This window comes from Mucilaginibacter sp. (genome assembly GCF_041663085.1).
Taxonomy (GTDB): Bacteria; Bacteroidota; Bacteroidia; order Sphingobacteriales; family Sphingobacteriaceae; genus Mucilaginibacter.
In genome coordinates this window covers 1-48,677 of the sequence record NZ_JBAZRC010000013.1, presented here as the reverse complement: position 1 = coordinate 48,677, position 48,677 = coordinate 1, and the positions used below count along the sequence as shown (strand labels likewise).

The 48,677-nt window shown below is 44.3% G+C and carries 39 protein-coding genes; 17 read left to right on the top strand and 22 right to left on the bottom strand.

Going from position 1 to position 48,677, the window contains the following annotated elements; genetic code table 11:
* Positions 1-573, bottom strand: a 573-nt coding sequence (locus tag WC615_RS05210) for a hypothetical protein (protein WP_372977075.1), incomplete at its 3' end; no start/stop codon positions are given.
* A gap of 71 nt (positions 574-644) precedes the next feature.
* Here WC615_RS05210 and WC615_RS05205 point away from each other — a divergent pair.
* Positions 645-3,221, top strand: a complete 2,577-nt coding sequence (locus tag WC615_RS05205; RefSeq protein ID WP_372977074.1) for a ligase-associated DNA damage response DEXH box helicase — start codon at positions 645-647, stop codon at positions 3,219-3,221.
* 244 nt (positions 3,222-3,465) lie between these two features.
* Here WC615_RS05205 and infB read toward each other — a convergent pair whose 3' ends face one another.
* From infB to WC615_RS05185, 4 genes are all read right to left on the bottom strand, one after another.
* On the bottom strand, positions 3,466-6,450 hold the full coding sequence (gene infB / locus WC615_RS05200) for a translation initiation factor IF-2 (RefSeq protein ID WP_372977073.1): 2,985 nt from the start codon (positions 6,448-6,450) through the stop codon (positions 3,466-3,468).
* A 60-nt stretch (positions 6,451-6,510) separates the two neighbouring features.
* On the bottom strand, positions 6,511-7,746 hold the full coding sequence (nusA, locus tag WC615_RS05195) for a transcription termination factor NusA (RefSeq protein WP_191175566.1): 1,236 nt from the start codon (positions 7,744-7,746) through the stop codon (positions 6,511-6,513).
* A 3-nt stretch (positions 7,747-7,749) separates the two neighbouring features.
* A complete protein-coding gene (gene rimP, locus WC615_RS05190; RefSeq protein ID WP_372977072.1) occupies positions 7,750-8,214 on the bottom strand; it encodes a ribosome assembly cofactor RimP in 465 nt (154 codons plus the stop codon).
* Positions 8,215-8,352: 138 nt separating this feature from the next.
* Positions 8,353-8,772, bottom strand: coding sequence for a hypothetical protein (locus WC615_RS05185; protein WP_372977071.1), 420 nt, complete (start codon positions 8,770-8,772; stop codon positions 8,353-8,355).
* A gap of 60 nt (positions 8,773-8,832) precedes the next feature.
* Here WC615_RS05185 and WC615_RS05180 point away from each other — a divergent pair, with 60 nt between their 5' ends.
* Positions 8,833-10,020, top strand: a complete 1,188-nt coding sequence (locus WC615_RS05180; RefSeq protein WP_372977070.1) for a hypothetical protein — start codon at positions 8,833-8,835, stop codon at positions 10,018-10,020.
* A 55-nt stretch (positions 10,021-10,075) separates the two neighbouring features.
* Here WC615_RS05180 and WC615_RS05175 read toward each other — a convergent pair whose 3' ends face one another.
* The gene (locus WC615_RS05175; RefSeq protein ID WP_372977069.1) at positions 10,076-12,445 is read right to left on the bottom strand and encodes a prolyl oligopeptidase family serine peptidase; all 2,370 of its coding nucleotides are present in this window, start codon (positions 12,443-12,445) and stop codon (positions 10,076-10,078) included.
* Between the two features lie 76 nt (positions 12,446-12,521).
* On the opposite strand from WC615_RS05175, the gene WC615_RS05170 reads away from it, so the two are divergent.
* Positions 12,522-13,046, top strand: coding sequence for a GNAT family N-acetyltransferase (locus WC615_RS05170; RefSeq protein WP_372977068.1), 525 nt, complete (start codon positions 12,522-12,524; stop codon positions 13,044-13,046).
* 130 nt (positions 13,047-13,176) lie between these two features.
* On the opposite strand, the gene WC615_RS05165 is transcribed toward WC615_RS05170, so the two are convergent.
* From WC615_RS05165 to WC615_RS05145, 5 genes are all read right to left on the bottom strand, one after another.
* Positions 13,177-13,800 (bottom strand): thiamine phosphate synthase, encoded by a 624-nt coding sequence (locus WC615_RS05165; protein ID WP_372977067.1) that lies wholly within the window; start codon positions 13,798-13,800, stop codon positions 13,177-13,179.
* 144 nt (positions 13,801-13,944) lie between these two features.
* Positions 13,945-15,600 (bottom strand): alkaline phosphatase PafA, encoded by a 1,656-nt coding sequence (gene pafA / locus WC615_RS05160; RefSeq protein ID WP_372977066.1) that lies wholly within the window; start codon positions 15,598-15,600, stop codon positions 13,945-13,947.
* 88 nt (positions 15,601-15,688) lie between these two features.
* On the bottom strand, positions 15,689-16,783 hold the full coding sequence (locus WC615_RS05155) for an acyl-CoA dehydrogenase (RefSeq protein WP_372977065.1): 1,095 nt from the start codon (positions 16,781-16,783) through the stop codon (positions 15,689-15,691).
* Position 16,784: 1 nt separating this feature from the next.
* Positions 16,785-17,399 carry a nicotinamide riboside transporter PnuC gene (gene pnuC, locus WC615_RS05150; protein ID WP_372977064.1) on the bottom strand — a complete coding sequence of 205 codons (615 nt, stop codon included), beginning with the start codon at positions 17,397-17,399 and terminating at the stop codon, positions 16,785-16,787.
* A gap of 3 nt (positions 17,400-17,402) precedes the next feature.
* A complete protein-coding gene (locus WC615_RS05145) occupies positions 17,403-19,868 on the bottom strand; it encodes a TonB-dependent receptor (protein ID WP_372977063.1) in 2,466 nt (821 codons plus the stop codon).
* 402 nt (positions 19,869-20,270) lie between these two features.
* Between WC615_RS05145 and aspS the strand changes: the two genes are divergently transcribed.
* The 7 genes from aspS (at position 20,271) to WC615_RS05110 (ending at position 26,266) form a co-directional block, all read left to right on the top strand.
* Positions 20,271-22,025, top strand: a complete 1,755-nt coding sequence (aspS, locus tag WC615_RS05140) for an aspartate--tRNA ligase (protein ID WP_372977062.1) — start codon at positions 20,271-20,273, stop codon at positions 22,023-22,025.
* A gap of 19 nt (positions 22,026-22,044) precedes the next feature.
* On the top strand, positions 22,045-22,512 hold the full coding sequence (locus tag WC615_RS05135; RefSeq protein WP_372977061.1) for an FKBP-type peptidyl-prolyl cis-trans isomerase: 468 nt from the start codon (positions 22,045-22,047) through the stop codon (positions 22,510-22,512).
* A 30-nt stretch (positions 22,513-22,542) separates the two neighbouring features.
* Positions 22,543-23,049: an FKBP-type peptidyl-prolyl cis-trans isomerase gene (locus tag WC615_RS05130; RefSeq protein WP_372977060.1), complete on the top strand. Its 507-nt coding sequence runs from the start codon at positions 22,543-22,545 to the stop codon at positions 23,047-23,049.
* Positions 23,050-23,120: 71 nt separating this feature from the next.
* The gene (locus tag WC615_RS05125) at positions 23,121-24,209 is read left to right on the top strand and encodes an amidohydrolase (RefSeq protein ID WP_372977059.1); all 1,089 of its coding nucleotides are present in this window, start codon (positions 23,121-23,123) and stop codon (positions 24,207-24,209) included.
* An 81-nt stretch (positions 24,210-24,290) separates the two neighbouring features.
* Positions 24,291-24,431 (top strand): hypothetical protein, encoded by a 141-nt coding sequence (locus WC615_RS05120; RefSeq protein WP_372977058.1) that lies wholly within the window; start codon positions 24,291-24,293, stop codon positions 24,429-24,431.
* Between the two features lie 28 nt (positions 24,432-24,459).
* Complete coding sequence (locus tag WC615_RS05115; protein WP_372977057.1) at positions 24,460-25,323, top strand: hypothetical protein; 864 nt, start codon at positions 24,460-24,462, stop codon at positions 25,321-25,323.
* A 496-nt stretch (positions 25,324-25,819) separates the two neighbouring features.
* Positions 25,820-26,266 carry a DUF1572 family protein gene (locus WC615_RS05110; protein WP_372977056.1) on the top strand — a complete coding sequence of 149 codons (447 nt, stop codon included), beginning with the start codon at positions 25,820-25,822 and terminating at the stop codon, positions 26,264-26,266.
* Between the two features lie 183 nt (positions 26,267-26,449).
* Here the strand turns inward: WC615_RS05110 and WC615_RS05105 are convergent, their stop codons facing one another.
* From WC615_RS05105 to WC615_RS05095, 3 genes are all read right to left on the bottom strand, one after another.
* Positions 26,450-27,415, bottom strand: coding sequence for an IS3 family transposase (locus WC615_RS05105; RefSeq protein WP_372977055.1), 966 nt, complete (start codon positions 27,413-27,415; stop codon positions 26,450-26,452).
* Positions 27,412-27,735 (bottom strand): hypothetical protein, encoded by a 324-nt coding sequence (locus tag WC615_RS05100; protein ID WP_372977054.1) that lies wholly within the window; start codon positions 27,733-27,735, stop codon positions 27,412-27,414. Before WC615_RS05100 ends, WC615_RS05105 begins: the two co-directional genes overlap by 4 nt.
* Positions 27,736-28,118: 383 nt before the next feature.
* A complete protein-coding gene (locus WC615_RS05095) occupies positions 28,119-29,651 on the bottom strand; it encodes a serine hydrolase (protein ID WP_372977053.1) in 1,533 nt (510 codons plus the stop codon).
* A gap of 97 nt (positions 29,652-29,748) precedes the next feature.
* Between WC615_RS05095 and WC615_RS05090 the strand changes: the two genes are divergently transcribed.
* Positions 29,749-31,974, top strand: coding sequence for a S9 family peptidase (locus WC615_RS05090; RefSeq protein ID WP_372977052.1), 2,226 nt, complete (start codon positions 29,749-29,751; stop codon positions 31,972-31,974).
* 146 nt (positions 31,975-32,120) lie between these two features.
* Here WC615_RS05090 and WC615_RS05085 read toward each other — a convergent pair whose 3' ends face one another.
* Positions 32,121-32,543, bottom strand: coding sequence for a single-stranded DNA-binding protein (locus tag WC615_RS05085; protein ID WP_372977051.1), 423 nt, complete (start codon positions 32,541-32,543; stop codon positions 32,121-32,123).
* A 23-nt stretch (positions 32,544-32,566) separates the two neighbouring features.
* The gene (gene mutY, locus WC615_RS05080) at positions 32,567-33,610 is read right to left on the bottom strand and encodes an A/G-specific adenine glycosylase (RefSeq protein ID WP_372977050.1); all 1,044 of its coding nucleotides are present in this window, start codon (positions 33,608-33,610) and stop codon (positions 32,567-32,569) included.
* A gap of 163 nt (positions 33,611-33,773) precedes the next feature.
* Here mutY and WC615_RS05075 point away from each other — a divergent pair, with 163 nt between their 5' ends.
* The 3 genes from WC615_RS05075 (at position 33,774) to WC615_RS05065 (ending at position 36,707) form a co-directional block, all read left to right on the top strand.
* On the top strand, positions 33,774-34,076 hold the full coding sequence (locus WC615_RS05075; protein WP_191175603.1) for an HU family DNA-binding protein: 303 nt from the start codon (positions 33,774-33,776) through the stop codon (positions 34,074-34,076).
* A gap of 5 nt (positions 34,077-34,081) precedes the next feature.
* Positions 34,082-34,930, top strand: coding sequence for a tetratricopeptide repeat protein (locus WC615_RS05070; RefSeq protein ID WP_372977049.1), 849 nt, complete (start codon positions 34,082-34,084; stop codon positions 34,928-34,930).
* Between the two features lie 226 nt (positions 34,931-35,156).
* A complete protein-coding gene (locus WC615_RS05065; RefSeq protein WP_372977048.1) occupies positions 35,157-36,707 on the top strand; it encodes a ribonuclease E/G in 1,551 nt (516 codons plus the stop codon).
* A 101-nt stretch (positions 36,708-36,808) separates the two neighbouring features.
* On the opposite strand, the gene WC615_RS05060 is transcribed toward WC615_RS05065, so the two are convergent.
* Positions 36,809-37,312 carry a hypothetical protein gene (locus WC615_RS05060; RefSeq protein WP_372977047.1) on the bottom strand — a complete coding sequence of 168 codons (504 nt, stop codon included), beginning with the start codon at positions 37,310-37,312 and terminating at the stop codon, positions 36,809-36,811.
* Between the two features lie 187 nt (positions 37,313-37,499).
* Between WC615_RS05060 and radA the strand changes: the two genes are divergently transcribed.
* Positions 37,500-38,945: a DNA repair protein RadA gene (gene radA, locus WC615_RS05055; protein WP_372977046.1), complete on the top strand. Its 1,446-nt coding sequence runs from the start codon at positions 37,500-37,502 to the stop codon at positions 38,943-38,945.
* A 124-nt stretch (positions 38,946-39,069) separates the two neighbouring features.
* Here the strand turns inward: radA and WC615_RS05050 are convergent, their stop codons facing one another.
* The 3 genes from WC615_RS05050 to WC615_RS05040 all read right to left on the bottom strand — a co-directional run bounded on the left by WC615_RS05050 (position 39,070) and on the right by WC615_RS05040 (position 42,487).
* Entirely contained in the window at positions 39,070-40,305 is a 1,236-nt protein-coding gene (locus WC615_RS05050) for a PP2C family protein-serine/threonine phosphatase (protein ID WP_372977045.1), read from the bottom strand.
* 93 nt (positions 40,306-40,398) lie between these two features.
* On the bottom strand, positions 40,399-41,529 hold the full coding sequence (locus tag WC615_RS05045) for a glycosyltransferase (RefSeq protein ID WP_372977044.1): 1,131 nt from the start codon (positions 41,527-41,529) through the stop codon (positions 40,399-40,401).
* Positions 41,513-42,487, bottom strand: coding sequence for a lysylphosphatidylglycerol synthase domain-containing protein (locus WC615_RS05040; RefSeq protein WP_372977043.1), 975 nt, complete (start codon positions 42,485-42,487; stop codon positions 41,513-41,515). Before WC615_RS05040 ends, WC615_RS05045 begins: the two co-directional genes overlap by 17 nt.
* Positions 42,488-42,776: 289 nt before the next feature.
* Between WC615_RS05040 and WC615_RS05035 the strand changes: the two genes are divergently transcribed.
* The gene (locus tag WC615_RS05035) at positions 42,777-43,991 is read left to right on the top strand and encodes a PQQ-dependent sugar dehydrogenase (protein WP_372977042.1); all 1,215 of its coding nucleotides are present in this window, start codon (positions 42,777-42,779) and stop codon (positions 43,989-43,991) included.
* Between the two features lie 206 nt (positions 43,992-44,197).
* Here the strand turns inward: WC615_RS05035 and WC615_RS05030 are convergent, their stop codons facing one another.
* Entirely contained in the window at positions 44,198-47,098 is a 2,901-nt protein-coding gene (locus WC615_RS05030) for a DEAD/DEAH box helicase (RefSeq protein ID WP_372977041.1), read from the bottom strand.
* Positions 47,099-47,272: 174 nt separating this feature from the next.
* Entirely contained in the window at positions 47,273-48,058 is a 786-nt protein-coding gene (gene dapF / locus WC615_RS05025) for a diaminopimelate epimerase (RefSeq protein WP_372977040.1), read from the bottom strand.
* Between the two features lie 184 nt (positions 48,059-48,242).
* On the opposite strand from dapF, the gene WC615_RS05020 reads away from it, so the two are divergent.
* Positions 48,243-48,677 (top strand): trypsin-like peptidase domain-containing protein (locus WC615_RS05020; RefSeq protein ID WP_372977039.1); only part of this gene is annotated, 435 nt, incomplete at its 3' end.

Here is a 48,677-nt window from a genome sequence, read left to right as displayed (position 1 = left end):
ATCTACATCAAAAGCGATACCTCCCTTAATATCATCATAAAGGCTGCGTTTGCCACCATTGTATGTAAATGTTGCCACCTTTTTTAAATTATATAACGACCAAACACTTTTTAACGGAATGCCCACATGTAGCTTGCTGTTTATTTTAAATGCCGGCGAGGTTACCCGTATCTGTTTAACCCGCTTTACTTCATCATCACCCTGCCCGCGCGAAAAATACATTTGGGTTACGTAACCCGTTGTATCATGGTTGGCGTACCAGATAGATATACTCTTCCCCATAGCTGCGTCTCCGCCATCGGGCGTGCCTAATCTTTTGTGCACATTCTCTCCGCTTTCGTTGATGGTTGTTTGGCCAAGGCTTATGCCCGGTACTATCAGCTGAGATAAAGGTACGGGTTTGTCTCCCGGCAGGTCAACAACACTGGTATCTGCCGCTTTAATCAGGCTGTCCGGCTGGGGGGTATCCGTTTTGTTAGCTATGGTATCGGCCGATGCTGGCGTAGTTTTTTGCTTGCATGAAAATAGTGCTATTGCCAGTGCCGGGACTATAAAATATTTTGAAAAATTCATGGTTGTAACAATTTGTTTAATTTACGGTTGATAGATATAACCAATAATAAGGTATTTTGTTACCATAAACAATGACATCAAAAGGCCAAAAGGTAATACAGCAATGGTACAAACAAAAACAGTGGAAGCAGTTTCCGTTTCAAAAAGAAATGGAGGAGGCCTACCTGTCGGGCTTTTCGGGGTTGCTGAATGCGCCTACCGGCAGCGGTAAAACCTTTGCATTATTCCTGCCATTTCTGGCCGATTTTATCAATAAATACCCGGATACCTATACCACACAAAAAAACAACGGCTTGCTGATGTTATGGATAACGCCGCTGCGGGCGCTAACCAACGATATCCGTAAGGCGATGCAGGAAGTATGCGATGATATTGGGCTGCCCTGGCGCATCATGACCCGCACCGGCGATACCTCTGCCGCCGAAAAGGCCGCATTAAAACGAAAGTTACCTGAAGTGCTTTTAACTACCCCCGAAAGCCTGCACCTGATGCTGGCCCAAAAGGAGTATGACAAGGTATTTAAAGGCCTGCAAGTAATGGTTTGTGACGAATGGCATGAATTGCTTGGTACCAAACGCGGTGTACAGGTGGAGCTAGGATTGAGCAGATTGAAAGCCTTGAGCAGGAGGTCTGCAGGCGAAAGTAACAATGACTTAAAACTTCAGACTTCCGATTCCGGACTTAGAATATGGGGTATCAGTGCAACCATCGGCAACCTTGAACAGGCGGCCGAGGTTTTGCTGGGGAATGATTTTTCGCCGGAGCGGATTAGGATGGTGCGCGCCCATGTGGATAAGAAGCTCGTGATAGAATCTGTTATTCCCCCGAATATTGAGAATTATAGTTGGGCCGGGCATATTGGTGTAAAACTTTTGCCGCAGGTAATGGAAATAGTGGCCAAAAGCAAAACCACGCTGATATTTACCAATACGCGGTCGCAAAGCGAGATCTGGTATCACGCCATTATTGATAATTATCCCGAATATGCCGGCATCATGGCCATGCACCATGGCTCGCTGGATAATGAATTGCGTAACTGGGTAGAACAGGCCCTACATGCCGAGGCGCTGAAAGTAGTGGTATGTACCTCCAGTTTAGACCTGGGGGTGGATTTTCGCCCGGTGGATACGGTGGTGCAGGTGGGCAGCCCTAAAGGTGTTGCCCGGTTTATGCAGCGCGCAGGCAGGAGCGGCCATCATCCGGGTGCCATATCAAAGGCATACTTTGTGCCCACCCACTCATTAGAACTATTGGAAGGGGCAGCGTTAAAGCAAGCAATTAAAAATGGCGTTTTTGAGAGCCGCGACCCTATGCTGTTGACCATGGATGTGCTGATACAGTTTATGGTGACGCTGGCGGTATCAGATGGTTTCCGCGCCGATGAATTGTTTAAGGAGGTGAAAACCACCTTCGCCTTTGCCGATCTTCGCCGGGATGAGTTTAACCAGTTGCTCGATTTTATAACCAATGGCGGTAAAACCCTTGCCCAGTACGATGAGTTTTTAAAGGTAGAGGTAGAGAACGGCCTGTTTAAAGTGAATAGCAGGCGCGTAGCCATGCGCCACAGGCTTAGCATAGGCACAATCACCAGTGAGTTAAGCATCCGCGTAAAATGGCTTAGCGGCGGTAGTTTGGGCACTGTCGAAGAAAGCTTTATATCCAAATTAAAGCCGGGTAATACCTTTTGGTTTGCGGGCCGCAGCCTGGAATTTATTAAGGTGAAAGAAATGACGGCTTATGTTAAAAAATCAAAATCCACCAAAGGACTGATCCCAAGCTGGAATGGCGGGCGGATGCCGCTGTCGTCGCAATTATCTGCCGTTTTTAGAGATAAGCTGGATGAGGTGGCCAATGGCATTGAAACGGATATAGAAGTGAAAGTGCTTAAGCCCTTGTTCGGGCTGCAGGCAAAATTATCGCACTTGCCGCAAAGCCACGAGTTTTTGATAGAATCCTTTAAATCGCGCGAGGGGCACCACCTTTTATTTTATCCTTTTGAGGGGCGCCTGGTGCATGAGGGTATGGCATCATTGCTTGCTTACCGCATTTCTAAAATTAAACCGGCCAGCTTCTCCATCGCCATGAATGATTATGGGTTTGAATTGCTGACGGATGAAGATATACCTATTGAAGAAGCTTTGGAGGATGCCGATTTCTTCAGTATTAATAACCTGATAGATGATATACAGCACAGCCTGAACGCTAATGAAATGGCCCGGCGAAGGTTCAGGGATATTGCGCACATTGGGGGGCTGGTGTTTACGGGTTACCCCGGCCAGCCGGTAAAAAACAAACATCTCCAGGCATCCACCTCTTTATTGTTCGAGGTGTTTAACGAGTATGAGCCCGATAATTTGCTGGTACGCCAGGCTTATAATGAAGCGTTGGCTTTTCAATTAGAAGAGTTCCGCCTGCGTGCGGCCCTGCAACGCATTCAAACGCAAAACATCATCCTCAAAACCATTGAACGCCCTACACCGTTTGCCTTCCCTATACTGGTGGATAGCCTTGGCCGCGAGCGCCTCACCACCGAAACTATGGAGGAACGCATTGCCAAAATGGCCCGGCGTTATGGTGCCGATGAAGTGGCCGATAAACCTTCACCAAGAAGCCGGAAAACGGGCGTTGTTAGAAAGAAGGGGTTTTAAACCTCCGCGCTTCCCTCCACCCTGTCATTTCGAACGTAGAGAGAAATCTTGTTAATTATGCAATGTTCGCCACCTGTCTGTCGAACAAGATTTCTCCTCGCTATCGCTCGTTCGAAATGACATAGTTTATTATATGTTGGCGAATAGATGCTTCGCTATCGCTCAGCATGACAAATTGAAAAAAACACAAACAAAAAAAAGGACGGTAGACAACCGTCCTTTTCAATATTAAGGTAATTAACGCTTACGCTAATTTACGTTTTACTTCTACGTTTTCGTATGCTTCTACTATATCACCAACTTCGATGTTGTTGTAGTTAGCAATGTTCAAACCACACTCGTAATTGGTTCCAACTTCTTTAACGTCGTCTTTGAAACGTTTTAATGAAGCCAGCTCACCAGTATGGATCACTACACCATCACGAACGATACGTATTTTACTGTTACGGCTAATTTTACCATCTAATACCATACAACCTGCAATGGTACCAACCTTGCTGATCTTGAAGGTTTCGCGGATCTCTACGTTCGCAACAATCTTCTCTTCAAACGTTGGTGCTAGCATGCCTTCCATCGCCGCTTTTATCTCGTTGATAGCATCGTAGATGATAGAGTATAACCTGATATCGATCTGCTCAGCCTCGGCCAGTTTACGCGCACCTCCCGAAGGACGTACCTGGAAACCAATAATGATCGCATCTGATGCAGAAGCCAGTAATACGTCTGATTCGGAGATCTGACCAACTGCTTTTGATATGATGTTAACCTGTATCTGCTCAGTAGATAGTTTCAGTAATGAATCTGATAACGCTTCGATAGAACCATCCACGTCACCCTTAACAATAATGTTAAGTTCTTTAAAGTTACCAACTGCCAAACGGCGGCCAATTTCATCAAGTGTGATGTGTTTCTGTGTACGTAAGCCCTGCTCGCGTTGTAATTGTAAACGTTTGTTCGCAATTTCACGTGCTTCCGGCTCAGTATCTAACACGTTAAACTTATCGCCTGCTGTAGGTGCGCCCTGCATACCCAATACCTGTACCGGTGTTGATGGCCCTGCAGATTCGACCCTTTGGCCACGCTCGTTTGTTAACGCTTTAACACGCCCGCTGTAGCAACCGGCAAGTATCGGGTCGCCCACTTTTAAGCGGCCGGCCTGTACCAATATGGTAGTAACAATACCACGGCCTTTATCTAAGGCTGCTTCTATTACTGTACCAACGGCACGTTTGTTAGGGTTAGCTTTCAGCTCAAGCAATTCTGCTTCAAGCAATACTTTCTCTAACAGCAGATCAACATTTAAGCCTGTTTTTGCTGATATTTCTTGTGTTTGGTATTTACCGCCCCACTCTTCAACCAAAATGTTCATGGCTGATAGTTGCTCACGTACCTTATCGGCGTTAGCACCCGGCCTGTCAATTTTGTTGAAAGCAAAGATGATAGGTGCGCCGGCAGCCTGTGCGTGGTTTATGGCCTCGCGGGTTTGCGGCATCACGCTGTCATCAGCAGCAATAACAATGATAACAATATCCGTTACCTGTGCACCCCTGGCACGCATGGCGGTAAACGCCTCGTGGCCCGGTGTATCCAGGAAGGTGATCTTTCCTTTATCGCCCGGCAAAGTAACTTCGTAAGCGCCAATGTGTTGGGTTATGCCCCCGGCCTCGCCGCCAATTACGTTTGTTTTGCGGATAAAATCCAGTAATGATGTTTTACCGTGGTCAACGTGGCCCATGATGGTCACAATTGGTGCGCGCGGTATCAGATCTTCCGGATCATCAGGCTGATCAAGTATAAACTCTTCGTCCTGTGGTTTTACAAACTCAACCTGGTAGCCAAACTCGTCAGCAACAATGCTTAGGGTTTCGGCATCCAAACGTTGGTTAATGGATACGAACATACCCAAACTCATACAAGTTGAGATGATCTGCGTTACTGACACATCCATCATGAGGGCTAATTCATTTGCCGTAACAAACTCGGTAACCTTTAACACTTTAGATTGTGCATCCTGCTCCATTGCCAGTTCATCGGCATTGGCAGCAACATCATCACGTTTTTGACGACGGAATTTTGCACGCTGCGCAAATTTGCCCGACTTACCTGCGCCGCTTAAGCGTGCAAGTGTAGCCTTGATCTGGTCTTGTATATCTTTTTCTGATGGTTCTTCTTTAGGACCAGAACTTGCAGGCGGCCTTCCTCCTCTAAAATCAGGACGGTTGCCACCACCCGGAGGCGCTGTTGGTCTGTTCCTGAAATCGGGACGGTTTGGATTAATAGTACCACTTGGCGGGGCCTGTTGGCCACCGTTACCACCCGGGCCACCTTGCTGATCTTTACGCTTACGTTTGCGTTTCTGATCGGCAGCATTACTTGCGGCACTTGATGATGCTACCGGGCCACCGCGTTTGGGCTGGTTAACCGGCAACTGTATCTTACCTATAATTTTTGGCCCTGTTAAACGCTCTGCATTCGCACGGATAACTTCATCCGGTTCTGCTGCGTCTTCTGTGGGGGCTGGTGTTGCTGCTGCTTGTGGCTCAACAACCGGTGCCGCAGGGGCTGCCGGTGCTTCGGCTTTAGGCACTTCTGCAACAGGGGCCGGCGCAGGTTTTTCTGCAACAGGTTCTGGTGCTTTTGGCGTTTCCACTTCTGCAACTGGTGCCGGTTTTTCTACAACAGGCTCTGGTGCTTTTGGCGTTTCTACAACCGGTGCAGGTGCCGGCGTTTCAGCAACGGGCTCGGGCGCTTTTGGGGCCTCGGCAGGTTTTTCGGCTGCGGGCGCCTTAGCGTTAAGGTTATTAAGGTCTATTTTACCAATTACCTTTACACCCGGCAATGCTTCGTTACGCTCTTCGGTTTTCACCTTTTCAGGTTCAATCGGTTTAGGCTTTTCAGCCGGTGCTGAAGCGAAATGGCCGGTGTTTTTGATCAGTATCTCCTCGTTCTCGAAATCTCTTGAACGACGGGCTTCAACAGGTTTTTCAGGGGCCTGTCCGGGCTCCTCTTTCCTGATTTTGCCTATGCTGATCTGCTTGGCCTCCTCCTTAATAATTTTATCAACAGCAAACTCCTTTAACAAAGTAGTGTACATATCGTTATCCAGCTTGGCCATTGGTTGCTTTTCAACTTTGTAACCTTTGGAAGCAAGAAAATCGACAATGGTACCCATACCAATGTTCAGTTCTTTTACTGCTTTAATTAATTTTATGGATTTGTCTTCTGACATTTATTAAATTTTCTCTGCTAATTATCGCAAAAATACGATTTTTTATTCGTGTTATTTCGTTTATTCAAATTCTGCCTGTAGAACTGATAAAACTTCTTTTATTGTTTCCTCTTCAAGGTCGGTACGTTTTACCAATTCGCCAACAGATAGTGCCAATACAGACTTAGCTGTATCAAGCCCTATGCGTTTAAACTCGTCCAGTATCCAGCTATCAATCTCGTCTGAGAATTCTTCAATATCCACATCCTCATCATGCTCATCAGCCTCGCGGTAAACATCAATTTCGTAACCGGTTAACTTACCGGCAAGCTTAATGTTGTGGCCGCCACGGCCAATTGCTAACGATACCTGATCGGGCTTTAAGTAAACTGCCGCCGTTTTTTTCTCATCATCTAATTTAATAGAAGTGATTTTGGCAGGCGATAAAGCACGCTGTATGTATAACTGAATATTATTGGTAAAGTTTATCACATCTATGTTCTCGTTCTTCAACTCGCGAACGATACCATGGATACGTGAACCTTTCATACCTACGCAGGCACCAACAGGATCGATACGGTCATCGTAAGATTCTACTGCTACTTTAGCCCTTTCACCCGGTTCGCGAACAATTTTCTTGATAGTGATTAAGCCGTCGAAGATCTCCGGAACCTCCATCTCGAACAAACGCTGTAAAAACTCGGGCGCCGTACGTGATATGATGATCTTAGGGTTGCTGTTAAGCATATCAACCTTACTGATGATAGCTCTTACACTGTCGCCTTTTTTAAAGTAATCGGCAGGGATCTGCTCGGTTTTTGGTAATAAAAGCTCATTGCCTTCGTCATCCAATACCAGGGTTTCTTTTTTCCAAACCTGGTAAACCTCGCCGGTAACAATCTCGCCTACTCGGTCTTTATATTTTTTGAAGATCTCATCTTTCTCCAGTTCAAGAATTTTTGATACCAGTGTTTGGCGGGCAGCTAAAATAGCACGGCGGCCAAAGCTTTCTAAAGTTATCTGCTCAATATAGTCGTCGCCAACTTCCAGGTCAGGGTCAATTTTATGTGCTTCTGCCAGTTCTATCTCCAGGTCATCATCCTCGCTAAAGCCATCTTCCATTACGGTACGTGTGCGCCATATCTCTAAGTCACCATTGTCTGTGTTTACAATTACGTCGCAATTCTCATCTGTACCGTATTTTTTCCTGATCATGCTTCTGAAAACGTCTTCCAGAACGCTCATCATGGTTGGGCGGTCAATGTTCTTGAAATCTTTAAATTCCTGAAAAGAATCAATTAAATTAATATTGCTCATCTTCTACTTGAATGATATTAAAACTTTTGTTTCTGTTATTTTATCTGTCGGGATAGTGCTTTCAACAGTTACAGCCTTTTTCCCTTTTTCTTTTATTGTTTCTTCTATTGTTATCTCGCTTTCACCGGCACTTAATAGTTTGCCTTCGCGTTTGGCGCCGTCATCCATTTTTATTGATAACGTACGGCCAATATTTTTCGCATATTGCCTTTGCAGGGTTAGCGGTGTATCAATGCCCGGCGATGAAACCTCCAGGTTGTAGGGCGTATCTATCACGTTCTCTTCTTCCAGATGAAAGCCTACATGCCTGCTTATGGCAACACAATCAGCAATCCCTATCCCGTTATCCCCATCAACCAGTACTATCAGTTTACCGTTCGGATGCATTTTAACATCCACCAAAAACAAGTTTGGCATATCGGCAATTTTTTCCTCTACCAGTTCAGCTGTTCTTTTTTCAATATTCATTATCGTATGTTTTTACCGGTATTCCCGATAGGTAACGGGGCGGTTGATAATTTGATTGATAAAATAAAAGAGGGGACAAATGCCCCCTCTTTTTTAATTCAGATGCAAATGTAACAACTTTTTTTGATTTTTCAAAGCTTATTGCTTAAAAATCAAATCAATAAAACGCACTTTTCCGGGCTGCGACCGGCTTTTTATATAATCTATCAATGCCGCGCCTTCGCCAAGGCGGTAATTGCGCACAAAGTAGGTTTGGCCTTTTACAAAAGGGGTATCGGGCGTAAAAACAACTACACTGTCTTTTAACAGGTAGCGGCCCGGCTGTACAGGCTGGTAGCTTTTCATATCGGTATCGGCCGGCATACGGTAAACCGGCACCAGGCTTTGCCAAACATCTTTATTGGTATCGCGCCCTATATCCTGCATTACCACGTAATCTAACCCTTTAAATTGAACAGACTGCCCGTTGTTGATAAGAGAGATACTTACAGCAGCCGGGTGTTTGGCCGGGGTGCAGCCTCCTATTATGAAAATTATTGCTATCAGATATTTATTCATTATTACAAAAGTGATTGTTTTATTTGTAACCTTTTACAAAGTGATGTACTCTTAACATTTATGAAAAAAACCTTAGCCTTAACCATAGTACTTGTTAGTTTTTATACACAATTAACGTGCGCACAAGATAGCCTGGTAACCAGCCTGGCAAAAAGTAACACAGCCCTGTTTACCAAAGATGGCAATAAATTTACAGGTGCAGGTTGGGACAAAATTTTAACCCAAGCCAAAGGCAGCAAAAATGTGCTGATTGGTGAAGACCATTTTACAAACGAAACGCCATTTTTTGTATCCGCATTAGCATCACAAATAAAATTCGATAACTTTTTTTGTGAGATAGACCCCTTTACAGCGCGCATCCTGCAGGATAAGATCAGAAACCTATCGGCACCCGACATGGAAAGATACGTGGCCGAATATGGCAATACATTCTCCTTTTATGCTTTCGCCCCCGAGTTTGATCTGCTTAAACAATTTACAAAAGCTAATACAACCATTAACGGTACCGACCAGATATTGCTGGTAGGAGACGCCCTGATATGCAATGAACTACAAAAGACCACCAAAAGCAAACGAGCCAAAGAAATTTATGAGCTCATTAAAAATAACTCGAAAATCTATTTCGCCAATTTTTTAAAAGACCAAAGCAAGCCATTTTATTTACTTACGCCTGAGTTTGAAAAAAAACTGGATGAGCTATCGGCCCTGAAGCTTAGCGAGCGAGAAGTTAAAATAATACAGGCGCTTAGGCTGAGCGCCAAAATATACAAATCGCAAAGCCACCATTTGCGGGTACAACTCATGAAAAACCAACTCATGCAAGTTTACACTCAATGGCAGGATAAAAAGAACCTGTATAAATACGGCGCAAACCATGTTGCTAAAGATGAAGGCTTAATGGGGACTTACGATATTGGAAACTTAGTAAGTAATATTGAGGATAGTAAGTTCAGCAGCTCATACCACATTATTATCCTCGGTACTTCGGGTACGCAAGCATCGCCGTTTAAAGGTTTCCCTAATGAGAAGATTGATGTAAACAGCGAGACACTTAAGCCATTAGCGCCCTTGTTTAAAGCCGCTGAAGGCAATGCCTGGCACTGCATAGATCTGAAACCTTTACGTACCGCCATAGACGATGGGAAGTTAGTGGTAAAGGACGATAAGCTATTGCGTATAATAAAAGGCTACGACGCATTTGTTGTGATCCCCGAGGTTACGGCCTCTACATTCACCGACGGGAAATAATATTTAATTTATTAGTTAATCCACCCCCTCGTTTTATAGAGAGGGTGGATTAGATTTACTTCTTCAACGTTTCCTCAAACAGTTTATAAATCCGTTTATACTCGTCCGTCCAGCTGCTGGGTTGCACAAAACCGTGGTCTTCTACCGGGTATGGTGCAAGCGACCAATTTTCCTTATGCAATTCTATCAGTTTTTGGGTCAAGCGTACAATATCCTGGAAATTCACATTCTGGTCTACCATCCCATGAAGCATCAGCAGGTTGCCCTTTAAACCATCGGCAAAGTAAATAGGCGAACTTTGGCGGTAAGCCTTTTCGTCTGTAAAAGGCTCGTTAAGGATATTTGAGGTATAGCCATGGTTATAATGTGCCCAATCGGTAACCGAGCGGATGGCTGCTCCTGATGCAAATACATCCGGCTCGGTAAACAAGGCCATCAGCGTCATAAAACCGCCGTACGATCCGCCGTACATGCCCACATGTTTGGGGTTAACGCCATATTTTTCTATCAATAGTTTCACACCATCAACCTGGTCGGTAAGGTCGGCGCCCCCCATGTGGCGGTAAATACCGGTGCGGATATCGCGCCCGTAACCCGAGCTGGCGGTATAATCAATATCCATAACCGTGTAGCCGTTATCGGTAAGCATGTTGTTGAACATATATTCGCGGAAATAACTGCTCCACCAGTAATGCACGTTTTGCAGGTAGCCTGCGCCATGTACAAATACCACGGCTGGTTTTGCCGGGTCGGGGTTTTTAGGCACATAAACACGCGCGTAAATATCCTTACCGTTACGATTTTTAAAGCTGATCACCTCCGGCTCGCGCCAAGGGTACGAATTAAACTCGGCCGTGGTAGAGCTGGTTACCTGTACCGCCTTTGCCCCGGGCTTATTGGCCTGTACATACAGCTCCCACGGTTTGTTGGAGTATGAATAGCGGATAGCCAGCCATTTTTCATCGGGCGACAGATCTATCTCATTACCACCCTTCATGCCGGTTATTTTAACCGGCGCACCACCTGTAACCGGGATGCGGTAAAAATTTGTAATGCCCGGGTGCTCAATATTGGCTGTGAAGTAAAAGGTTTTTTTGTCGTTAGATAGATGCAGTGTTTGTACCTCCCATTTGCCTGAGGTTAACTGCTTCTTTTCGCCGGTTACCACATCAGCTATGTACAGATGCGAGTAGCCACTTGCTTCGCTCTGGAAATAGAAGTGGGTATTATCTGCCCAGCCCAGGCTGCCATCCGCAAAAAAGCCGCCGGTACCGGGGCCGCCTATCCAGGCATCGTCGTGCTGCCTGTCAAGCAGGGTGAGTTTGCCCGTAGTGGCATCCAGTTTCATCAACCAGCGGTCTTTGTTATCCTGTGCATCTACATTAACAATGGCGTATTTAACGTCGGGGCTCCAGTATGGGCCGGCTATGTCAACCTTGCGGTCGGCGTTTAGCTTTTTGCGGGCCTCCAGTTCTTTCGGGTAGTCCTTTATAAATTCAGGGATATCTTTTATACCCGGCAGATCTTTGGTTATGATGCTGTAAACGGTATCGCGCTGCCTGTCGTAAATAAAGCTTTCTGAGGTAGATTGCGGGCTGCCCACTTTGGTGCGGTTAGGGATATCTTCGGTATAACCGGATGAGGTTACATAATCGGGCACGATGCCGCTCTTTGCACCTTCGGCTGACTGAATAAGGCGGTAGGTTACATACCGACTATCCGGACTAAGCTGTACGCCGGTTAAGCGTTTATCGCCGAACACCAGCTCTTTTAATTTTGAGGGTTTGAATAAAGCCCGCTCGGACGAATCGAGCTTGCGGTCCTTCTCATTAACTTTTATAATATCAAACAGTTCCAGCTGTTGCTTTTTAAGCCAGGCAGCCTGTTCATTCTCTTTGGCGGGTTTCTTTTCGCCGGTGGTTGCTTTTACAAAATTAGTAAGCTGGGTAAGTTCGCCTTTATTAAGCTTTATCTGGTACAGGTTGTTATCGTTAGTGAACACAATACTGCCTTCATCCCCGCTAAAAGTTGGGTTGCTTTCGCGGCTGGTGGTATTGGTAAGCTGTACGGTTTTACCCGATGCTATATCCAACAGATAGATATCGCCATTCTTTTCAAAGGTTTTTAGCGTGCGCTTTTTGTTCCATTTGCCGTTTTCGGGGATCATGGCTTTACGCTCATCAAGACTAACTTTTTGCGGTTTTGTATTGTTTGGTGTGATGAAAAAAAGCTCATCCCGTTCTGTTTTATCGGGGTTCCAGTTAAAATAGATCTTCTTGCTATCATCGCTCCAGCGGATGTTTGATGGCGATACGCCCATCCACTTTGGGTCGCGCATTATTTTTTCGACGGTAAGCTGGCCAAGGGTTTGCGCAGATGCGTAAAGGCCGAAACAAAGGAATAATAAGGTAAAGCTTTTCTTCATAATAAAAATGCTGTTAGGCGCTGCAATTTAACATTTTAGGTAATATTACTATTTTTAGCCATTGTATTGTTACACCATGGAAATAAAAGGGAGCCAATTTATACTGCGTAATTTACGAAGAGACGATGCACCGTCATTACAAAAACATGCGGATAATCCTAAAGTGCCCGCGTATTTGCTGGACAGGTTCCCGTCGCCATATTCGCTGGCCGATGCGGAGTTTTTTATCAACCTGAAAATTGATGAAGAACCGGTTACAGCGTTTGCCATTGAAATTAATAACGAAGTGGCGGGTATTATCAGCCTTGATTTTCGGGAAGATGTTTATCGTAAATCGCCACTTATGGGGTATTGGCTTAGCGAACAGTACTGGGGACGCGGCATTATGCCCGAGGCCGTTAAACTGGTAACCGAATATGGTTTCAATCACCTGGATATTATTTGCATTATGGCCTTTGTTTTCGGCTCTAATCCAAAATCTATGCGGGTGCTGGAAAAGGCAGGTTATACCAAGCAGGGTGTGCTAAAGCAAACGGTAATAAAGGGTGGGGTGGTTATGGATGAGCATGTTTATGTGGCGTACCCGGACGCTAATAGTTAACCGCCTTGTCATTTCGAACGAGCGTAGCGAGGAGAAATCTTTTACACTATGCATTCAATGAAGCATGGAGTACACCTTGCATTTGTAAAAGATTTCTCTCTATCGTTCGAAATGACAGGGTAGTATTATTCTAATATATCCTCCTATAGATCTCCTTCACCATCCCTCCCGGGTCAAGCGATAGATTAACCGCCGAAGAAACCGCAATGCCGTAAACGCCGGTTTGCATTAATGGCTCAATATCTTTTAATTGTACGCCTCCAACTGCAATAACCGGGATGTTAATCGGCTGCTTTTCTAAAGCGCGATAACCATCATAGCCTAATAATGGCTTATCATTTGGTTTGGTATCGGTATGGGCAAAAGGGCCATAGCCGCAATAATCTACCACGCCGCTGTTTTGTACGCGCAATAGCGCTTCTATATTGGTGGCCGATGCACCCAGTGTTTTTTCATCTGTTATAGCTTCGCGGATGGCTGCGAAATCGGCATCAAAATCTTCAATATGTACGCCCTGGGCATCAACTTGAGCTAATAAGTGATAATGATTGGCGAGGATCAGCGTTGCACCCCAGTCATCACATATAGATGCTATCTGGTGAATTTCGGGGATCATCTCCTCATCAGTTTTACTCATGCAGCGGTATTGGATCCAGTTGGCCCCGGCTTCGCAGGCAATCTGGGCCTGCTCAACATGGCTGCGGTTGGGTAGGTCTTGTGTGAGGTAATGGAATTTGGATATGTATTTTTTCATGGGATGCTTTTGTTTTTTACCACAGAGGGCACAAAGATAAAAACACAAAGGTCACAGAGGTTGGCATAAATCTCTGTGACCTTTGTGAATCTCTGTGTTCTTTGTGGTTAAATTTTGAACTTGATCAACTCTAACCACTAATCTCTATTTTAACACCTCGCCAATAGCTGTACCTATGTTTCCGTTAGGTGCCTGGATGTGCAATAGTTCGGCAACGGTTGGGGCAATGTCTGTCATGTGGGTTTCGCGGGTCAGGCTGCCATGTTTAATACCCCAGCCCATAAATACCAATGGGATGTGCGCATCATAAGGGTTCCAGCTGCCATGAGTAGTGCCTGTTTGGCCGCCGCTAAACCATCCCGGTTTCAGGACGATCTGGATAGCGCCACTGCGTTCGGCATTATAGCCGTTTTGGATACGTGTACGAAGCTCATCAGGTATAGTAGCCAACTGTACGCGCTGCATATCAACCGCATAAGCAATTTGTGGTTCCTGCTGTAAAAACTGGATGCAATCAAATTTTAAGGCGTCGGTATTCAGGTTCTCTTTTTTAATAACGGCATTGTTAAAGTTTACCTGGTAGTTTTCAAGGCTTAACACCACGCCTTTTACTTTATACTTGTCCTCAAGCATTTTATTTAAGCGGGTTTGTGTATCACCGCTTTTCCAAACACCTGCCGGGATATTATGATCTATTAAAAAATTAGGGTTATGCGCGGCACCATGGTCGGCACTCAGGAAAACGGTATAGTTTCCTTTACCCAATTTGCCATCTAAATAAGTAAAGAAAGCAGCAAGGTCTTTATCTAAACGCAGATAGGTGTCTTCCGCCTCAACAGAGTTCGGCCCAAACTGATCGCCAACATAATCTGTTGAGGAAAGGCTTACCGCAAGGAAATCGGTAACTGTGCCTGCACCCAGTTTTTCATTTTCGATAGCTGCCTTAGCAAGGTCAAGCGTCATGCTGTTACCAAAAGGCGTAGAGCGTATCATGCCGGCTTTGCCTTTATATAGTTCAGATGTTTTTATCGGGAAGGTTGGCGCGTCGGCCCCGGCAAACTTACCTTCATATTTTGGGCTGTTATCCGGTGCGCTTTGCACATAAGTATTGATCGGGTAAAGAGTGTTCCAGTCCTGCTTCAGGTATCTTTCGGCAGGTTTGCCGGCATTAAAAGTTTTTACCCATGTTGGCAGTTCGGTCATATAATAGGTACTGCTTATCCAGGCACCGGTTGCATCGTCAAACCAGTAAGCGGCGTTGGCTGAGTGCCCGCCCGGTAATATGCCACCACGGTCTTTTAACGCTATGCCGATCACCTTGGAGCGGAAGTTTGTGGCTAGTCTTAGCTCATCCGTCACGGTACTTACCAGCAGGTTGCGTGGCGACATTTTACCTGCTTTCGAATCGCTGCCTACAGCAGTAACCGTGCTGTCGTCTGTGCAGTACATTGATTTGCCTGTTGCTTGTATGATAAAATCATTGCCGGCAATACCGTGTATAGCAGGTACCGAACCGGTATAAATAGACGAGTGCCCTATGGCCGTAACCGTAGGTATATATGGTATCTGGGTATTCTCGCAGGTAAAACCTTCGTTTAGCATGCGTTTAAAACCACCGGCCTGGTAACGGTCGTAATAACGGTACAGGTAATCCCAGCGCATTTGGTCCACCACTAAACCCACTACCAGTTTTGGGCGGGGTAAAGTTGTTGAAGCAACGGTTGCGGTTTTTTTTGTTTGTGCCGATAAGCTAAATACGGCGGTTGCAAAGGTTAGCGTGAGCAGAACTTTTATCTTCATAGCATATGATGTTAAAGGGCAAATATCAGGATTGCAATATATAAACAATGTGATATTTGTGTTACTTTTTATTAAAAGCGAGGCAAAACTAATTTAAAAAAGTAAGCAAAGCATGCTGGCTTGCCGTGTGCAGATCGCGCCAAACCCGGTTGATCTCGGTATCGGGCGATGCCGCTAACAAACCGCAATAAGGGTACAGTTCATCCACGCATTCGCGCGATATTTTGGCCAAAACGCGGCTGGTAGTGCTTACCGTTTTTAACAATTCTTCATCAGTTGGGTTAGCCCATGAAGCTTCAACAGCAGTGAAAAATGCCGCGCGTGCCTGGTTCAATAGCGCTGTAGCCGATCGCAAAGCCTCGTCCATTACCAAAACATTTGCCTGGTTAACGCGGCGGATGTTGGTTGCCTTATTTGCAAAGGCTGGCACGCACAGGTCAATAAAGTGCACGGCCGTGCCCGATATATTTGCGGCCAGGGTAGCCTCGGCCAGTTGCAAAAATGGGTAGGTGTACAAAAGCGAATCGATCATCGCAGCACCCGGGTCAATTTTAAAGCAACGGTTTTTATCTACGTATAAATTTGTAACCGAATAGGCATCGCTGCCGGTGGCTATCATACCTATATATTTCCAGCCGGATAATAGCTGTACATCTTTGCGGTCTAATACAAACGGCAGTATCAGTGGCGTGCCGTCTTCATTTAAAACAGGGTTTTCACCATCCATTATATTACAGCTAACCGTAATGTATGTGGCATGGTGCACGCCGCTGGCGTATTTCCAGTCGCCTGTTATGATGTAGCCATTCCCGGTAATTGTGGCTGTGCCCGTAGGCGCGCCGCTGCCGGCTAAACACACTTCTTTGTCACTATAAATTTGCTGCGCGATATTTGGGTTGATAAAGCCGCCAAACCAGCCGGCGCCGCAGCATAAAGTAACTACCCAGCCCAGGCTGCCATCGGCCCAGCTTAGTGCTTCTTCTAATTTTATCAGATCGGGCAGTGAGGTTTGTAAGCCACCATAAGCAGCAGGAGATAACAAATTAAACCATTGCTGCTCATAAACCAATTGTAACTGGGCCGGGTGCAGTTTGCCTAAACCCTCAGCTTCGGCGGCATTATCACGAATGATAGCCACCCATTGGGGCTTTAGCAGGGTTGACGGATGTTTAATGTTTTCCATATTAATTTGCTGATGATTTTTCCTGCCGAGCTATCTTCCGCCAATCGAAATAACCAAACACGGCAACAATAAATAATATGAGCGTGAGCAGCGCAAACATCGCCAGGTTTTTGTGGTACAGCAGGGGGATGGCAAACAGGTTGCTTACGTTTAGCAATACCCAGTTTTCTACCTTGCGCCGGGCCAGCAGCCACATACCCGCCCACGCGGTTGATGATACCCACGAATCCCAGATTGGAACCGTTGAGGGTGTGAATTTAACAAGGATCACATACAATACCCCCCATCCACCAAAAACAATTAATAGGGTTATTAGCCATTCCTGCCGGTTGGCAAAGCTTACTTTTACGGCAGGCAGGTGGCGTTTTTTTATCCAGTGGTACCAACCGTAAACGCTCATTACTACATAATAAAGGCTCAGCAGGCATTCGGCGTATAGCATGGCATTTAGGAGCAGGTAAATAGAAATTAAAGTGGCGGCTATACCTGTTGGGTATAGCCACACTTTGTTTGCGCGGGCAAGGAGCACCTCGGCCACGCCTAATATTACTGCCGCCCACTCCAGCCAGCTGGTTGCTTTTACCTGTTCGGTGAACAGCTCTATCCAGTGTTGCATCACCTAAAAGCTAAAGGTTACCGATGCCAGGAAGTTGCGTGTTGCCTGCGGGAAATAGTAATTATAGTTAACCATTGTGCCGCCATCTACCTCGCGATAGGTAGCGCCGTTGGCTTCGTATTTTTTACTGAATATGTTATTGACCAGCAAGCCTAAATTTATATTTTTAATAGCGCTGGTTTGGATATTGTAGCTCAGCCTTACATCATTTACAAAATAAGCTTTTAACAGCCTGTTTACAGCGTATGGGTTGTTAGCCACATCGGGCGAAGTACTAATACCCGCAGGGTTAACATTGGAGGAATTATCCAAATATTGCTTGCTCACATATTTGCTTATAAAGGCAATGCTGCCGTTTTTTACAGGCGAGTAAGCTATCTCGCTCCCTGCAACAAACGAAGGTGAAAAAGCGATGTCGGTCTTTTTAAAAGATTGCAGCACCGGCGGCAATGGGTTGTAGTCGGCGTCGTAGTTTTTTAACGCGATGTTCAGGTCTTTAATTTTATTGGTGCTGATGGTTGCATTGGCAGCCCAGCTTAGCTGGTTGGTTATTTTAACACGGCCGTCAATCTCAATACCTGCGCGGTAGCTGTTATCAACATTCATGCGTGTTGCCCCGCCTACATCATTTAAGGCACCGGTTAATATCAGCTGGTTTTTGTACAGCATATAAAACAGGTTGATGCCCCCTTTAAATACATCGCCGCTGGTGCGGTAACCAGCTTCAAAATCTTTCAGGTTTTCTGGCTTAGGCCTGCTTAAAGGGGTAGAGTTGGTGTAATCGTCGCGGTTTGGCTCGTGGTTGCCTACCGCAAATGATGCATAGATGTTATTGTGCTCATCCAGTTCATACGTTATACCTGCTTTGGGGTTAAAAAAGTTAAGCGTGGCATTTTGCTGTACGTTGTTCAAATTCCTGTCGTACCCTAAGAACGAGTAAAAAATGCGGCGGTATTGCATATCCGCAAAGAGGGTGGCATTGCCTATTTTGTATTCGCCGCGGCCAAAAATGTTAAAATCATTCTTTTTGGCATCATCGCGGTAGTACTCGTAATTTGGCGGGATACCGGCACTCTCTTTAGTATAAAGGATGTTGCCGTAATGCGCACCTGTATAGCGGTTATAGGCACCGCCTAAAGTAAAGTTAAGGTTGCTTTGCGCCTGGTATTTTAAGGCATAGGTTACACCGTAAAAGTCGTTATTCAGCCATAGGCGGCGGGTAAGGTCTGATGTATATATGGTTGTTGCGCCATAGGTTACCGGCTTTAAACCATAGTTTTTTAAAGAATCGGCTTTCTTAAATTCCTCATAATAACCAAAGCCTTTTGTGTAATGCAGGGCACCGCTGAAGGATAACTTATCAGACAGTTTATGATCATAAAGTAACTGGTAATGGTTTTGCTGGTAGTTATCTACCTGGTCTTTATAATAAGTGCCATCAGGCATCAGGCCAAGCTCGTTATAGGTTCGGTTATCCTTACGGGTATTATCGCCAATAACGTAATCGGGCACACCGTTCCAGGCCTGGCCGGTACGCTCTATGCCCGAGAATACATTAAGCCTTAATGTATTGTTTTTGCCGTAGTAAGCGCCGCTTAAAAAAAACGACCGCAGGCTTGATGTGGCGCGGTCTATATACCCGTCAGATTTTATCCTTGACAAACGGCCATCAACACTAAAATGCCCGCCCAGTAAACCTGTACCCAGGCTAACCGTATTTTTCATGGTGTTGTATGAACCCACTGTTGTGCCAATTTCGGCGTAGCCGGTATCGCGGCGGGTAGCGGTTTGTATGTTGATACTGCCACCAAAAGCGCCCGCGCCATTGGTTGATGTACCCACCCCGCGCTGTACCTGTATGTTGTTTACAGACGAAGCCAGATCGGGCAGGTTGATGAAAAACGAGCCTTGGCTTTCGGCATCATTTAAAGGGATACCGTTAATGGTAACGTTTACACGTGTGCCATCGCTGCCGCGGATACGGATGCCTGTATAGCCAACACCTGCACCGGCATCAGAACTTACCACTACCGATGGGGTTTGGTTTAACAAATAAGGCATATCCTGCCCGAAGTTGTTTTTCTGCAGGTCTTTTTTGCTGAGGTTGGTAAACGCCGTTGGCGAGTTTTTACCCGCGCGGGTGGCCGTTACGGTAACTTCCTCGGCGCTGAATGTAGCGTTGGTAAGCGAAAAGTTTAGGGTTTGGTTGCCGCTTAAAGTAAGCGTTTGGGTTGTGATTTGATAGCCAATATAACTGGCTTTAAGGGTGTAAACACCAGCCGGTATATCACCGATGTGATAATTACCTTTTACATCGGCCTGTGTGTTTATGGCCGGGTTGCTAATGGTTACGGTTGCGCCGGGCAAAGCTTCGCCGGCTTGATTGGTGATTTTTCCGCTGATGGAAAATTGGGCCGATGCCAGGACAGGCAGCAGCAGGGCGATAAGCGCCGCAAATAAGTTTTTCAATTTGTTTGAACAATAAAATTAGTTAAACCATCTGCTCACCAGGGTATAATGGCAGTACACTTAACTTGTTACCTCTCCCTACGCCGGCATTACCCGGATCAGGTGCATGTTTTTATTTTAAAGTTGGAAGCCCGTCAGAAAATCTAAAGCGTGCACACTCTCGACTTATTAACTTGACTTTTAACTTTTCAAAAAACAATGGGTTTGATCTCAGCCTGTCTTTCAGTTTTGATTGCTCAAAGCAAGGCACCCCTTGAGAATTATGGGGCAAATATAGACGTTATTTCGGATTTCGAATGTTCAATTTCGGATTTATGCAGTTCTAAGACCAAACCTTTTGCCTTTCCGCTTTCGCCTTTCGCCTCAAAAACGTAGTTTTGCAGACTTTAAATAAAAGGAATTATGCTTAGAACACATACCTGCGGAGAATTAAATATCAGCAATTTAGGTGAAACGGTAACCCTTTGCGGATGGGTGCAAAAATCGCGCGATTTAGGGGGCACCACATTTATTGATGTGCGCGACCGTTATGGTTTAACCCAACTGGTTTTAAATACTGATACCGATGCCGGCCTGCGCGAAGCTGGCAAGCAACTGGGCCGCGAGTTTGTTATTAAAGTAACAGGCACCGTGGTAGAGCGTTCTAACAAAAATACTAAGATCCCAACCGGTGAGATTGAAATAACCGTTACCGAACTGGAGATACTGAACGCTGCCAAGATCCCTCCGTTTTTAATTGAGGATGAAACTGATGGCGGCGAAGAACTGCGTGCCAAATACCGTTATTTGGATCTGCGCCGTAACCCTATCCGTAACAATCTGGTTTTACGCCACAAAATGGCACAGGAGATCCGTAAGTATTTAGACGGGCTTGACTTTATTGAGGTAGAAACCCCGGTGTTAATTAAATCGACCCCGGAAGGCGCACGCGATTTTGTGGTACCAAGCCGCATGAACCCGGGCGAATTTTACGCCCTGCCGCAATCGCCGCAAACATTTAAACAGTTATTGATGGTAAGCGGTTTCGACCGTTACTTCCAGATAGTGAAATGTTTTAGGGACGAGGACCTGCGCGCCGACAGGCAGCCGGAGTTTACGCAGATTGACTGCGAAATGTCGTTCATTACACAGGAAGATATCCTGAATATTTTTGAAGGGTTAACGCGCCACCTGTTCAGCACCGTAAAAGGGCTGGATCTTGGCGATTTCCCGCGGATGCAATACGCTGATGCCATGCGTTTATATGGTTCTGACAAACCCGATACCCGTTTTGGGATGCAGTTTGTTGAACTGAACGATGTGGTTAAAGGCAAAGGCTTCAGCATTTTTGATAATGCCGAACTGGTTGTGGGTATCAACGCCAAAGGTTGTGCAAACTACACCCGCAAGCAAATTGATGAACTAACCGAGTGGATAAAACGCCCGCAAATTGGCGCTACAGGTTTAATTTATTGCCGTTACAATGAGGATGGCACATTAAAATCATCTGTAGATAAATTTTACAGCGAGGATGAACTGACCAACTGGGCAGCTGCATTTGAAGCTGAACAAGGCGACCTGATACTGATATTAGCCGGCGAAACCGATAAGGTACGCAAGCAACTAAATGAACTGCGCCTTGAAGTAGGCAGCCGCCTGGGCCTGCGCGATAAAAATAAATTTGCGCCGCTTTGGGTGCTTGATTTCCCGCTGCTGGAGTGGGACGAAGAAACAGAACGCTACCATGCTATGCACCACCCGTTCACTTCGCCAAAGCCCGAGGATATTGCCCTGCTGGATACCGATCCTAAAAACGTACGTGCAAACGCATACGATCTTGTTATAAACGGTACCGAAATTGGCGGTGGCTCTATCCGGATCCACGACAGGGAACTGCAGGCATTGATGTTTAAGCACCTGGGCTTTTCAAAAGAAGAAGCGCAAAAACAATTTGGCTTTTTAATGGATGCCTTTGAGTATGGTGCCCCTCCGCATGGTGGTATCGCTTTCGGGTTTGACAGGCTTACGTCTATCTTCGCCGGGTTGGATTCTATCCGCGATGTTATCGCCTTCCCTAAAAACAATTCGGGCCGCGATGTGATGATAGATTCGCCATCAACCATAGCTGATGCGCAACTTAATGAACTAAAAATTAAAACAACTGTATCGCCTGCGTAATTTTTAACGTAATCATAAAATGAAAAAACATATTCTAATACTAACTTTACTTATATCGGTTTTTGCATCGTGCAAAAAAGATGATAATTTTAACGCCGACACACAGGCGGCGAAAGACGAAACTGATATACAAGCTTATTTAAAAGCCAACCCAAGCATCAATGCAACTAAAGATGCTAATGGCATTTATTACCAGGTTATTACAGCAGGTACAGGTACTAACCCAACAAGCGCCAACACCGTTACCGTAAACTATACCGGTAAACTATTAAACGGTAGCCAGTTTGATGCAGGTACAGGGTTTTCGGCCAACCTGGCAGGCGGGGTTATAAAAGGGTGGACATTGGGTATACCACATGGTAAAGTTGGCGGCCGTTTGCTATTAATTATACCATCTGTTTTAGCTTATGGCAATACTTCGCCGGGTGCAGCCATTCCTAAAAACTCGGTGTTGGTTTTTACTATCGATATTTTAGGCATTAAATAATTCACTTAAAATTCATACGTTTATAATATTATGAAAAAATACTTATTTATACTAAGTGTGCTGGTTATAGGACTGGCCTCATGCTCAAAGGATAAAACAACACCACAACCGGTGGTTGACCCTGCTGTACAGGCAAAAGTTGATGACGATGCAATTGTTGCATATCTTGATGCACACCCCAATATTATGGCAGTTAAGGATGCTTCAAATAATGGGTTGTATTACCAGATAATAGACGCAGGTTCGGGCGCAGCAATAACAGCAAGCTCTAAACTTGTAGTAAGTTACTTAGGTACCGATCTTAAAGACGTTCAGTTTGATAAGAATGACAACTTTGCTTTTTCACTTTCACAAAACATCATCGCGGGATGGCAGTTAGGTGTACCCAAAATTAAAAATGGGGGGAAAATATTGTTGTTCATACCGTCAGCGTTAGGTTATGGCCCATATGCTAATGGCGCGCTTCCGGCTAATTCTGTTTTGGTATTTACAATTACTATTAAATCAGTAGACGGCGTCGCTCCTGTTATTGATTAATCATAAATACGATAGTATCATTTTTTATATTTCGGGGTTAAAAGTCTATCTTACTGCACTAAACCGTAGTAATGAAAAAGCTTTTAACCCTTCTTTTTTGCCTTTCTGTTTTACAAGGAATGGCTCAGAACACCCCATCAAAAAACGAAGTAAGCGCTAAGGCCGATGCTTTGCAAAGCAAAATAGTGGCCTGGCGCCGCGATTTTCATGAACATCCTGAACTGGGTAACCGTGAGGTGCGTACATCAGGCATTATTGCCAAACATCTGCAATCATTAGGGATAGAGGTACAAACCGGCATTGCCACTACAGGTGTTGTGGGGATATTAAAAAGTGGCCAGCCCGGCCCGGTTGTGGCCCTGCGTGCCGATATGGACGCGCTGCCTGTTACCGAGCGGGTAGACCTGCCCTTCGCATCAAAAGTAAAGGCACAATACAACGGGCAGAAAGTTGGCGTAATGCACGCCTGCGGCCATGATTCGCACATGGCTATCCTGATGGGTGTGGCCGAGGTGCTATCGTCCATGAAAAAAGACCTGCACGGTACTGTAAAGTTTATTTTTCAACCTGCTGAAGAGGGGGCGCCCGTAGGCGAGAAAGGCGGCGCCGAAGAAATGGTAAAACAAGGTGTAATGGAAAACCCAAAAGTTGATGTGATCTTTGGTTTACACATCAATTCGCAAACGGAGGTTGGCAAAATAGTTTACCGCCCGGGCGGTACCATGGCAGGCGTAAAAGACCTGCAAATAACGGTAAAAGGCCGTTCGGCACACGGCGCTTACCCCTGGAGCAGTATAGACCCCATCGTGGTTTCGGCACAGATCATCAGCAGTTTGCAAAGCATAGTTAGCCGTAATATAAACGTTACCGAAAACCCTGCGGTGGTAACTATCGGCTTAATAAATGGCGGCTCGCGCTTTAATATTATCCCCGAGAGTGTTAAAATGCAGGGCACGGTAAGGTACTTTACTGATGCTGACGAGAAAACGATCACTGAGAACGTAAAACGCATTGCTACCAAAACAGCCGAAGCCTATGGCGCCACAGCCGAGGTGCAGATACCCTACAGCAATAAATACCCCGTTACCTTTAATGATATAGCCCTTACCGCCAAAATGCTGCCTACCTTAGAAGGTACTGCCGGTAAGGAAAACGTATGACTGCGCCCGCCGGTAACCGGTGCCGAAGATTTTAGCTTTTACCAGGAAAAAGTACCGGGCATATTCTTCTTTTTGGGTGGGATGCCAAAAAGCGGCAACAGCATAACAGCCCCATCGCACCACACCCCCGATTTCTTTATTGACGAGAGCGGGTTTACCCTTGGCGTAAAAGCCCTGTGTAACTTAACATTGGATTATATGAACGGAGCTAAAACAAAATAAATTATCCTAAATCTGCCATAAAATACTTATGAAAAAGTACATCATTATTACGTTTATGCTTTTTTCTACAATCATAACCTCGCTAGCCCAGGAAAAGGAACCTGTGCGAGCCGAAGTGGACCATCTTACCGATAGTGTTGTAACAGAAGGGAAAGCTCTGTATCGTTCGGAATGGGCATCCTGGCATGGGACAGATGTTTTTTTAGCGAAATGCAAAGAAAAGCAAAATCAAATTGGCGGCTACGTATCATACGAAACCCCAACCAACCTTGTTAATACATTTTATAGTAAAGGCGAGAAGCCGGTAACTATCGGTGTGATCACTTTCGGCAAAGATTTCAATGTGCAAAATTACCAGTTGGACACTGTTACGAGACAATTGAATACTATTGAGAAAGACCTTTTTACCTTACGTGCTGCTGCATTTAAAATCCTGCGTACCGATACAACATTTAAGCAGTATAGCGGCACAACCTTTAACGTAATACCTTTTATTAACAAGGGAATAAAGCGTGTTTATATTCTTTCGGCGCCCACCTCGTCGGGTATTATTTTATTTGGAAACGATTACCTGTTAGATGTAAATTACAAAAACGAGGTGGCGTCCATAAAAAGGATACACAATAGTCTTATATCAACCGATACAAAAAAGAATGACGTAAAAGCTATTTTTCACACGCATATTCCTGGTAAGGATGAAATAATGAGTGCAACTGATATTTGCACAATGATGCTATACGAAAAGGAAAATAACGTGAAGCAATCTTATGTGATGTCCCGCAAATATGTTTCAATATGGAACGCAAAAGATGACCAGTTGGTAGTGCTAACCAAACAAGCATGGGATAGAATCAATAATGATCAAAAGGCGCGGCACCCCGATAAACAATAAGCGATGCCAAACCTCCTGTTCATTTGCAGTAAAAATCAATGGCGCAGCCCCACCGCCGAGCTTTTAGTTTGTAGGCCACCACCTGCACACTACCCGCAGTGCAGGCACACGCAACAAAGCGCGCATTAAACTCAACCAAAAATTAATTGATTGGGCTGATGTAGTTTTCGTGATGGAGTATAAGCACCGCGATATAGTAAAAAAGCAGTTTGCTTTACAGCGAAAACCCCTAATTGTACTTAGTATTAAAGACAACTACCAATTTAACGACCCGAAACTTGTTGAGATATTGAAAACAGCGCTGGCAGATTGGTTGTAGAATAATCTAAATTGTTAATTTCGAACGAGGTACGAGACGAACCAACCAAAGGGAGCTCATCGTAGATAAATCTTGTTCGATATGCAAAGTTCGCCGCCTATTAATTGAACAGGATTTCTCTCTGTCGTTCGAAATGACAAATTTATTAGTGAAATTGCCACAGGAATACTAATATATATGATAAAAGATACGTTGAAAAAACTGATCATCCGCGACCTTGAAAAGTTAAAGCAGGAGATAGAAGCTTACCAAAACGAAGAAAAGCTTTGGTATGTAGAAAAAAGTATATTGAATTCTGCTGGTAACCTTTGTTTACATTTGGTTGGTAACCTGAATACCTACATCGGTGCGGAATTTGGCAAAACCGGATATGTAAGAAACCGCGAAGATGAATTTGCGCTGAAAAATATACCACGCGCAGAACTGGTGGATAAAGTAGAAAAAACGATCATCATGATCGATAAAACCTTCGATATGATCCCGGAAGATCGGTTGAACGAAATATACCCGGTTGAGCGATTTTTAAAAGATGAATCTCTCGAATACTTTTTTGTTCACCTGGCCATGCACTTAGGCTACCATTTGGGGCAGATAAACTATCATCGCAGGTTACTGGATAATTAATATTGCTATAGTATGCCGGGCAGATAACTTCTGTTTTCAGTTGATGAGGTTTGTTCCATTTTTGTTCCGTTACGGAACAAATTGACCCGTCCTGAAAAAGGTTGACAGTGATTATAAAGATAAAAACATTTATTGTTTGTTTGCCGAGTTAGGATGTGGGTAACGCGGAGCGTTATCCACATCCTAACTCGTTTTCTTTTTTTTGCTACTTTTTTTTCTTTTAAAAAGAGGCTCTTTTTTGTGGATAATGACGTCAGGCTTGTTTTGCTTTATTGTTCTGTAATAATTTTTCCAGCAGCGCTTTACTTTAATATCCCGGCCATGAACAAGTGCCGGTGTCAGCATCGATATGCTGCTGTGCGGCCTCAGGTAGTTATAAATGTTCACGGCCTGTGTCACCGCTGTTATAGCGGCCCCGAGGTCTGCAAATACAGGCTGTAGCAATTCCATTTTCAGGATCCCGTTCACCGGCTCTGCAATAGCGTTATCCCTGGGGTCTCCGCTTTGGGTCATGCTGATGCTGATCCCGCAGCCTTTAAGCTCGTTTACATACCGGTCACAGCAATACTGGCAGCCCCTGTCTGAATGATGGATCAGCCCCTGTAGGTTCCTGCGGCCCCCGATAGCCATTTGCAAGGCCAACACGGCACCATCGGCACTAAGACTATCGCTCACATGAAAACCAACGATCTTCCTGCTGAAGGCATCTGTTACCAGGCTCAAAAAGACATCCTTTTCTTTCAGCATCAGGTAAGTGATATCACTCACCCAAAGCTCATCCGAAGCTGTGGGAATAAGTTCCGTGACCAAATTAGGGTATTTCCTCATCCAGTGGCCGGAGTCAGTGGTACGCGGCTTTTTCCTGCCCCTTTTGTTTAACAGCTCATAATGGCCAAGCATCGTAAAAAAGGTATCCCTGCCCATACTTATACGATGACGCTTCATGAAAGGGCTTAACAGTAACAACAGTTTACGGCCTCCTATCCGTGGCTGAAGTTCACGAAGGTCGAGTACCAGCTGAATGATAAGCTCTTCTTTCAGCGGCTCTTTTTCAAGCGTTAATCTACGTTTATAATAAGCCTGACGGCTATAACCAGACAGTGAACAAAGCAGGGCTAAACTATAACCCCTGCTTTGTTCTACCTTCATGACTGACTGGGCCCAGCTTTTTTTCGGATATCTGTACCAAATTGCTCATCAGAGATATCTATCATCGCCTCCAGTAGCTCCACCTTAATACGCGATAACCGCAAAGCTTCCTGCAGTTCTTCCACAGTAGTAAGCTCCTGCTCGTTGAGAACTTGCTTAGAAAATGCCAGAGGTTGCTTTTTTCCGTACTTTTTTTGTGCCATAACCCATCTTGATATCGTAACATGGCCATATCCATATTTGATACCTAATTTACGCATACTTGTGTCCCCTGACATGTATTCTGAAATGATCGCTTGCTTCTCTTCACGTTTGCTCATAATGATTGACTTTTTTGTCAACCTATTTCAGGACAAGTCAAAATGGAACAAGTCGTAAATCATTAATCACCTGAAAATAAACAACTTGTATAATTATTGGGGGTTTTACTTTCGGCTAAATTATACATCCTAAAAGGTCGGACTGAGGCCGAAAAAGGGTCGAAAAAAGTCGCTGTTTGTTTATGCCGGATTCTTGTCTCCATTTCTAAAAAAGTGGAACATGTCCCGGTTTTTTTAAACTGTTGAATATGAGTATTTAATGTTAAAGTGATAAAGCATCAGTTGAGATGCCGGCAATTTTTTCAGTATTAACTATTTAATAATCAATATGTTCCACTTGTTCCGTTTGTCCCATTTCAAAAATGGGACAAGCGGTTCAGCTACTATTCTACCTTCCTGAAATCGTAAGGGTTGTACTCAACAAAATCGGCTACCTTAACCCGCAGATTGGTTACTTTGCCGTCTTTTACGGTAAAAGGGAAAATGGCTTTACCAAACACCGGGTCAGAAAAGGTTACATAAAAGCGGTTGCCGCCCAGTGGCTGTAGTTTGGCATACATTTTTGGATGGTGCTCAAAGCGTATCTCCAGGTCGTTGCCGGTTTCGCCCCGGGTTATTTCCAGGCTGCCGTAAAGGTCGTTCACGTATTTGCCGGTGTATTTATTGGCAGATAACTGGGGCTTAAGGTTAAGCAAAGTGCTGTCGCGCATTTTCTTATCAGTAGCCTGGAACTTGGCTGTGTTAGACTTGTTGTACTCTAAAAAAACATCGTTGTAATGATAATTTTTGTTTTTAAAATAGGCGTCAACAATATCCCATTTTAAAGCTTCGTACAGTTCATTCTGGTCGGTGTTGGTTAATATCACAATACCCAGGTTTTCTTTTGGCACCAGCGTTACCGACGATACATAGCCGTTAACGCCACCTGTATGCATTACCAAACGCCGCCCGCAATAATCTTGTATTGACCAGCCCAGGCCATATAGCTCAAATCCAATATCGCCGTTTAAATAATTGGCAGTAGATACATAATCCTGTGGTTGGCGGGTAGCTGCAATTGCCGCTGCCGGTATAACCTGTTTGCCGCCCACCTTGCCATTATCAAGTAGGGCCATTACCCATTTGCTCATGTCATTAACAGATGAGCTGATGCTGCCCGCAGGTGCCAATCCATCAATGTTACAATAAGGTATGGCAGTAAGGCGGCCGTCAACCAGGGTATGCGGCACGGTGCGGTTAAGCGCTTTTGGCATCTCGGCGGTTAAAGCCAGGGTGCTGTTCATGCCCAGTGGGGCAAAAATATTCTCTTTTAAGTAGGTTTCCCATTGTTTGCCGGTAACACGCGGAATGATCTCGCCGGCAGTTAAAAAAGCCGAATTGGTATAGCCCCATGTAGTGCGGAAAGGATAAGTGGCCTTCATTTTTCCCAATTTTTCAAGCACCTCGTGGCGGCTTAGGTTGGTGTTGTAAAAGGTAAAATCGCCCTGAAACGTGCGGAAGCCTAAACGGTGGCATAATAAATCTTTCACAATAGCCATATCGCCTGCGGCCTTGTTTTCCAGTTTAAATTCAGGGATGTATTTAGTTACCTTTTCATCAAGCGATAGTTTTTTCTCAGCCTGTAGCATGGCCAAAGCGGTTGCTGTAAATGCCTTGGTGTTGCTGCCTATCATAAACAACGTGTTTTGGTCAACCTTGCCCGGCAGGCCAAGTTCTTTAATGCCGTAACCCTTCATCAGTATAATTTTGCCATCTTTTACAATACAAACAGCCGCGCCGGGTATGCGCCAGTTGGTGAGTGCCTTGTTAATGTAAATATCAAGGCTATCTGCTATGAATTTACTCCTGTCAATATTTTGGGCATTAACAGTTATAAAGGCAATAAGGCATAAAAATAGTAAGTGTAATTTTTTCATGAGGGATAAATATCAAAGGCTTTAAAATGCTAATTTAACGCAAAATTTACAGCGGCGTTATTTTATTAAAAAATACCCATCATCAATTTTAACTCATATGAATATTAAAGTTTACCGCGCAGGGGTGTTATCCATTGCGTTTTTAACGCTATTGCTTTTGCAAAATAAGGCTATAGCCCAGATCCCATCTACCCATTGGGCAAAAGACGGGTACCAATATTACAAAGTACAAAGTGGCGAAATTGTTGTGCTTGATGCTCGCGATGCCGCTAAAAAAACTACCCTTTTAAGTAAAGAAGCACTTACCCCGCAAGGCCAAAAAACAATTGCAGTGCGTAACTTTTATTTGAGTGCCGACGGGCAGAAGGTTTTGTTATACACCAATTCAAAAAAAGTATGGCGCTACAACACCCGCGGCGATTACTGGGTGTATGATTTTGCTGCCAAAAAACTAACTAAACTGGGTGCCGATAAACCTGCATCATCATTAATGTTTGCCAAGTTTTCGCCTGATGGCAGCAAGGTTGGTTACGTAAGCGGGCACAATATTTATGTAGAATCCCTTGCCGATAACAGTATTAAGCAATTAACCAGCGACGGAACGGATAAACTGATCAACGGGACCTTCGATTGGGTGTATGAGGAAGAGTTTTTTTGCCGCGATGGTTTCCGCTGGAGCCCGGATAGCAAGCAGATAGCCTACTGGCAAATTGATGCCAGTAAAACAAAGAATTATTTAATGCTCAACACTACCGATTCTATTTACCCGTATGTAAAACCGGTAGAGTACCCGGTAGCCGGCGAAGCACCATCACCATTTAAAATTGGTGTAGTAGGTGTTGCGGGCGGCGCTACCAAATGGATGGATATCCCAACCGACCCGGTGCTGCAATCATACGTGCCGCGTATGGAGTGGGCGGCTAACAATACAGAGCTGATCATACAGCACCTGAACAGGGCACAAAACCAAAGTGATGTGATGATTTGTAACGTTAATACGGGTAAATCAAACACCATATATCAGGAAAAAGACGCGGCCTGGATAGATATATTACCAGAGTGGGAAGAACATTATTATTATGGCGGATGGGATTGGTTTAAAAAAGGCGCCGATTTTTTATGGGCCAGTGAAAAAGACGGATGGCGCCACCTTTATCGCATCAGCCGTGATGGTAAAAAGGAGAAACTAATTACCAAAGGCAATTATGATGTGATGCAGATAAATGCCGTTGATGAAACATCGGGTTATGTTTATTTTTCGGCTTCGCCTGATAATGCAACCCAAAAGTATTTGTACCGCACCAAACTCGATGGCAGTGGCAAGGCCGAGCGCCTTACCCCGATGACCGAACCGGGTACGCATGAATATGATGTGTCTCCAAATGGTAAAACGGCTACACATGCTTTTTCAAACTATTATACTGATGGTGTAAACGAAGTGGTTTCACTGCCCGAGCATAAAACCTTTGATGGGTCTGAAAAAGTTGCTAAAGCTGTTGCAGCGTCGGCAGCTAACAAATCAAAATCAAACGTGGAGTTTTTTAAAGTAAAAACTGAGGATGGTGTTGAAATGGACGGCTGGATGGTGAAGCCTAATAACTTTGACGCAGCCAAAAAATATCCGGTTGTTTTATATGTTTATGGCGAACCATGGGGCCAGAATGTAAAGGACGAGAACGGTAGCAGCTTTAACTTTATGTACACCGGCGATATGGCTGCCGATGGCTATATCTATATGTCGATTGATAATAGGGGTACACCTGTGCCAAAAGGCCGCGAGTGGCGTAAATCTATCTATAAAGGTATAGGCACAATAAATATCCGCGACCTGGCTATGGGCACAAAACAACTATTAAAAGAACGTGCTTATCTTGATACTTCGCGGGTGGCAGTATGGGGATGGAGTGGTGGCGGTTCATCAACCTTAAACCTGATGTTCCAGTACCCCGATATATTTAAAACAGGTATTGCTATAGCAGCCGTTGGTAACCAGTTAACTTATGATAATATTTACCAGGAGCGTTACACCGGTGTACCTGTTGATGCAGAAGGCAGGGCTGCTTACACAAAAGGATCGCCTGTTACCTATGCAAAAAACCTAAAGGGTAACCTATTATATATACATGGTACCGGCGATGATAACGTGCATTACCAAAATGCCGAGCTGTTGATAAATGAATTGGTGAAATACAACAAGCAGTTTCAGTTGATGCTGTACCCAAACCGCACCCACAGTATATCTGAAGGGCCGGGCACAAGTATGCATTTACGCACCTTGTATACAAATTATTTAAGGGAACACTGCGCGCCGGGAGCGAGATAGAAGGCCCTGGTAATATCGAATAATGAATATCCAACAGCGAAGGAGTTAATACTTCATCATTGGATGTTTTGCATTGGAAGTGACAAGTAAAAGCCCCGCCGTTAATGGCGGGGCTTTTTATTATATAAGATGTTTAATTAGGCTAACTAAAATGGCAGGTCGTCCGCGTCATTATTGCGGTAACCATCGGTATCTGATGTTTTTAAGGCCTGGCGCGGGGCAGGTTCGTTCTCAAAATCTGTTTTGCGGCCAAGCATGGTAAAGTTTTCGGCAACCACCTCGGTAGTATATTTCTTAATACCTTCTTTATCTTCAAATGAGCGTGTACGCAATTTACCTTCTATATAAACCAGTTTGCCTTTTTGTAAAAATTTGGCCGCTACATCAGCAAGGCCGCGCCACATAACAATATTATGCCATTCGGTTTGCTCAACCTTGCGGCCATCTTTATTAAACGTTTCAGATGTTGCTAAAGGGAAGCTTGCAACAGCTACTCCACCCTCTAAATGCCGTACTTCGGGGTCCTTACCTAAATGCCCAACCAGTATTACTTTATTAATTCCAGACATGCCATAAATTAACGGAGAATTATTTAGAAATTAAAAAAATATTTTATAAATATAAAAATAGGTTTCGGAAGCGCTAAATCTTTCAAATTTTCAACATCGGTATAAAACCAGTTCCCCTGTAATTCTTTCGGGAAATCTTTCAGGATCAAAAACCTGATATATAATTGCTGATGGGTTAACACATGCTTAATTATAGCGGAATTATCCTTTAACGCAACATTGCTACCAAATTTTTTCATTTGGGGGAGTTGCAATAATTCAATAATCTCCATTAACTCCGGCGTTTCAACCATAGGTAAATCATACATATTTGCCCAAATATCGCCCTCATCCCGCTTATTCATCAAGATTTTTTCACCATCGGATATTAACATATAGTTAAAATACCTTTTACGGATCTTAACTGTCTTTAATTTTACAGGCAAATAGGTTGTTGCATTTGTTTTAAAAGCAATACAGCCCATACGCACCGGGCAAATACCACAGGCAGGGTTTTTAGGTTTACAAAGCATGGCCCCAAACTCCATCATGGCCTGGTTATGCAGGGCCGGCCGGGTGTTATCCAGCACCTCATCGGCAATTTTTTGGAAGGTTTTTTTGCCTTTGGCCGAATTTATAGGTTCATCAACACCAAAAAAACGGGCCAATACGCGGTATACATTGCCATCAACAACAGCCCTTGCCTCGTTTGCTGAAAAAGAGGAGATGGCGGCGGCTGTGTATTCGCCTATCCCTTTTAGTTTGATTAGTTGATGGTAGCTTACCGGGAAAACGCCGTTATACTGCTGCTGTACCAGTTGCGCAGTTTTGAGCATGTTGCGCCCGCGCGAGTAATAACCCAAACCCTGCCATAACCTTAATATATCATCCTCATGGGCTGCTGCAAAGGCTGTTACGGTTGGGTATTTCTCTGCCAAACGATAAAAGTAAGGCATGCCCTGCTCCACGCGTGTTTGCTGCAGTATAATTTCAGACAGCCATATTATATAAGCATCGGTAGTATTACGCCATGGCAGGTCGCGTTTATTATTGGTGTACCAAGCTATCAGTTCGGCAGAAAAATTCATTCTATGCAAAGTAACATCTTATCATGGCTGTATCATAATTTGAGGCGAAAAAGCCTCTCAGAAAAAAAATGTGCTATTTATTTTAATCTTTAATTTTAAAGCGATACTTTTGCAACCCCAAAACAGTTAAGTATTTATACATTTAAATAAAAGAAAACAGGATATGACCAAGGCAGAAATTATAGCTGAAATCTCATCTAAAACAGGAATAGAAAAAGTGGACGTGCAGGAAACTGTTGAGGCGTTTTTCAAAGTGGTTAAAACCTCAATGGTTGGCGGTGAAAACGTATACGTTAGAGGTTTCGGTAGTTTTGTAGTTAAAAAAAGAGCTAAAAAGACAGCCCGTAACATCTCAAAAAACACTGCCATCATTATCCCTGAGCATTTTGTACCTAGCTTTAAACCGGCTAAAACTTTTGTTGAGAAAGTACGCAGCGGTAACAAAACTACAAAAGCAGCCAAATAATCATTATGAAGAAAAAACAAATAGTCGTTGCCGTAGCAGTAGTTGCTATAATGGGCTATTTGTATTCATTACCGGTTAAAGGTTTAATAAAACCCGAAGCAACACGCGGCAATGCAAAAGCGGCTACGGCCCCGGCGGTAAAACCAAATGCTAATATAAACGAGGCTTCGGTATCGGCATTGGCTAAACCCAATATTGATGCTACCATTGCGCAAGAGATAAGCGCGCTTGAGGCCAAACTTAAAACAGCCGGCGAAGCTGATAAAATTACCCTGCAAAGGCAAATTGCCAAAGCTTGGGATAGTGTTACCCAGCCAGCCCCTGCTGCCTTTTATTACCTGGATATTGCTCATAAAAGCAACGCCATGGCAGATTGGGTAGATGCAGGTAACCGTTTTAACACGGCGTATAAGTTATCAAGCGATACATCGGCACAAGGTACGTTTGTTGCAAATGCTGTTGAGGCGTTTGACCATGCTACCAAACTGCAGCCCACCAGCCTTGAGGCTAAAACGGGCTTAGGTGTGGCTTATGTAAATGGTGGCGCTATGCCAATGCAAGGTATTGCACTTTTGCTTGAGGTAGTAAAGCAGGACCCTAAAAACCACGACGCATTGCTAAACTTAGGCATGTTTGCCATGAAGAGCGGGCAGTACGAAAAAGCGGTTGACAGGTTTAAAACCCTTATTGCACAAAAGGAAGAGATTGAGCCTTACTTTTATTTAGCCGAAAGCTATAAGCAACTGGGCAATAAACAGGAAGCGATTGCAGCTTATGAAAAATGCAAAGATTTAATGGGCGACCCGGTAGCGGGCCAGCGCATAGATGAGTATATAAAGGAATTAAAGAAATAAATTAATCACATTTAAAAATTATTACTATGCCAAGCGGTAAAAAACGTAAAAGACATAAAATGGCTACTCACAAACGCAAAAAGCGTTTAAGAAAAAACAGACATAAGAAAAAATAAGCTACTGTAAAGTAGCTTATACCTCGCTTTGCGGGGTTTTTATGTGTGTATTTTACCCACTTATTAACTTGCGGCGCAATTGTGCGCCGTTTTAAGAAATGGAGTAGCAGTTGATAAAAGAATTAATTATCGATTCATCCCCCAACGGGGCTACCATTGCATTATTACAGGACAAACAACTTGTAGAACTCCATAAAGAGCAAATCACTAACAATTATACTGTTGGTGATATTTATTTAGGACGCATTAAAAAAATTATGCCAAGCCTGAATGCAGCTTTTGTGGACGTTGGTTACGAGAAGGATGCCTTTTTGCATTATCTTGATTTGGGGCCGCAGGTGCAAAGCCTGCTTAAGCTAACCAAACAAGTACGTAGCGGTGGGTACCAATCGAAGCTTTTAGATAATTTTAAGCCGGAAGCTGATATTAACAAAGGGGGAAAGATCTCTGATGTATTATCAAAAAGCCTGCTTGTACCTGTACAGATAGCTAAGGAGCCAATTTCAACAAAAGGCCCCCGCTTAAGTTCCGACCTGTCAATAGCCGGTCGGTACGTAGTATTGGTGCCTTTTTCTGAGGTGATATCTATCTCAAAAAAGATCAAAAGCAATACGGAACGCAACCGCCTGCGTAAGGTGGTTGAAAGCATTAAACCAAAGCATTTCGGCGTAATTATACGTACCGTATCTGAAGGTAAAGGTGTGCCCGAGCTGCAGAAAGACCTGCTTGACCTGATATCGAAATGGGAAACCTTTGTTACCAAGCTGCATGGAACCGAACCTTCTAAAAAGGTATTGGGCGAAATTTGCCGTACATCAACCATATTAAGGGATATTTTGAATCCCGATTTTCAGCATATTTATGTGAACGAGCAGAGTATGTATGAAGAGGTACGGTCGTACATCCATGAAATTTCACCCGATCTGGAAGGCATCGTACGCTTGCACAAACACAAGGAGCCTATTTTTGAGCATCATGGTGTTGATAAGCAGATCAAATCTACCTTCGGTAAAACGGTAAACCTTGCCGGTGGCGCCTACCTGGTTATTGAGCATACAGAAGCCCTGCACGTTATTGACGTGAACAGCGGTAACCGTACGGCCAATAAAGAGAATCAGGAAGAGAACGCTTACCAGGTAAATAAGGAAGCCGCTAAAGAAATTGCCCGCCAGCTGCGCCTGCGCGATATGGGCGGTATTGTGGTTGTCGATTTTATTGACATGCATAAGCCAACCAACCGTAAGGAACTGTTCGACTATCTGAAAGCCCAAATGGCTGATGACAGGGCTAAGCATACCATATTGCCGCCAAGTAAATTTGGATTGATACAAATTACCCGCCAAAGGGTAAGGCCCGAAATGAACATTGTTACCAGCGAGGTTTGCCCTGCGTGTGGTGGCACCGGCACTATCAGGCCAACCGTTTTGCTTATTGATGATATTGAAAACAATTTCAATTACATACTGGAAGAACAGAACGAGAAAAATATTACGCTTTGTGTACACCCGTACATTGAGGCATACATCAAAAAGGGGTTATTTAACCGCCAGATGAAATGGTACTTTAAGTACAACCAGTGGATAAAGGTGAAAAGCAACCCTGCTTACCAGATCACTGAGTTTAAGTTCTTCTCAAGCAAAGACGAAGAAATAAAATTATAACTAGCTGATAAGCCAGATATAGAAAGAGCAGATGTTTTAAGTAGCATCTGCTCTTTTTGCATAATAAAGTTTTTATAAAATAAATAAGTGATGCAATTCCCTTATTGCGCCGGGGCCGGGTCTATTCGTATTTGCTTATACGCCCAGTCATACCCTCCGGTATGCGGATTTATTTGAGGGTTTCCATTTAGCTTTCCCATGGTAAAAGAGATAATCACATTTTCGTCGTAAGCATGTTTTTTACCTTCATTATCATATAAAACCAAATCTTTATTGGTGAATTTTTCGGGGATAAAAAATTCATTTTTGCCATCGCCCCGGTAAAGCTCAAAATGATCTATGTATTCTTCTTGTGGAGTGATAAAACTTAATGACATCGGCCGCCCTAATACAATTGTAACATCTGAATTGGCAATGTCGCCGCGCGCAATAAGGGCAACTCTCTTGCCATCTGATGCAAGATCTTTTTTCAATGTTTTGAATTCGGCAAGGGTTATTACTTCTCCAATCTTACCAGAGCCGGCAAATGGGTTATACCCTGTTTGCCACATAATAATTGCCACTACTGCAACAAGGCCAAGGGCATATTGTAGAATGTTTTTCATAATTTAATAGTAATGTTTAGTTTATCCTGTTAATTGTCAATTAAATAACTTGCAATGGCCGCAATAGTTTTCCGACTATAACTTTAGCAGCAAACCAGCAATTGATACCCTTTGATTCGCCCAGATTTCATTGATTCAATGCTAACTAAATTAGTATATTTGTATGATACTTCTTGAATATCATTAAATGGCTAAAACTAAAATTGCTTATTTCTGTCAAAGCTGCGGCTACGAATCGCCTAAATGGCTGGGCAAATGCCCAAGCTGCCAGCAGTGGAATACTTTTGTTGAAGAAATTCTGGAGAAATCCAACGCATCAGTACCCAACTGGAAGAGCAGTCCGGCTTCATCACAGCGGGCAAATAAACCTGTTGAGGTAGCAGACATAACTTTTAAGGAAGAACACCGGCTGCTTACGCCTGATAAAGAATTTAACCGCGTTTTAGGCGGCGGTATTGTAGCTGGTTCATTGGTGCTGATAGGTGGCGAGCCAGGTATTGGTAAATCAACCCTGATGCTGCAACTGGCGTTGAATATGCCCAATGTAAAAGTGCTTTATGTATCGGGCGAGGAAAGCGACCACCAAATAAAAATGCGCGCTGAACGACTGGTATCATTAGATACCCAGCAAACAAGGGCAAAAAACAAACAACTAAAAGATGAATTTGGGAAAGGTTGTTTTATCCTTACAGAAACATCAACCCAAAATATATTTAAGCAGATAGAAGAGTTGCAGCCGGATATACTGGTGATCGACTCTATCCAAACGCTGCATTCCTCGCATGTGGAATCCACCCCCGGTAGTGTATCACAGGAACGGGAATGTACGGCAGAATTACTTCGTTTTGCCAAGGAAACGTCTACGCCGGTATTCTTGATAGGCCATATTACCAAAGATGGTATGATAGCTGGTCCAAAAATACTGGAGCACATGGTTGATACCGTGCTGCAATTTGAAGGCGACCGCCACCATGTGTACCGCATATTGCGAACTATTAAAAACAGGTTTGGTTCATCGTCAGAACTGGGTATTTACGAAATGCTGGGCGAGGGACTGCGTGAGGTATCAAACCCATCAGAGATCTTATTATCACAACGTGACGAACCATTAAGCGGTATTACCATATCTGCCACGCTAGAGGGGATGAGGCCCATGTTGATAGAAACCCAGGCGCTGGTGAGTACATCGGCTTACGGCACGCCACAGCGCACCGCAACGGGCTTTGATACCAAACGTATGAGCATGCTGCTGGCTGTGTTAGAGAAACGCTGCGGTTTCCGCCTTGGCGCTAAAGATGTGTTCCTGAATATTACCGGGGGCATCAGGGTAGAAGACCCGGCTATCGACCTGGGGTTGGCTGCTGCCATTATCTCCTCGCATGAGGATATCCCAATCCCTTTTAAAACCTGTTTTGCGGGTGAGATAGGCTTGTCAGGCGAGATCCGTGCGGTTAATCGGATAGAACAACGCATTGCCGAAGCACAAAAGCTGGGCTTTGAGCAGATCTTTATATCTAAATACAATATGCCAACCGCCGCTAAGGATAAAAACCGGCTTGATTTATCGCGTTATACCATTGATGTAAAAGTTGTGGGGCGGATAGAAGAGGTGTTTGGACTATTGTTTGGGTAGGATTTCTCCGGCTTGTCATCCTGAGCGATAGCGAAGGATCTATTATCGAACTGTGCAATCGCCTATATGCATGTGGGTGATTAGATGCTTCAAGATGTTCAGCATGACAATTTTTAAATCAGCACTACGATATCCGCAACGTTAGCAGTGTAATATCATCAATGGCCTTACCTTTTACTACCGAATTGATGTGGTTCATCAGGGCCTCGTTAAACTCATCGGGAGATAGTTCGCCGTTGGCTATTACAAACTCAAGCAGCTTTTCTTCGCTCCAATTTTTGCTTTGTAACTCGTAATCCATCAGTCCGTCGGTATAGTTAAATATCAGGCTGCCGGGTTCAAGATCTACCTCGCCCTCGTTAAGGAAGGGCAGCTCCTCAAAGGCGCCTATCATGGTGGTGCCCAGTTTCAATGGGACGGCTTCACCTTCAGAGTATAGGATGGTTGGGTTATGCCCCGCGTTGATGTAGTTTAGTTTGCGGGTTTTCTCGTTATACTTGGCCAAAAACAGTGTTATAAAACGTTCGCCTTTGGTATTTCTTATCACAATTTTGTTCAGGCGTTCAACTACGGTGGTCAGCTCATCTTCAATCGCTGCCAAGCCATGCAGGCTTGCCTGGAAATTGGCCATCAGCAAAGCCGCCGAGATACCCTTGCCTGATACATCGGCCACGCACCACAAAAACTCATTTTCGTTGAGCCGAAAAAAGTCGAAATAATCGCCGCCTATATCCTGATGTGGCAGATACTTGGCACCCACTTCAACGCCTTCCTCTTTATGTTCGCGCAGCGGGATAAGCATATTCTGTACCTCAACAGCCAGCTCCATTTCGCGCTTAAAACGCTCGGCTTGCAGGCGCTCGCGAAAAAGCTTCTTATTCTCCAGTGCCACTACTATAACGTTGATCAAGGTCTGTATAAAATTCAGATCATTGTTCAGCATATCGCCCGAGGTGTTAAAATCACCAATAAGGGCAAAGGCAAGCGCTTTATTTTTATGGTAGATGGGGATGAAGTAATTATACTTATTCAATAAAGTATCGGCATGATCACTTAAGAGCGAGGGTGCTTTTATTTTATGGAGATGCGCCCAGCTTTGATTAAGCGCAAGGGGTGGCTCAATTTCGCCGCCGTATTTGGAGATGCACGTAAAGGTGTTATCTTTTTCTATCAGAAAACGGAATTTGCCTATCTGCAGGTAATTTTTTAGGATAACCTCCAGCATTTGCACCAGTACGGGTGTTGGAGTATTCTTGTTAATAGCCCTGGTGACCTCCAAAAGGGAGTTCAGTTCAGACTGCCGTTTAAGCAGCAGGCGGATCAGTTCGTCCTCGCCAGAACTATCGTTGTTGTTTTGCATTTATTACTTTAGGCAGCCTAAAATAGCTAAATATTCTTTTTTAAACGGATACGTTTAAGCCTTTTTTACAACCATGCACAAAAATGAACAGCCTTAACGTACTGTACGGCCTTTCCAAACATATTTTTTGGTGTTACCAATAAGGCCAACGTACACAAAATAAATAATATGTATCGGGATAAGTATGATGAGCAGGCCCACCAGGTTTGCCCGTTTAAAAAACGAGGTTATAGGCAGCAGGAAGGCTGCCTCTATCAGATATTTAAGCAGGAACTGCACCAGGAAAAGTTTAAAGTAAAAGATATTGTAAAAACCCAGGCCCGCATTAACCAACAGGGATAGGTTAAACAGCCATATGCAAACGGCCAGCGCTACCACTTTTTTATCTTTATACCGGGTTGATTTTGATGCCCAGCGCCTGCGTTGCTGTAAAAACTCCTGCAAGGTGTGTTTGGCATGCGTAAATACTACAGCATCATGGTTTTTAAAGAAACCTATTTTGTTGGGATATATCTCGGCTACTTTTTGCAGCAGTAGCTCATCATCACCGGATGCAAGGTCGTCAATGCCTTTAAATCCGCCAACTTCGTAAAAAATATCTTTTCTGTATGCAAAATTTGCCCCATTACAGGTTGATGCACGGCCGTTACCTATAAAGGCAGCGCCAATACCTATCAGATAAGAAAACTCCAGCGTTTGCAGTCGTTCAAACAAGGTGGTTTCTTCAAAATAAGTTACCGGCGACGAGATCATAACCGGTTGATGGGTTTCGTAATATCCCACAATTGATGATAGCCAGTTTTTACCCATCCGGCAATCGGCATCGGTACAAACCATCAGTTCGCCCGTCGATAGGGCAATAGCTTCGGCAATGGCTTTCTTTTTATAGGAGTTTAAGGGTTTATCCTCGTTTAGCTGCAATAGCTTAACGCCCATGTGGGCATAGCTGCTAATAATAGCGGCGGTATCGTCGGTAGAGTGGTCGTCTACAATAATAATTTCGGTAAGGTGCTTGGGGTAGTTTTGCGCTATAATATCATCAATGGTATAGCGGATACGGGCAGATTCATTACGGGCGGCTATTAGTACGGTAACTTTTGTAGTAAAACCACTGGTGCTGATGTTTGGGCGTTTTAATGCCCCCCAGCCTTTAATTAAATAGGCAACTACCAGCAGGTATAAACCTGTTAGTAATAACGAAATGGTGCTATGCAGTACGATCAAAAAACTTTAGTTTAAAAACAAATACCGAACCTATAATGGCAGGGATAATAAGGTTGATCAGCCAGATGGATGAAACCGCTGCAATTATAGCTATTTGCTGGTTGGTTACATATAAAAATAAATGCATGGCGGTAAAACTCCTTACGCCAATATCCAGCAGGTCTAAAGATGGCATGGCCGATTGGATAAAGAGAAATACAAATACCGTCATCATCATATTAAAAAACGGGATGTTGGGCAGTAACAGGTTTATCACCAGGTAATATTGCAGCGAGAACACAAAAAAGCGTGCCAGGCTATAACCAAATACTACCCAAAGTTCATTGGCATTGTACCGGCCCATGATCTCGAAAAAACGGTTGTATTTCCTTAAAAATTTGATGCGGTTAAGCCATATAACCAGCCAGCTAATGTTGAAATAAAACATCAGGAAAAGACCCAAAAAAGCCAGCGACAATACCATTATCCCTAAATATAGCCAGGTGTTGATGCTGAGGAAATAATAGATAAACCATAATGAAGCCAGTATGCCCACCAGGTTGGTTATTACGTTTTGGGCAAAAGCGCCAACCGCCATAGCAAAAACCCCATGGATACGTTTACGGTTTGGTAAAAACATTACCCTGCCACCGTATTCGCCTATACGGTTTGGGGTAAATATGGCCCAGGTTAAGCCACAAAAAACAGCTTCTACAGCTACCCATATAGATATATTGGTTAGCTTTTTGGCCAGATACTGCCATTTAAGGCTCTCTAAAAACCAATTGGCTACCATTAGTAATACTACTGCTGTTAAGGTATAAATAACCTGGTTACGGCTAATAACAGATATTAAAGCCTCGAATTGTTTAAGGCTATCGTTTTTCCCTAAAAATTTGCTGTATATAAATACAAATGCTAAAACAACAATGCTTGCTTTTAACAGGTATGAGAATATTTTTTTGGCGGCGGCTGTCAATCTAAAAATTTGTGCAATGTTACAAAAAGCAAGTTATAAGCCGGAAGCAATAAAGCCGTATGCGGTAGATATTTTATCCATGATTAAAAAAATGTGATAGCGATGATGTTAAGTTAAGCTAAATACAACATTAAATTAGTTTTGTTTGAGGCTGAAATTTTTAGATGCAAAAAGCATTTATACATTGCACCAGCCGCTCACTAAAAGGTATTTTATCTGTTACATTATTCAATTGGTGAAGCCAAATCCGGATGGAATGGCGATATTTCTAAACTAAAACGCTACTACCATGATTCAACACAAAAAAGCCCTGTTACTGGCCCTAAGTTTTTCTGTTGCAGTAACCACAAGTTATGCGGCTGTACAGCGCGATACAACGCTGGCACCCGTAGAAACGCAAAGCCCCAACAGTACCTATAAACCAGCTTTTAAAGGCCAAACCCGTATAAGTGGTGTAAAAACCAGAACACCCTATTCGGTAACTGTTATAAATAGCACCTTAAAAAACCCCTGGGGTATTCATGTACTGCCCGATGGGCGTTTCCTGGTTACCGAAAAGGCCGGCAGTATGCGCATATTAAAAGCCAGCGGAGATTTTGACAAACAAATAACCGGTTTCCCGGCAGTACTGTTTCGTGGGCAGGGCGGTTTGCTTGATGTTACAATCGATCCTGCTTTTGCCACAAACCGCATGATATATTGGGGATATGCGGAACAGGCAGAGGGAGGCTCCTTACTGGCCATAGCCAAAGGAAAGCTATCTGCAGATGAAACTAAGCTTGAAAATGTAGAGGTGATTTACCGTGCAACACCTGCTTATAAAGGCAACCTGCAATACGGTGCGCGTATTGTGTTTGATAAGCAGGGTAACCTGTTTGTAAGCACAGGCGAAAGGAGCGGCAACGATATCCGCATGAAGGCACAAGATCTGAGTGCCGGCATAGGCAAGATCATCCATATCACCAAAGCCGGTAAAGCGGTTGCAGGTGGCCCTTTCGCAGGTAAGGCAAACGCCCTGCCCGAAATATATGCTTATGGGTTACGTAACCCCGATGGCCTGGCCTGGAACCCCGCAACAGGGGAGCTATGGGAAGCCGAATTTGGCCCGCGCGGAGGTGACGAGATCAATATTATTAAACCGGGGCGTAACTACGGCTGGCCGGTGGTTACCTACGGCATTGAATACAGCGGCGAAAAGGTTGGCGATGGTATACAGCAAAAAGAAGGCGTTACGCAACCCATTTACTATTGGGACCCTACCATATCGCCGGGCGGTATAACTTTTTACACCGGTAATATAGCTGAATGGAAAAACAACCTTTTTGTAGGAGGCCTGAGCGGATCGCACATTGCAAGGCTTGTTATCAGGAACAATAAAGTAGTTGGCGAAGAACGCTTGCTTAGGGACAGGAATGAGCGCTGGCGTGCTGTTGTGACCGGCAAAGACGGCGCTTTATATGGTTTAACTGATAGCGGTAAACTGTACAGAATAGCTAAGAAATAGTTGTTTTGCTGAGGATACCGAAACAAAGAAGTATTTAAAAAGGGGTTGGTGTCACCAACCCCTTTTTATCATTGCACACGCTCGGCTCCAGCCGAGTGATAAATTATTAGCAGGCCTCTGGCCGCCTTTATAATTAATTAGCATACTGCGGCGGGACGCCGTGTAATAACGGTCACTCGGCTGGAGCCGAGCGACGGCGGCCATCTTTACCCCAATATCTCCTTAATATCATCAGCCGAAAGCGACTTGATGAAACTATCTTCGGTGGTGATCAATGCGCGGGCTACACTAAGCTTACGTTGTTGTAAGGCCAGGATCTTTTCTTCAACAGTATCTTTAGTAATGAATTTATAGATGAATACGTTTTTGGTTTGGCCGATACGGTGCGTACGGTCGATAGCCTGCTGCTCAACAGCCGGGTTCCACCATGGGTCAAGGATGAAAACGTAATCGGCTTCGGTGAGGTTAAGGCCTACGCCGCCTGCCTTTATAGAGATAAGGAACACCCGCGTACTGGTATCTTCCTGGAATTGTTTTACCACGTCGCCTCGGTTTTGGGTGCTGCCATCCAGGTAAACATAAGGGATTCCCTCTTTGTCAAAATGGTTGCGGTAAATGGTAAGCTGTTTTACAAACTGCGAAAAGATAAGCACCTTGTGCCCGCCATCTAAAACGTTAGCAAGGGTATGCACCACGTTCTCGAATTTGCCACTATCTCCCTCGTATTCCGCATCTATCATGGATGGATGATTGGCTATCTGGCGCAATTTAATAAGGCCCTGAAGCACCTGTATCTGCGTTTTGGCATAGGTACCATCCTCAATACTCCGTAGCAATTCGTTTCGGTATTCTGATTTTACCTTGTCGTACACCTCGGCCTGTTCCTCGCTCATTTTGCAATAGAACAGTGTTTCGGTTTTTGGCGGCAGCTCGGTGGCTACCTGCTCTTTGGTACGGCGCAATACAAAAGGTTTGATGATGGCCTGTAGCTTACGGGCTTTGTCCTCGTCCTTTTTCTTTTCTATCGGCGTTACAAATTCATTTTGGAAAAACTGCTGGGCTCCTAATAATCCCGGGTTTATGAACGACATCTGCGTCCAAAGATCATTTACCGAATTCTCTACAGGCGTACCGCTCAGTATCAGCTTGAACCTTGATTTTAGCTGCCTTACCGACTGGAACGACTTTGACGAAGGGTTTTTAATGTTCTGGCTTTCGTCCAGTATCACATAATCAAAGTAGTAAGCCTTAAACATCTCAATATCTATGCGGCTAATACCGTAGGTAGTTATCACTACATCATAATTGGCAAACACCTCTGCCGATTTATAACGGAACGCGCCCGTATGCACCATCAGCCTTAGTTGCGGTGCGAATTTCTTAGCCTCGTTAAGCCAGTTATAGATGAGTGAGGTGGGCATGATTACCAGTGAGGTGGCTTTGCTGCCTGCCGCCTCGGTGTCTTCTTTATGCTTTTGGAGCAGGGCAAGGGTTTGAATGGTTTTACCAAGGCCCATATCATCTGCAAGGCAGCCTCCAAAGTGGTATTCCTTTAAAAAGTGAAACCAGTTATACCCCGCCTTTTGGTATGTGCGCAGGCTCCCGGCAAAGTTTACCGGCATTGGCACATCTTCGGTCTCTTCAAAATCGGTAAGCTTTTGCAGCTTGCGGTTCATTGATACTTCGGCCATTTCGCCGTCGCTCAGGTCGTTAACTAAACCAAGGTGGTGCCGGCGCAGTTTTAGTTCATCGCCGCCCTCGCTAAAATGCAGCAGGTTGCCGTATTGCGAAAACCAACTTTCGGGGATAATGGCTATCTCGCCTGATGGCAGTAAAAACTCCTTTTTATGGTTAAGGATATGGTTTTTTAACTGGATGAATGGGATACGGTACGGCCCGAAATAAACTACTGCGTTAATATCAAACCAATCGTTGTTTTCGCTTATCTCCAGGTCTATTTTGGTGTTGCCAAAAACATAGCGCTTTTGCCCGTCGGGTTGCTCCAGTTCAAAACCTTTTTCCAATAGCTCATCATGGTGTTGGTTAAGCCATTCAAAAACGGGGAAAGAGCGGTCGCTTTCTTCATCATGGGCGGCAACCTCCAGGTTTTGGAATAATGACGAAACAGTTTTTAAGCCCATGGCCTCTAACTGCTGTAGTTTACCCTTCTCCCAGGTAACTGAACGTTTAATGCGATGGAACAGGTAATCATCCCCGGTTTTCTCCATGCGTACCGATACGTGCCTGCCATCCCCGTAAGGGAAAATATAACCGGCATATTTAAAATAGAGTTGCAGCTGCGATGTGCCGCCTTCTACATATATGGGTTTCAGGAAAGCCGTGGCATCGTACTTTTCGGTATTGATGGTAAAGCCCTCGGCGTAAACATTGTGCTTTTCTATGAGCGGTGCAACAAATTTTTCGAAGTATGATTGCTCTGACGATTTTGGGATGGATATAAATCGCTTGTTCAAGAATGGCTGCAGCTTTTTACCTTCTATCTCTTTGTCGAAATAATATAGTGTATCATCCAACAGCATCCAGGCGGGGTGGTTGCAAATGATCTCGGCATCCTTAAACATAAACTCGATGCGCATCCCCTGGTACTTGATGGTAGGGAAGTAACGGATCTCGTCATCGCCGCGCCTAAAGTGGAACAACACCGAAGCGGGTTCGTCAGCAATATGCAACCTGCGCCCGGCGGGGTAACCCTCCTTGCTCATCAGGTAAATTTGCTTGTTTCCACTCCCTAATAGAGCCAATGCCTCTACCAGTTTCTTTTCAATTTTTGGGCGGATGGTATCAAAAAGCTGGTCGTTAAATATCTTGGCAAAAAACTCGAACGGGCGGATCGGCTTTTTATAGAATTTTTTGATAATGTTACCCTGCTCAATATCCTCCAGTATTTTGATGAGTTTGCGGTCGGTATCATCAATGCACTGGGCAAACTCTTCGGCTGTGTTCGAGAATAAGCGCTGGTGGGTAAAAGAAAATTCGCCGTTGGGGTTTAACTGAACAACATGCGGTTCTATCACGTACGACAGGTAATCGTGCCGGGCAATGGCATAAATTATTTGGCAGGGTTTACTACTGTCTACGCGTAACATGAACTTTCTTTAGGTAAAAAAATTAAAGAAAGCTACATCGAGAAAAAATTCAAACGTAACGTAAAATATTTACAACCGAAAATTTTCGGCAGTAAATATTTGTTAACAGGGAGGCGGGATGCATGCAAGGGATTGCCCGTACTTCGCAATTACAGCCTTACTGTTTGGCTTTAATTATAGATCAATCTCCCCCTCAAAAACCAACTCAGCGGGGCCTTCTAAAAATATATTACTGAAGGTTGAGCCGTCGTAATTAAACCGGATATTGAGATCGCCGCCTAAAACTTTTATGGGAGTAGTTATCGCGCCGGTTTGGTGGTTGTGTTTGGCCATGGCCAGCGCTACGGCTGTAACACCGGTACCACAGGCGTAGGTTTCGTTCTCTACACCACGCTCAAAGGTGCGTACAAAATATCCGCCGTCGGTTTTTTCAGCAAAGTTTACGTTGATACCATCTTGTTTATAGGTTGGGTTATTGCGGATAGCGTAACCTTCATTATAAACATCCTTAACTTCCAGGTTAGTGGCCAGGGCCACATAGTGCGGCGACCCTGTATTAAGCACATAGGCATCGCCATCTTTATTTATAGTGGCTACATCTATCATTTGCAGGCTAACCCAGTTGCCAGCTTCTGAAATTTTGGCATGGTGCACGCCATCCGTAGCCAGAAATTTTGTCGTGTCGGTAATAACGCCAAGGTATTTGGCAAAAGCCACAATACAGCGGCCGCCATTACCGCACATGCTGCCCTCGTTACCATCGGCATTGTAGTAAACCATCTTAAAGTCGAACCCGGGTTCGTTCTCCAGCAACATTAGCCCATCGCCGCCAATACCAAAACGCCTGTCGCAAATTTTCGCAACAGTTTGTTTATCAAGATTTTTTATGATGCCGGCGCGATTGTCTATTAGTATAAAATCGTTTCCTGCCCCCTGGTATTTATAAAAGCTTATATGCACAATGGTTTCCTATCTTAGTCGTTAAATAATTCGGTATAGCAATACGTAACAAATATAACGTGCCGCTACTCTTAATTTAACAAATTTTAACAATATTACATATACCTTATTATTGATAATATCGTCTATATGGTATTAAATTTGAATCCCGGATTAAAAAAGGAAAAGAAAAGTGAATAATAATATGAAAAAATTTGGTTTAACATTATTAACCGCCTTTGTTGGCGGTGCCATGGCGTTAGGCGTATATAAACTTGCCGAAAACAAATACGCCGATAGTATGAGTATAGAGGATAAGCAAAAAGTTTATTTTGCTAATAACCGCGCAGCCGCACCTGTTGTATCATCGGCAGGCACTGTAGATTTTACGCAGGCTGCTGCGGATGTTACGCCTGCTGTAGTATATATCCGTACTACCTATGCCGCTAAAAGTAACGATCGCCAGGATCAGTTTGAGCAAATGTTTGGGCAAATGTTTGGTCAGCGTATGCGCCCGCAGGGCCCGCAAATGGCATCAGGCTCGGGTGTTATCATCTCGCCCGATGGTTATATTGTAACTAATAACCACGTAGTGGCTAAGGCAGAGAAGATAACTATTGTAACCAACGATCACCGCAGC

Bases quoted from the DNA above. Each gene is read 5' to 3' on its own strand.
- WC615_RS05070 (WP_372977049.1), top strand. From the start codon at position 34,082: ATGAAGAAAAAACAAATAGTCGTTGCCGTAGCAGTAGTTGCTATAATG.
- pafA (WP_372977066.1), bottom strand. From the start codon at position 15,600: ATGAAGATAAAAGTTCTGCTCACGCTAACCTTTGCAACCGCCGTATTT.
- WC615_RS05155 (WP_372977065.1), bottom strand. From the start codon at position 16,783: ATGGAAAACATTAAACATCCGTCAACCCTGCTAAAGCCCCAATGGGTG.
- WC615_RS05125 (WP_372977059.1), top strand. From the start codon at position 23,121: ATGAAAAAGCTTTTAACCCTTCTTTTTTGCCTTTCTGTTTTACAAGGA.
- WC615_RS05075 (WP_191175603.1), top strand. From the start codon at position 33,774: ATGACCAAGGCAGAAATTATAGCTGAAATCTCATCTAAAACAGGAATA.
- aspS (WP_372977062.1), top strand. From the start codon at position 20,271: ATGCTTAGAACACATACCTGCGGAGAATTAAATATCAGCAATTTAGGT.
- WC615_RS05130 (WP_372977060.1), top strand. From the start codon at position 22,543: ATGAAAAAATACTTATTTATACTAAGTGTGCTGGTTATAGGACTGGCC.
- WC615_RS05110 (WP_372977056.1), top strand. From the start codon at position 25,820: ATGATAAAAGATACGTTGAAAAAACTGATCATCCGCGACCTTGAAAAG.
- mutY (WP_372977050.1), bottom strand. From the start codon at position 33,610: ATGAATTTTTCTGCCGAACTGATAGCTTGGTACACCAATAATAAACGC.
- radA (WP_372977046.1), top strand. From the start codon at position 37,500: ATGGCTAAAACTAAAATTGCTTATTTCTGTCAAAGCTGCGGCTACGAA.
- nusA (WP_191175566.1), bottom strand. From the start codon at position 7,746: ATGAGCAATATTAATTTAATTGATTCTTTTCAGGAATTTAAAGATTTC.
- WC615_RS05135 (WP_372977061.1), top strand. From the start codon at position 22,045: ATGAAAAAACATATTCTAATACTAACTTTACTTATATCGGTTTTTGCA.
- rimP (WP_372977072.1), bottom strand. From the start codon at position 8,214: ATGAATATTGAAAAAAGAACAGCTGAACTGGTAGAGGAAAAAATTGCC.
- infB (WP_372977073.1), bottom strand. From the start codon at position 6,450: ATGTCAGAAGACAAATCCATAAAATTAATTAAAGCAGTAAAAGAACTG.
- WC615_RS05060 (WP_372977047.1), bottom strand. From the start codon at position 37,312: ATGAAAAACATTCTACAATATGCCCTTGGCCTTGTTGCAGTAGTGGCA.
- WC615_RS05105 (WP_372977055.1), bottom strand. From the start codon at position 27,415: ATGAAGGTAGAACAAAGCAGGGGTTATAGTTTAGCCCTGCTTTGTTCA.
- WC615_RS05170 (WP_372977068.1), top strand. From the start codon at position 12,522: ATGGAAATAAAAGGGAGCCAATTTATACTGCGTAATTTACGAAGAGAC.
- WC615_RS05120 (WP_372977058.1), top strand. From the start codon at position 24,291: ATGCCAAAAAGCGGCAACAGCATAACAGCCCCATCGCACCACACCCCC.
- WC615_RS05115 (WP_372977057.1), top strand. From the start codon at position 24,460: ATGAAAAAGTACATCATTATTACGTTTATGCTTTTTTCTACAATCATA.
- WC615_RS05095 (WP_372977053.1), bottom strand. From the start codon at position 29,651: ATGAAAAAATTACACTTACTATTTTTATGCCTTATTGCCTTTATAACT.
- WC615_RS05030 (WP_372977041.1), bottom strand. From the start codon at position 47,098: ATGTTACGCGTAGACAGTAGTAAACCCTGCCAAATAATTTATGCCATT.
- WC615_RS05175 (WP_372977069.1), bottom strand. From the start codon at position 12,445: ATGAAGAAAAGCTTTACCTTATTATTCCTTTGTTTCGGCCTTTACGCA.
- WC615_RS05035 (WP_372977042.1), top strand. From the start codon at position 42,777: ATGATTCAACACAAAAAAGCCCTGTTACTGGCCCTAAGTTTTTCTGTT.
- WC615_RS05185 (WP_372977071.1), bottom strand. From the start codon at position 8,772: ATGAATAAATATCTGATAGCAATAATTTTCATAATAGGAGGCTGCACC.
- WC615_RS05165 (WP_372977067.1), bottom strand. From the start codon at position 13,800: ATGAAAAAATACATATCCAAATTCCATTACCTCACACAAGACCTACCC.
- pnuC (WP_372977064.1), bottom strand. From the start codon at position 17,399: ATGCAACACTGGATAGAGCTGTTCACCGAACAGGTAAAAGCAACCAGC.
- WC615_RS05180 (WP_372977070.1), top strand. From the start codon at position 8,833: ATGAAAAAAACCTTAGCCTTAACCATAGTACTTGTTAGTTTTTATACA.
- WC615_RS05100 (WP_372977054.1), bottom strand. From the start codon at position 27,735: ATGAGCAAACGTGAAGAGAAGCAAGCGATCATTTCAGAATACATGTCA.
- WC615_RS05050 (WP_372977045.1), bottom strand. From the start codon at position 40,305: ATGCAAAACAACAACGATAGTTCTGGCGAGGACGAACTGATCCGCCTG.
- WC615_RS05085 (WP_372977051.1), bottom strand. From the start codon at position 32,543: ATGTCTGGAATTAATAAAGTAATACTGGTTGGGCATTTAGGTAAGGAC.
- WC615_RS05090 (WP_372977052.1), top strand. From the start codon at position 29,749: ATGAATATTAAAGTTTACCGCGCAGGGGTGTTATCCATTGCGTTTTTA.
- WC615_RS05205 (WP_372977074.1), top strand. From the start codon at position 645: ATGACATCAAAAGGCCAAAAGGTAATACAGCAATGGTACAAACAAAAA.